Annotated in this window: 50 protein-coding genes (2 of these 50 running past the window's edge); 23 read left to right on the top strand and 27 right to left on the bottom strand. The window is 33.4% G+C overall.

Going from position 1 to position 57,671, the window contains the following annotated elements:
• The 3 genes from AXG55_RS06260 to AXG55_RS06270 all read left to right on the top strand — a co-directional run.
• A protein-coding gene (locus AXG55_RS06260; RefSeq protein WP_148697275.1) for a hypothetical protein crosses the window boundary here: on the top strand, positions 1-412 show its 3' portion. The gene continues 125 nt to the left of window position 1, outside the view; only the last 412 of its 537 coding nucleotides appear in the window; its start codon lies off the left edge, out of view; it ends in the stop codon at positions 410-412.
• 186 nt (positions 413-598) lie between these two features.
• Positions 599-1,462 carry a hypothetical protein gene (locus AXG55_RS06265; protein ID WP_148697276.1) on the top strand — a complete coding sequence of 288 codons (864 nt, stop codon included), beginning with the start codon at positions 599-601 and terminating at the stop codon, positions 1,460-1,462.
• A 478-nt stretch (positions 1,463-1,940) separates the two neighbouring features.
• Positions 1,941-2,570 (top strand): YceI family protein, encoded by a 630-nt coding sequence (locus AXG55_RS06270; RefSeq protein ID WP_148697277.1) that lies wholly within the window; start codon positions 1,941-1,943, stop codon positions 2,568-2,570.
• Positions 2,571-2,713: 143 nt separating this feature from the next.
• On the opposite strand, the gene radA is transcribed toward AXG55_RS06270, so the two are convergent.
• The 6 genes from radA to AXG55_RS06300 form a co-directional block, all read right to left on the bottom strand.
• Positions 2,714-4,099 carry a DNA repair protein RadA gene (gene radA / locus AXG55_RS06275; RefSeq protein WP_148697278.1) on the bottom strand — a complete coding sequence of 462 codons (1,386 nt, stop codon included), beginning with the start codon at positions 4,097-4,099 and terminating at the stop codon, positions 2,714-2,716.
• Positions 4,100-4,120: 21 nt separating this feature from the next.
• The gene (locus AXG55_RS06280; protein ID WP_148697279.1) at positions 4,121-5,536 is read right to left on the bottom strand and encodes a class I SAM-dependent RNA methyltransferase; all 1,416 of its coding nucleotides are present in this window, start codon (positions 5,534-5,536) and stop codon (positions 4,121-4,123) included.
• Between the two features lie 18 nt (positions 5,537-5,554).
• Positions 5,555-6,709 carry a FapA family protein gene (locus AXG55_RS06285; RefSeq protein WP_148697280.1) on the bottom strand — a complete coding sequence of 385 codons (1,155 nt, stop codon included), beginning with the start codon at positions 6,707-6,709 and terminating at the stop codon, positions 5,555-5,557.
• 83 nt (positions 6,710-6,792) lie between these two features.
• Positions 6,793-8,157, bottom strand: coding sequence for an undecaprenyl-phosphate glucose phosphotransferase (locus AXG55_RS06290; protein ID WP_148697281.1), 1,365 nt, complete (start codon positions 8,155-8,157; stop codon positions 6,793-6,795).
• Entirely contained in the window at positions 8,154-9,338 is a 1,185-nt protein-coding gene (locus AXG55_RS06295) for a glycosyltransferase (protein ID WP_148697282.1), read from the bottom strand. The genes AXG55_RS06290 and AXG55_RS06295 overlap by 4 nt, the downstream gene beginning before the upstream one ends.
• Positions 9,335-11,059: an NFACT RNA binding domain-containing protein gene (locus tag AXG55_RS06300; protein ID WP_148697283.1), complete on the bottom strand. Its 1,725-nt coding sequence runs from the start codon at positions 11,057-11,059 to the stop codon at positions 9,335-9,337. Before AXG55_RS06300 ends, AXG55_RS06295 begins: the two co-directional genes overlap by 4 nt.
• 101 nt (positions 11,060-11,160) lie before the next feature.
• Between AXG55_RS06300 and AXG55_RS06305 the strand changes: the two genes are divergently transcribed.
• From AXG55_RS06305 to AXG55_RS06320, 4 genes are read left to right on the top strand one after another with little or no spacing between them, the layout of a single operon-like run.
• Positions 11,161-12,093 (top strand): LysR family transcriptional regulator, encoded by a 933-nt coding sequence (locus tag AXG55_RS06305; RefSeq protein ID WP_148697284.1) that lies wholly within the window; start codon positions 11,161-11,163, stop codon positions 12,091-12,093.
• A 29-nt stretch (positions 12,094-12,122) separates the two neighbouring features.
• On the top strand, positions 12,123-12,803 hold the full coding sequence (locus AXG55_RS06310; RefSeq protein ID WP_148697285.1) for a 3'-5' exonuclease: 681 nt from the start codon (positions 12,123-12,125) through the stop codon (positions 12,801-12,803).
• A 23-nt stretch (positions 12,804-12,826) separates the two neighbouring features.
• Complete coding sequence (locus tag AXG55_RS06315) at positions 12,827-15,025, top strand: hypothetical protein (protein ID WP_148697286.1); 2,199 nt, start codon at positions 12,827-12,829, stop codon at positions 15,023-15,025.
• Positions 15,026-15,028: 3 nt separating this feature from the next.
• Positions 15,029-15,499, top strand: a complete 471-nt coding sequence (locus AXG55_RS06320) for a hypothetical protein (RefSeq protein ID WP_148697287.1) — start codon at positions 15,029-15,031, stop codon at positions 15,497-15,499.
• Between the two features lie 29 nt (positions 15,500-15,528).
• On the opposite strand, the gene AXG55_RS06325 is transcribed toward AXG55_RS06320, so the two are convergent.
• The 3 genes from AXG55_RS06325 to AXG55_RS06335 form a co-directional block, all read right to left on the bottom strand.
• A complete protein-coding gene (locus tag AXG55_RS06325; RefSeq protein ID WP_148697288.1) occupies positions 15,529-16,131 on the bottom strand; it encodes a hypothetical protein in 603 nt (200 codons plus the stop codon).
• A gap of 194 nt (positions 16,132-16,325) precedes the next feature.
• On the bottom strand, positions 16,326-16,919 hold the full coding sequence (locus AXG55_RS06330) for a hypothetical protein (RefSeq protein ID WP_148697289.1): 594 nt from the start codon (positions 16,917-16,919) through the stop codon (positions 16,326-16,328).
• 5 nt (positions 16,920-16,924) lie between these two features.
• Positions 16,925-17,608, bottom strand: a complete 684-nt coding sequence (locus tag AXG55_RS06335) for a hypothetical protein (RefSeq protein ID WP_148697290.1) — start codon at positions 17,606-17,608, stop codon at positions 16,925-16,927.
• A 250-nt stretch (positions 17,609-17,858) separates the two neighbouring features.
• On the opposite strand from AXG55_RS06335, the gene AXG55_RS06340 reads away from it, so the two are divergent.
• From AXG55_RS06340 to AXG55_RS06360, 5 genes are all read left to right on the top strand, one after another.
• Entirely contained in the window at positions 17,859-18,716 is an 858-nt protein-coding gene (locus tag AXG55_RS06340; RefSeq protein WP_148697291.1) for a transporter substrate-binding domain-containing protein, read from the top strand.
• A gap of 64 nt (positions 18,717-18,780) precedes the next feature.
• Positions 18,781-19,569 (top strand): amino acid ABC transporter permease, encoded by a 789-nt coding sequence (locus AXG55_RS06345; protein ID WP_148697292.1) that lies wholly within the window; start codon positions 18,781-18,783, stop codon positions 19,567-19,569.
• A gap of 17 nt (positions 19,570-19,586) precedes the next feature.
• Positions 19,587-20,345 (top strand): amino acid ABC transporter ATP-binding protein, encoded by a 759-nt coding sequence (locus AXG55_RS06350; protein ID WP_148697293.1) that lies wholly within the window; start codon positions 19,587-19,589, stop codon positions 20,343-20,345.
• A gap of 232 nt (positions 20,346-20,577) precedes the next feature.
• Positions 20,578-21,069 carry a hypothetical protein gene (locus tag AXG55_RS06355; protein WP_148697294.1) on the top strand — a complete coding sequence of 164 codons (492 nt, stop codon included), beginning with the start codon at positions 20,578-20,580 and terminating at the stop codon, positions 21,067-21,069.
• A gap of 418 nt (positions 21,070-21,487) precedes the next feature.
• Positions 21,488-23,122 (top strand): SGNH/GDSL hydrolase family protein, encoded by a 1,635-nt coding sequence (locus tag AXG55_RS06360; RefSeq protein WP_148697295.1) that lies wholly within the window; start codon positions 21,488-21,490, stop codon positions 23,120-23,122.
• An 18-nt stretch (positions 23,123-23,140) separates the two neighbouring features.
• Here AXG55_RS06360 and aqpZ read toward each other — a convergent pair whose 3' ends face one another.
• From aqpZ to AXG55_RS06395, 7 genes are all read right to left on the bottom strand, one after another.
• Entirely contained in the window at positions 23,141-23,929 is a 789-nt protein-coding gene (aqpZ, locus tag AXG55_RS06365; RefSeq protein ID WP_233231420.1) for an aquaporin Z, read from the bottom strand.
• A gap of 150 nt (positions 23,930-24,079) precedes the next feature.
• Complete coding sequence (kdsA, locus tag AXG55_RS06370; RefSeq protein WP_148697296.1) at positions 24,080-24,913, bottom strand: 3-deoxy-8-phosphooctulonate synthase; 834 nt, start codon at positions 24,911-24,913, stop codon at positions 24,080-24,082.
• Positions 24,913-25,623, bottom strand: a complete 711-nt coding sequence (locus AXG55_RS06375; protein WP_148697297.1) for a DAHP synthetase I family protein — start codon at positions 25,621-25,623, stop codon at positions 24,913-24,915. Before AXG55_RS06375 ends, kdsA begins: the two co-directional genes overlap by 1 nt.
• 17 nt (positions 25,624-25,640) lie before the next feature.
• On the bottom strand, positions 25,641-26,075 hold the full coding sequence (locus AXG55_RS06380) for a hypothetical protein (protein WP_148697298.1): 435 nt from the start codon (positions 26,073-26,075) through the stop codon (positions 25,641-25,643).
• A gap of 27 nt (positions 26,076-26,102) precedes the next feature.
• Positions 26,103-28,127, bottom strand: coding sequence for a hypothetical protein (locus tag AXG55_RS06385; RefSeq protein WP_148697299.1), 2,025 nt, complete (start codon positions 28,125-28,127; stop codon positions 26,103-26,105).
• Positions 28,124-30,742, bottom strand: coding sequence for a hypothetical protein (locus tag AXG55_RS06390; protein WP_148697300.1), 2,619 nt, complete (start codon positions 30,740-30,742; stop codon positions 28,124-28,126). Before AXG55_RS06390 ends, AXG55_RS06385 begins: the two co-directional genes overlap by 4 nt.
• Position 30,743: 1 nt before the next feature.
• Positions 30,744-31,601: a hypothetical protein gene (locus AXG55_RS06395; protein ID WP_148697301.1), complete on the bottom strand. Its 858-nt coding sequence runs from the start codon at positions 31,599-31,601 to the stop codon at positions 30,744-30,746.
• A gap of 148 nt (positions 31,602-31,749) precedes the next feature.
• On the opposite strand from AXG55_RS06395, the gene AXG55_RS06400 reads away from it, so the two are divergent.
• The 3 genes from AXG55_RS06400 to AXG55_RS06410 all read left to right on the top strand — a co-directional run bounded on the left by AXG55_RS06400 (position 31,750) and on the right by AXG55_RS06410 (position 35,761).
• Positions 31,750-33,057, top strand: coding sequence for a pyridoxal-phosphate dependent enzyme (locus tag AXG55_RS06400; RefSeq protein WP_148697302.1), 1,308 nt, complete (start codon positions 31,750-31,752; stop codon positions 33,055-33,057).
• 36 nt (positions 33,058-33,093) lie between these two features.
• On the top strand, positions 33,094-34,068 hold the full coding sequence (locus tag AXG55_RS06405; RefSeq protein ID WP_148697303.1) for an NAD(P)/FAD-dependent oxidoreductase: 975 nt from the start codon (positions 33,094-33,096) through the stop codon (positions 34,066-34,068).
• A gap of 460 nt (positions 34,069-34,528) precedes the next feature.
• Entirely contained in the window at positions 34,529-35,761 is a 1,233-nt protein-coding gene (locus tag AXG55_RS06410; RefSeq protein WP_148697304.1) for a ferredoxin reductase domain-containing protein, read from the top strand.
• 16 nt (positions 35,762-35,777) lie between these two features.
• On the opposite strand, the gene AXG55_RS06415 is transcribed toward AXG55_RS06410, so the two are convergent.
• Complete coding sequence (locus AXG55_RS06415) at positions 35,778-36,794, bottom strand: lysozyme inhibitor LprI family protein (RefSeq protein WP_148697305.1); 1,017 nt, start codon at positions 36,792-36,794, stop codon at positions 35,778-35,780.
• 310 nt (positions 36,795-37,104) lie between these two features.
• Between AXG55_RS06415 and AXG55_RS06420 the strand changes: the two genes are divergently transcribed.
• From AXG55_RS06420 to AXG55_RS06435, 4 genes are all read left to right on the top strand, one after another.
• Positions 37,105-38,343, top strand: coding sequence for a hypothetical protein (locus AXG55_RS06420; RefSeq protein WP_148697306.1), 1,239 nt, complete (start codon positions 37,105-37,107; stop codon positions 38,341-38,343).
• A 105-nt stretch (positions 38,344-38,448) separates the two neighbouring features.
• The gene (locus AXG55_RS06425) at positions 38,449-39,111 is read left to right on the top strand and encodes a hypothetical protein (protein ID WP_148697307.1); all 663 of its coding nucleotides are present in this window, start codon (positions 38,449-38,451) and stop codon (positions 39,109-39,111) included.
• Positions 39,112-39,133: 22 nt separating this feature from the next.
• Positions 39,134-40,786, top strand: coding sequence for an LVIVD repeat-containing protein (locus AXG55_RS06430; RefSeq protein WP_148697308.1), 1,653 nt, complete (start codon positions 39,134-39,136; stop codon positions 40,784-40,786).
• 87 nt (positions 40,787-40,873) lie between these two features.
• Positions 40,874-41,389, top strand: coding sequence for a hypothetical protein (locus AXG55_RS06435; RefSeq protein ID WP_148697309.1), 516 nt, complete (start codon positions 40,874-40,876; stop codon positions 41,387-41,389).
• A gap of 39 nt (positions 41,390-41,428) precedes the next feature.
• On the opposite strand, the gene AXG55_RS06440 is transcribed toward AXG55_RS06435, so the two are convergent.
• From AXG55_RS06440 to hemB, 9 genes are all read right to left on the bottom strand, one after another.
• Positions 41,429-42,106, bottom strand: a complete 678-nt coding sequence (locus AXG55_RS06440; protein ID WP_148697310.1) for an ATP-binding cassette domain-containing protein — start codon at positions 42,104-42,106, stop codon at positions 41,429-41,431.
• Complete coding sequence (locus AXG55_RS06445) at positions 42,106-42,966, bottom strand: ABC transporter permease (protein ID WP_148697311.1); 861 nt, start codon at positions 42,964-42,966, stop codon at positions 42,106-42,108. The genes AXG55_RS06440 and AXG55_RS06445 overlap by 1 nt, the downstream gene beginning before the upstream one ends.
• Before the next feature lie 81 nt (positions 42,967-43,047).
• Positions 43,048-44,001 (bottom strand): ABC transporter substrate-binding protein, encoded by a 954-nt coding sequence (locus tag AXG55_RS06450; RefSeq protein WP_148697312.1) that lies wholly within the window; start codon positions 43,999-44,001, stop codon positions 43,048-43,050.
• Positions 44,002-44,360: 359 nt separating this feature from the next.
• Positions 44,361-45,158: a transcriptional repressor LexA gene (gene lexA / locus AXG55_RS06455; protein ID WP_233231421.1), complete on the bottom strand. Its 798-nt coding sequence runs from the start codon at positions 45,156-45,158 to the stop codon at positions 44,361-44,363.
• An 89-nt stretch (positions 45,159-45,247) separates the two neighbouring features.
• A complete protein-coding gene (miaA, locus tag AXG55_RS06460; RefSeq protein WP_148697314.1) occupies positions 45,248-46,270 on the bottom strand; it encodes a tRNA (adenosine(37)-N6)-dimethylallyltransferase MiaA in 1,023 nt (340 codons plus the stop codon).
• Positions 46,252-48,231: a DNA mismatch repair endonuclease MutL gene (gene mutL / locus AXG55_RS06465; RefSeq protein ID WP_148697315.1), complete on the bottom strand. Its 1,980-nt coding sequence runs from the start codon at positions 48,229-48,231 to the stop codon at positions 46,252-46,254. The genes miaA and mutL overlap by 19 nt, the downstream gene beginning before the upstream one ends.
• 93 nt (positions 48,232-48,324) lie before the next feature.
• Entirely contained in the window at positions 48,325-49,023 is a 699-nt protein-coding gene (locus tag AXG55_RS06470) for a substrate-binding periplasmic protein (protein WP_148697316.1), read from the bottom strand.
• 72 nt (positions 49,024-49,095) lie between these two features.
• Complete coding sequence (locus AXG55_RS06475; protein ID WP_233231422.1) at positions 49,096-49,635, bottom strand: TIGR00645 family protein; 540 nt, start codon at positions 49,633-49,635, stop codon at positions 49,096-49,098.
• 47 nt (positions 49,636-49,682) lie between these two features.
• Positions 49,683-50,696 carry a porphobilinogen synthase gene (gene hemB / locus AXG55_RS06480; RefSeq protein WP_148697317.1) on the bottom strand — a complete coding sequence of 338 codons (1,014 nt, stop codon included), beginning with the start codon at positions 50,694-50,696 and terminating at the stop codon, positions 49,683-49,685.
• A gap of 225 nt (positions 50,697-50,921) precedes the next feature.
• Here hemB and clpP point away from each other — a divergent pair, with 225 nt between their 5' ends.
• The 4 genes from clpP to AXG55_RS06500 all read left to right on the top strand — a co-directional run bounded on the left by clpP (position 50,922) and on the right by AXG55_RS06500 (position 56,711).
• Positions 50,922-51,530 carry an ATP-dependent Clp endopeptidase proteolytic subunit ClpP gene (gene clpP / locus AXG55_RS06485; RefSeq protein ID WP_148697318.1) on the top strand — a complete coding sequence of 203 codons (609 nt, stop codon included), beginning with the start codon at positions 50,922-50,924 and terminating at the stop codon, positions 51,528-51,530.
• 18 nt (positions 51,531-51,548) lie between these two features.
• Entirely contained in the window at positions 51,549-52,925 is a 1,377-nt protein-coding gene (clpX, locus tag AXG55_RS06490; protein ID WP_272866915.1) for an ATP-dependent Clp protease ATP-binding subunit ClpX, read from the top strand.
• 158 nt (positions 52,926-53,083) lie between these two features.
• A complete protein-coding gene (gene lon / locus AXG55_RS06495; protein WP_148697319.1) occupies positions 53,084-55,540 on the top strand; it encodes an endopeptidase La in 2,457 nt (818 codons plus the stop codon).
• Positions 55,541-55,805: 265 nt separating this feature from the next.
• Entirely contained in the window at positions 55,806-56,711 is a 906-nt protein-coding gene (locus tag AXG55_RS06500) for a hypothetical protein (protein ID WP_233231423.1), read from the top strand.
• Here AXG55_RS06500 and AXG55_RS06505 read toward each other — a convergent pair.
• Positions 56,708-57,671, bottom strand: the 3' portion of a protein-coding gene (locus tag AXG55_RS06505) for an NAD(P)/FAD-dependent oxidoreductase (RefSeq protein ID WP_148697320.1). The gene runs 188 nt beyond the window's last position; only the last 964 of its 1,152 coding nucleotides appear in the window; its start codon lies off the right edge, out of view — the gene reads right to left on this strand; the stop codon is at positions 56,708-56,710. The two genes, AXG55_RS06500 and AXG55_RS06505, sit on opposite strands and share 4 nt — an antisense overlap.

Below are 57,671 nucleotides of genomic sequence, written 5' to 3' on the forward strand. Positions count from 1 at the left end.
AGATGATAATGATGAATATGTAGAAGTTAGTGGTACATGGAGTATTTGGAATAAATCGAAGAAAAATTCTAAATATTCTATGGAATTTTCATTTAAATACTTTTTACTTGAGAATTCCTATGAATTATTTCCTGTTTTAAAAGAAAATTGTCAAAAAAAATTTGGAATTGATTACTTCATTCCGCAGCCAGCTGAATCAATAAATTCAAGCTGGAACTTATTTGCGCTTAGTTCGGATGAATTTATAGGCGGTTTCGTTGATATGAGCCAAAATATTTCTGTGTATGAAGGATTTTATAAGAATAAAAATTTTTCACGTGCTAAAGTATACTTTTTAAAAGGAAATAATTATCTTGATATAATGAAATCAAATTACATATTAGAGTACATATCTCATAATTTAAGGTATTGAATTTTTAATTTATGTTCTAGTATTAATAATTTGATATTTTTTTATCTAATAATCTTATCGTCAAAGCAATAAAATATCCAGTACTTATAGTTTATTATGTGAATTTTATTTTAATTATTGACTATTTAAAGATCATCAATTAGCTATGAGTGTTTTGATTTGGCCATTATGTTCTATGGGGGGCTCATGTTTTTAAAAGAAAAACTGATATATTTTAAGAAAATTATTTGTATAATGACTTTTTGTTCGTTTATTTTTGCAAATAAAGCATTTGCAGGAAAAAATTTAGGTCAATATTTTGGAGAATATTTTCATTTTTTTAACTCTGGTGAATACTATACATCTGAAGAGGGATTTGAAGAAAATGACATAAATCAGTTTTTAGAGCATCAGGTTACTATGGGCGATTATGGGTATATTGATGATCACCTAGCATTTGAAAACCCCAATTTTTATGATGAATTATCTTTAGTTTCTAGCGACAGTAACTTATTTGTATTTATACTAGGAAAGGATGACATACTTGAGTTCAGTAAAAATATTTATTCGAAATTAATGAAGGAAAATCCTGATAAATCTAATAAAACGGGATTAGATAGAAAAGTAAATTATATTACACTGTCTGAATTGCTTCAAAATAGAGTAAAAGTTATTTTATCTGAAAAAGTTTATATGAGTGATATTTATTCAAGTTTATTAATATTACCTGATATCGAAAGTCTTTCTTATTTACATACAAAAGATTTAATTCTCAATCAAGATAATTTAGGTTTATTTAATAAGATATTAAGTATTTCTAGGAAATATATAATTCCTTCTGTTATGTATAAAGTGTATAAAATTGATAACCAAATGTATGAAAAATTTGATAGACAAAAAAAAGATGAATTTGGTAATAATTTGGTTAATTTAATTAAGATTTCAGAAGAATTGTCTAAAAAGCAAGGAAATTTATTAAAATACAATGACTTTAAAAGTTTTTTGGATAATAATATTGAATTAAAGATGAAAATTTTTAATTCAATTTATAAATCAAATTCAAATACCTAAAGGAGAGCGAATTAGTTCTTGAAGCTTGCAAGAAATAAACGCTTTGATACGCTTTTAGTCAAAGTTTCAACTATAGGATTTATTTCAAATCACACCCAAATATCAAGATCTAAAAAAATCATTCCTTTTAACAAAATTTTAAAATCATAGCGAATAAAACATAATCATAAAAAAATAATTTTAAAAATTTATAAAAAAACCAAACAACATCAAATTGAAATTTTCAATTTCAATTTTTTTGTTACCTTCGAATATTTGTAGTTTTTATTTTAAAAATGTTATATTCGGCCTTGTTTATTTTTAAACTTCAAAATCGGAGGTCAATGAAAGTTTCTAGTTACTTTGTAGGTTTCGCATAGATATACATGTTGATAGGGTTAGCTGATTTCAGATAATTGATAGAATTTATATTTAATTTTATCAAATTTTGTTTCCTAAATTTAGGTGAGCTTATTTTATAACAAGGAGTTAGGATATAATGAAATTTAAAGCAATGGCGTCTGCTCTTATTGGATTTGTTGTGTTACCTTCAATCGCGTTTGCGCAAAACGTAAAATATGAATTAGATCCTGTTCATACCAATGTCGGATTTGGAGTTCGGCATTTAGGAATAAATACGGTTAAAGGGGAATTTAAAAAGTTTTCAGGAACAATAGAATATGATCCGAAAAATCCAACTAAAATAAAAGTTGTTGCTGAAATTGACGCAAGTTCTTTAGATACGGGCAATGAAAAAAGAGATGAGCATGTAAAATCTCCTGATTTTTTAGATGTGGCAAAATTTCAAAAAATTACCTTTGTTTCAAAAAGTGCAAAGCCTAATGGTAAAAATGCAATGAAAGTAACAGGAGATCTGACTATTCATGGTGTAACCAAGACAGTTGTTCTTGATATTACAGATATTGCAGGCCCTGGTCTGAATCCGCTTGATAAAAAGCAACATCTTGGTGCTTCTGCCTCTATTAAAATTGTAAGGCAGGATTATGGTATTACGTGGAACGGTAATGGGATGACAGGAATTGCAGGAGAAGCCGCAGTAGGTAATGATGTAAAAATTCAAATTGATATGGATTCTGTGGGTGAGGTTGCCGCAGGTGCCAAGAAATAAATTTATTTCATAGGCATAAAAATTTTTGAATTGTAAATATTTTAAATAAAAATCTGAGAAGCTTTATTCTGTTCTCGGATTTTTCATACTTAATAAAAAATATTTATTGAAATCATAATTAAAAATTTTATAAAATAAAATTTTTAATGTTCAATTCTCACAACTTCATTGACATTTTCAATAGGAATAATGAAAAAAGGGCGTTCTTGTTTTTCAATTAATTTAATAATATGTTCTTTTTCTATCTGATAATTGCGCAAGGGAATATATATTTTTTCAAAACCTAATTTTTGAGCTTCTTGAATACGTGTTAAAGCATGACTCACCATGCGGACTTCGCCAGAGAGTCCCACTTCGCCAAAAAACGCAGTTTTAGAAGGTAAAGGTTTGCCAAATAAACTAGAAGCCACGGCCGCAGCTGTTGCTAAATCAATTGCTGTTTCATAAATTTTAAAACCGCCTGTTACGTTTGCGTAGACATCGACATTAGATAAATAAAGACCCGCCCTTTTTTCAAGAACGGCTAATAGAATGGTGAAGCGGTTGGTATCAAAACCTGTGGCGAGACGTCGTGGTGAAGCGAAAGATGTCTTGCCAACAAGAACTTGAACTTCAATTAAAATAGGGCGTGTTCCTTCCATGCTCACCGAAATAGCAGCTCCTTCGCAATCCTTTTTATTTTCATCTAAAAATACTGCGCTTGGATTGGGAATGTCGACGAGACCATGTCCCTGCATAGCAAAAACACCAATTTCTCCGGTGGAACCAAATCGATTTTTATTTGCACGCAATATGCGATAGCCACTGGAAGTGTCGCCTTCTAGGTGCATGACGGTATCCACCAAATGTTCTAAAACTTTAGGACCCGCAATGGCTCCGTCTTTTGTAACGTGGCCAATAACAAATGTAGAAATATTTTGACTTTTTGCTGTTTGCATAATGAGGTTGGCGCATTCGCGAATTTGACTGACGTTGCCGGGACTTCCAGGTAATTCGGGATTATAAACCGTTTGTATGGAGTCGATTACCAAAACGTGGGGGCGTGTTTGTTTTGCGGCTTCTAAAATGGATAAAATATTCGTTTCATTTGTGACTAAAATATTCATATTCAGTGAGCCTAATCTTTCGGCACGTAATTTTATTTGTGTGCAGCTTTCTTCGCCGCTGGCATATAAAACTTTAAATCCACGTTGTGCTAATCCGTTGAGAGCTTGTAATAATAAAGTTGATTTTCCAATACCTGGGTCACCGCTCAAAAGAACGAGACTTCCTGTGACAAGGCCGCCTCCTAAAACGCGATCGAGTTCGGGGACGCCACAGAAAATTCTTTTTTCTTCTTTTTCAAGGATTTTAGGTAAGGGGACAACCTCGGCTTTTTGCCCCTGTTGGTAGTTTTGATGCTGGGATTTGCTCACAGTTTCTTCATGAATGGAATTCCAAGCATCGCAATCGGGGCATTTTCCTAACCATTTGGGATGTACTGATCCGCATGAGGTGCAGATAAAAATTTGCTTTAATGAGTTTTTCATGAAGTGAGGCTCCCTTTTTGTTCAGTTGCTTTTTTCAAAGCAGCCTAAGACTTCATAATGCGTGGTATGGCCAAAAGAATCAAATAAACACAAGCTTTTTAACTTAAATCCACCTTCTAAAAGGACGCGCGTGTCTCTTGCAAAACTTGCGGGATCACATGCTAAATAAGTAATAAGTGCTTTTTTATTACAAATTTCAACAATCTTTTGCATTATTGCAATGCCACAACCACTTCGCGGAGGATCTAAAATAACGACGTTCACGCCCTTAAATTCATTGGGGTTTGAAAGTTTCAATTGGAATTGCTCTTCAATAAATTGTTCAACATCTTTTACAATTCCTTGAATTGGTAAATTTTTGTGATTGCTATTGAGAGAATCAATAGCTTCTTTTATGCCTTCAACACCAACACATTCCACTTCCACATTGTTTCTTTTGCCTGAAAAATAGGGGAGTGAAGTAAACACCCCGGCACCACAATATAAATCCCAAGCTAATATTTTAATATTAGATTTTGCAAAATATTTTTGAATAAATTGATCGATATTGTCCTGAATATGCTGATAATAAAGTTTTATACAATCTAAATGTGGCTGAACAAAACTTTGTTTTTTAATTTTAAAGCGTGGGAGTTCAGGGTGTTTTAAATGAATTGTTTGATCATTGGAAATTTCTAAATTTCTTTCAATCATTTTTATGACGTTATTTTTTTCAATTGGGGAATCCATATTAAAGTTTGCGATATGTAAAATGACTTTTTCATCATCGCTTTCTGTGACTTCAATTTCACATTCAATATGTTTTGATAATTTTTTATCTTGAATTTCCTTAAATGATTTCAGTAAATTCTCTTTAACAAATTTTATTTTTTGGTTTATTTTTTCGGAGGTGATTAAGCAGTGTTCAATATTTGTAACATTATTTGAGTTGGAAGCTTTAAATCCTAAGTTTTTTCCATCAAAATGCAATCGAATTCTTCTTCTATAATATTCTCGCTTTAAAAAAATAATGGAAATAAGAGATTCTGCTTCTTTAAGGAAGCGATCATTCCACTTACCAATTCTTTTTAAAGTTTCTAAAAACCATTTTGTTTTAAATTCTGTTTGCATATTTTGTGAAATATGCTGTAATTGGCAACCACCGCATTGACTTGTATAAATACAAGGAGGAGAAACGCGATGTGGAGAAGGTGTTTCAATTTTTGAAATGATGGCATTTTTATAGTTAGATTTTTTAGAAACTATTTCAACTTTAGCAGTTTCATCTGGGAGTAAATCTTTAATAAATACGACAATATTATCATTGCTTCTGCCTATAGCTCTTCCATCTGTGGATAAAGCAAATGCCGTCACAGTTTCTTTATCAAATTTTTTTTGAGTATTTTGTTGAGAGTTGTTGTGAGCGAAGGACTTTTGTCTGTTACGATACTTCTGCATTTTATTACACTATACCTATCATTTAGGAGGAGGCCATGGTTGATCAAATTTAATAATAATATTCGTTTTGCGAATTTGAATTCGTGTTCCTTCTGCTAGGGTGGCTACTGTAGAATTATTCGCATTATCTTCGGCGAAATATTTAATATAAGTAGGCTTGTCTTTCTCGCTTCCAATAATTTTTGCATTAATAGTTCCTTTATTCATAATTATTTCAGAGCCTGAAATTTTTCCTGGATCACCTAAGCATTCTAAATTTCCGCTTGTGGTAATTCGAGAGGCAAGAATACCTTTTTCAACTTTTATGTTACCTTCAACAATAAAACAACTTGATTGAATAAAAATTGCATCTAAGTTTCCTTGAATGCGAACGGCTTTGGAATCATCAGAGGAGTTGTTAGTTTGAATTCCGCTTTTTGCAGTTACATTTCCTTGCACTGTGATTCCTTGTGCTGTCCAAAACTGTTCCACGGTCAAGTCTCCTTCAACGATCCAAGTGAAGTTTCCTTGCAGTTCGCATTTGACAACGACACTGCAAGGAAAAGTAACTTTTTGGATTTGATCGGGGCGTACGTCTTTCACGGTATAGACATCGGCAAAATCAATTTTCCCATTGGGCAGAATTAACGCTTGTCCACCTTTTTCACATTTCATCTCACCATTTTGATCGATGATAAAGTTGGGATGTGTTGTTATGGTAACAATTTTTTTTTCTTCTTTTTCTTGTTTTTCTTGAACATGTGGAATTTCTTGACCAAAAATTGTTTTAGCTTGTACTGCTTCACTGGCTTGCCTAATAATTCCAAAAGGAACATTGGGACGGATTAAATCCTTTGGCATTGTCGGAGGATTTAACCATTTAATTGTAGCAGGTTTTGCTGGAGAATAAGGAATCCCTTTTAATAAAATAAATTCGGAATCAAATTGTTTTGTATTTGATCCAGCGCATTTTTTTAATTCTTCATAGGCTTCTTGAGTTGGTTTTACAGCATAGCCTAGTTTCGTTAAGTACTCACAGATTTGTTCATAGGAGAGTTTTACGATATCAGGAGATATTTGTGTTCGCGCAGGAATGGAAGCCTGCATTGCATCTGGTTTTGCATTGAGTTGAAATAATTTCTTTGCAGAAGGTGATGGCGCTGTATTTGGTGGAGCGGTCTGTGTGGAATTCATTTTTAACTCCAAATGCGCATTAAGGAAACAATGCGTTTTGTAATAAGCTTATCAGAAATTAAAACTTATACCAAGAAATGAAATTAATAAGCATTTGGATGAATGAGTCCCTTAATGGGAGTGAGTAACACAATTTTAAAATCAAGCCATATGTTCCAATTTTGAATGTACCATAAATCGCATTCAATGCGTTTTTCGAGCGACGTATTCCCACGCCAGCCATTAATTTGTGCCCAACCTGTTATTCCTGCTTTTGCTTTATGACGCAGCATATATCCAGGAATTTGCTCTTTAAAATTATCGACAAAAACGGGTCTTTCAGGGCGAGGGCCTACCACGCTCATGTCACCTTTTAATACGTTAAAAAATTGTGGAATTTCATCGAGACTGGTTTTGCGTAACCATTTTCCTATGCGCGTAGTGCGATCATCATTTGCTTTTGCCCAAACGGGACCGCTTTTTTCTTCTGCATTTACATACATTCCACGGAATTTAATACAATTAAATTTTTTGCCATCAAGACCCATTCGTTCTTGTTTAAAAAATATAGGACCAGGGCTACTTAATTTAACCATCAAGGCACAAATGAAATAAATAGGTGAAAATAAAATAATAAATGTGGTAGAGAATAAAATATCAAAAAGACGTTTTAAAAATAATCCATAATGTTGTAATCCCGAGGAATTTAATGCCAATGCGGTAATGCCCTCAAATCGAATGGGATTAGGTTCAAAAAATATTTTTTCACCTAAATAAGGAATGAGTAAAATATCAGATAAGTTTTTGTCTAAATGCATATATATATCATTCACAGATGCAGTTTCATTGGCGCTTGGAACAACAAATACAAGATCTACATTGCTGCTTTTTAAATACATATCAACGGCATTCATTTCGGAAAAAGAATGGCAAGAGAGCAATTGCAAATTCCAATCAGCATGATCTTGAATTGATTTCGCAAGTCTTTTCGAGCTAGGGCCTGTACCAATAATGATGACCTTCTTTTTCGTCTTTTTGAGTTTGAGATAAAAGCGATTAACTTTTCTTACTAGACTTCTTCCAAATGAAAGTAAAAAAGGAGTTATAAAAAAGAATATAATTAAAGTAACACGGCTATAGCGATGTTCATATATAAAATAAGAAAGAGTGACAAATATAAAAAAAGATATAGTATGATTTTTAAGAAGTTGAAAATTTTCTTCCCAAATCCTTCTTTTTTCTAAGGTTTTTTTATAAATACCCGAGGATAAAAAAATAAAAAGATAACTTAGAATAAGTAAGGGTAATAGTCTTAAATAATTGTAAAGCGTGTCTTGCCCTCGTGTGACAGCAACAATTTCTATATTAAATCTAAAAATGAAGGCAATGATCCACGCCAGAACAATACAGCTTATATCGGTAACAGCTCTAAAAATATTTAAAGTATCTGAATGACGGCTCAGAATCATATGTGATCAGTCCTTTGTTTGTTTTGAAGAGATTCGAGTACAGCCATTGAAAATTTTTGTAAGAAGACTTCTGTTGAAAATTTCTCTACATGTTCCAGCATATTAAGCCTATCTTGGGGATTAATTTCACGGTTGAGTGATTTTTTTACGGCTGAGAGCATGTCCTGATGTGAGTTTTCTTCGAAGGTAAAACCTGTGACTTGATTGACAACGGTTTCTTTGGTTCCACCTTTATTAGGAGCTACAACCCACAATCCTGCTGCTGTTGCCTCTAAGGGAACTATGCCAAAATCTTCAATGGCTGGAAACAAGAGCGTATGTGCTTTTTTATAAATTTCAGGAATTTCTTCATCATTGGGATTAATATAAAATTCAACTTGCTTATGAAATTCGGCATAAGCTTTTTCTAAATCAGCGCCTTGCCCCGCTGCAATAACAGGGATATTATTCTCAACTAATAATTTTAAACTTTCAAACATTTTTTTATAAGGAACCCATGCTCCAAATAGTAATACTTTACGAATAGAAGTTGTGTTTAAATGAGGATTTAAATTATTATTAAAGTATTTGATATTAACGGGCGGGTGAATCACTTCAGGATTTTTACCATAATAAAGAGAACACCTTCTCGCAACAAAAGAACTATTTGCAATCATTTTATCAATACGAATGGCGGAAGTGACATCCCAAATTCTGAGTCGGTTTAATAAAAATCTTCTTATAATTTCAATAGGTCTCGACAAAAGTGGCTTTTTTGTAAAGTAACGATGTTCTTGATCCCATGCGTAACGCATAGGACTATGAATATAAGAAACATGAATGCCTAAGGGTGGAGGGATAATTCCTTTGGCAACACAACTGCTACTTGAAATAATGAGATCGTAATTTGATAAATCAAAACTTTCTATAGCGGTAGGCAGCAAAGGTAAAAAAAGCTTATATAATTTCTCAATTCCTGGTACTTTAGATAAAAAAGACCCATAAAAATTATGATTATTTTCTAATTTAAGAACTTTTTTGGGGTTGCCAAACAAATAATAAAAATCGGACTGGGGGAATAAATTTAATATTTGTTCTAATACACGTTCACCACCTCTGCGAGAGAACATCCAATCATGCACAATAGCAACTTTTAAATGTTTTATATGAGAATTAAAAAATTCTTTTTCAACGTGATTCACGGGTTACCTGCAGTTAATTTTTGAAGTTCATTTTGTTCATATTTAATTAACATAGTTTCACATCTTCGCACAATAACTTTACCTGGTGCCAGATTTTTTTTCTTTTCTATGTCGGCACGAGTGGCAATTTGTATTTCTGCACTTTGAGCGCGGCCATGCTTAGAATGATGCACTGCTAAAATAGAGGCTTCTCTTAGAGCCTGAATAGAAGGTTTTTTTCCTCCCTTGGGTTTTTCCAGCCAGACGTGACTTCCTTCTCCCGTGAGAACGTGAACCCAGGTGTGATTTGAGGGCATCATTTTGATCATTTTATCCCCATCTTCAGCAGATTTAGCAACGCGAATAAATTCACCCGTGGATGCAAAATAAATGCGAAAAGGCAAGCGTCCTTCTTTCTCTTCTCTTAATTTTTGTTCTTGTTTTGTTTCCGTTATAGAAATATCAAGGGAATGACAAAGTTTAGATAGGGAAGGGAGATCTTCCTTTATTAAAATGAGATCGAGAATATATTTTGCAAATTTTTGCGCATCACTTTTCTGATGAAAATGTTCTTCTGTATATTTATCAATAAATATTTTTAACTCTTCTGCACTATTTGCAATGAGCAATTGAAAATCAATTTCAGCTTGAATACTTTCGGCAATGCGCGAGGTCAGTTCATTTTTACGACGCTTTAAAACATCTATTTCATGATGTATTTTATTAAGAATATCACCAGGCTTTTCACCTTTTTTTAAATTATAGAAGGCGGGCATGCCAAACTCTTGAATAAATTGAGGGGGTACATACCAAATAAGCGAGCCAGCAGGCCAAAGGTATAAATTTGTTTTTAGACCTTCACTTTGTTTTTGTAACCTTAAAATTTCAGTTTGATCGGGCATGTCTGCTTTTTGTTTTACTATGCGTCGTGATAAAAATTGGAGTTTTGTACGTGCACTTCTGCGAATGTGGGTTGGCAGAATTTCTAGTGCTCTCGTGACAGTCAGCACTTGTGAGCGGGTTGGCAGTTTGTCAACTTCAAGCTGCTCTTCTCTTTTTGGAACAAAGTTTTCTTTGATAACTGCATTATTTTTTTCACTTATTTCCAATATAGGCATGGGGCAGTAAGAAATAAAGGGATATAAAAAACATGCTCTTTTTTTTGTTTTTGTATTTTCTTCGCTCCATTCGCACCAGCTTTCAAAAAAGGCTTCCCCATTGGAAAAGTGATTTCCACAATCTGTGATATAGCGCGTAGGAATTTTATCAAATTTTTTTGCGAGAACAATGCGTGGCGGTTTTGCATCTAAATCTAAAATTAAGCAATTTGGTCCTTGATTTATTTCATCATAATTTTCTAGTTTAAGACTAGCTTCCCCAAATTCAAGAACAATGGTAATTGGTGACATCGTGGCATAAGCCGCCGTGATTTTTCTTCCCTGAACGTACTTACGCGCAATTTGCACAATAGAATTAGGTTGTTTTAAGGGAAGTGGCTTGAGGTGTGCTGTGGAAATTCCACTTTCACCTTTTTTCATGCTGAGTAAAACCGTACTTTTATCATCGCCTGGTTTATACACAGACAAAATAAGTTGACCATGTTCAGATGCTGTAATTTTTTGCAAACTTGCATTGATGCAGCGGTGTAAAGGCGCGGAAAATTTCCGTGTCCATATTGCCAGCTGTGCTATATTCGATCTGATTTCTTGTGTTTTATTAGTATGTAAGGCTGATTCTTTCACAGTTTTCTTCCTGTCATTTTCTTTCGTCTATACAAGGTTGACGACATTTATGCTTACAGTATTGTTCCGGGTGTGTCTATTCTCATATTAGGGAGTAAAGGGTGCAAGAGTTACAAGATATTTATAGGTTGCAAGCTTTTGTGACGGTGGTTCAAGAAGGCTCACTTTCAGCGGCTGTGAACAAGTTGCATATTACGCAACCTGCTCTTTCGGCACGCTTAAAACTTTTGGAAGAAGGCTTAGGTTGTGCTTTGTTAACAAGAACGGCGCGTGGTGTTCGACTCACGTCTATGGGCAAGCTTGTTTATGGAATTTCTGTTGATATTTTAAAACGGATGAATCAGTTGCATACGACCGTTCGTAATCATCTCGAATTGCGTGAAGGATTTGTCCATTTAGGTGGGGGAGCGACAGCCGTAGCCGGAGTCTTTCCCGATGCCATTTCGGAATTCCGAAAAAAACACCCGCAAATACAATTTACGCTGCATGAAAAGGATTCTGCAACGGTTATTGAAGCTTTGCATGATGGTTCTGTTGATGTTGGATTAATTACGCGAAATCCTTTTGTGGCACCTAATGAAGATCCTTTAATTGGATTAAAAGTTCATGGTGAAATTCTCGATACATTAGAAATTATTTCTGCACCTGAAAATCCTTTAGTGCAAATGTCAATGTCTCTTGAAAAACAAGGAAAATCTTTGTTACCTATTCATATCAATAGACAGCCTATGATTTTATTTGAAAGCGGCAGTGCAATTCATGATATTATTGAAATGGAATTCAGAAGATTAGGAATTCGTTTTAGAACTGTAATGACATTAAGATCGACGCAAAGTATGATAAAAATGGTGGAGAAAAATATTGGTTTGAGTGTCGTCAGTTCTCATTCTTTGCGCAATGAAAAAAATATAAATGTATTAAAAGTACAGGGATTAAAAATGGAGCGCTCTATTTTAATTTGTTCCTCTTCAGAGCGCGAATTAGCACCTGCAGCAGCAGAATTTATAAATGTTTTGCTTAAGATCTATAATTAAAGAAACTAAATGAGGGAATAAATAATTTCATGGTATCTCCATTTCAAAACAGCATTTTTCATTTCATTCTTTCTAGAAAAGATAAATTTGTCGCTTCCCCTGTTGCAATTATGGGTGGTTTGAGTGGATCGCGATTTCATGGAAACGAATTGCTTAAAGATGTACCAATTGTAATATTTGACTTTGAAACGACGGGTCTTGATACGCGTCGTTCTCGCATTATTGAAATTGGTGCCATAAAATATCAGAATCGAAAAGAAATTGAACGTTTCTCGCATTTAATTCATCCTGGCATCCCTGTTTCTGAAGAAATCACGAGAATTACGGGTATTGACAACGCCATGTTGGAAGGGAAACCCGATTTTCAAACAATTCTTCCTCAATTTCACGATTTTTTAAGAGGCTGTGTCGGTTTGGCTCATAACGCTGAATTTGATTTAGGAATGCTATTTCATGAATCAAATCGTTTAGGAATTTCTTGTGATTATACTGTTTTTTGTTCTTTAAAAATGGCAAGAGCATTAGTGAAAATTGAAAGACGAAATCTTGACGCACTAGCGCAACATTATGGTTTGACCTTTGAGTCTCGTCACCGCTCTATTGGTGATATTTTGGTTACAGCAGGAGTTTTTTGGTGTATGCTAGATGAAAATCCTGAATTAAAGATTATTTCAGATCTTGCTCCTTATCGTGAGGAAATGCCAGGATAACATGGTATTAGGAATAGGAACGCGTGCAAAAAAAAATTTATTTTTTTTTATTCTCAATATTTATTTTAATTATTTTCTATATCTTAGTATATAGGATTTTAAATCCTAATTTAGCTTGGTTGGCATTTCCTATAGGGCTTTTATTTTTAAAATGGATAGAAGTTTCATTAATAAGAGGTTTTTTACTATTAAAAAAAATGCCTAAGGAACGTATTCAATTAAATTTAAAAGCAACAGGATTGGTTTTTCCAGAGAATTATTTTGAAAAAAATTTAAAATATCGAGCCTGTGCTGTAATTGTTTCATTTGGGTTTGTATTTACTTATTTTTTGTGGAATGATTTTGTTACAACTTATAATGAAGTGTCAGATTATTTAAAAGTATCAAAACCTATATTAAAAATTGAATATCCATCTTTTTCAAATTTAAATCCTATGTATTTGTATTTGAATGAAAGCAAAATTGATGTCAGTGTTGATACCTCTTCTTATCTTGAATTTAGAATTGAAAATTTAAAAAGTGAAGATTCTTGGAAAATTCTATTAAAAGAAAATAAATCATCTGGAGTGGAGAAAAGTTTTTCATACAATATTTCTTCTGGAGTATGGTCTTCTTCAGTAGCATCATTGTATGAACAATTTGAAGAGAAAGAAAACGAACATAATATGAATAAAAATTCTAAAAATATTGAGTTTGTTTTATCGAAACAGGATAAGAAATTTTCAGGTGTTATTCATATTTCTCACACTGCAGATCCTACAGTCAAATTAGAAACTCTTGCTGCAGACTATTCGGATAAAGATGTCGTTGTAGGTAAAATTAACTTTACTGTTGATGTTTCCTCTGCTGTTCCTTTAACTTTAGTTGAGTTGTCTGTTAGAACACAATCCGGTTATCATTTTGAGAAGACCTTAGCAGAATTTGCAAATTCAGCAGAATTTCAATTTAAATCATCTGATATTGATTTAGTGACAACAGGAATTCCATTTGTCTCAGAAGATGTGCTTTATGTTAAAGCGGTTGCTAAAACGGTTTTGTCGAGTCTTGTTGGCGAATCTAAAGAACTTGTTTTCCCTGTTAAAACTCCTGTGCAGGTTCGTCAGGAGTTGATTAAAAATCTTGAATCTGCAATGAAAGAACTTAAATCATTAAAAAAAGTAACAGTTGAGCAAAATAATAAATTACAGGAATCACTGTCGCAAGCCGTAAAACTTGCAAGTCAATTGAGTAAGTCAGGAGTTATTAAAAGAAATATTATTGAATCTATGAATTATATTGAAAATATGTCATTTAAAAATGATCAATATTATAATTCCGCATTGGGAAAAATTCAGTCTACTTTAAATATATTAAAAAGACAGCAAAAAATAAATGAAGCCGGTAATTTTTTAGTGCGATTGCAAAGTCTTAAAAATAATATTGTGACATTAAATAAAAGCGAAACCAATGTGATGAATCTTATTTCCGATGCAAATGAACTCACAGAACTTGCTCAACAATTGAAAGATCATTTATTTGAAATGTCTAAAAATGAAACATTTCCCTTATCAAAAAACGAAAAGCTCATAATTGATAAAGTATTAAAAACTGATAAAACACCGCAAGAAATACATGAAACAGCAAAGCATCTTCAACAGAAGAAGTTATCTGAGGCACAACAAGATATTCAATTAGCAGTTGATGAGGCTAATAATCATCTCGGATTTGCTATGCAAATTATGCAACAGGCACGACAAAGAGCTATTCAAGAGGCACGCATTCAGTTGCAAAATGCGGACAATGCTTTAGAAAATTCAAAATTAGCAGCAAATAAAATAGAGACTCTTTTGCAATTTTCTAAAGCAAAAGAGTCTCTTGATAAAACACCTCAATTTGGTGGAGAGTTCAATGAAGCTCTAAACGATGCTAAAAATGCAACAAAAAAGGCGCATAGTTATGTTGAAGAAAATAAATCTTCAGATAAAACGCACGCTACTCAAGTTGCTCAAGAAAATGTTGAAAAGGCAATTTTATCTTTACAAGATGAAGAGGAAAGCGATAAAGATCTTCAGAAAGAGCAAGATGAGCGCGCCTATCGTTCTTCCATGGATGTTTTGGCAGCGCAAGGTGTTCTGGACTCAGGTTGGCGGAAAAAAATTCTTGAAGAAATTTCACGTCTTAAAAGTCAAGGAGAGTCTTCTGATTCTCCTATGATCCGTTATTTGGAAAGTAGGCTTCGTTAATCCATGCGCACGTTTTCAAATCGCTATAAAATTCATGGTGTTTCTTTTCATCACCGCAGTACGCAGTTTGTAGGGCGCCGTGAAAAATCAACATTATCAAAAGCATTTCATTTAGATGATCTTTTAATTCAAATTAAAACTGAATCTCCTATTGCACTTTCTGCAAAAGATATACGTAACTTTTTATGCGATCAGGGGCGAAATGAAATTCATACCCATGTTTCAGAATGCACAGAGTTAATTGCAAAATGGTCGGGAATTGTAAAAATAATGGAACGTTGTTTTCCGCAGCGCCATTTATCTTCTAGTGAATTTTTAGAAAAGTCAGAATTTGATGATGAATATAATTATATTCACAATGAATTAGAAGTTTTTCTATCGGCAAAAAAATTACTTTCCCTGTGGAAGCATCGCCTATTTATTTTTGAAATGATTGTTGAAGCGCAAGATAGCTTAAGATTTTGTAAGTTTTGAGAGAAATAGACTTGCTTATGTATAAAATATTAATTAATTTTTTCTGTTAGTTTTGCCAAAGAACTGTTCATAGAATTATATAATGTAGAAATATTACAATTAATTTCTATTAAACCAGTTTTATCAATTACAATACCATTTTTTCTTTTAATATAAACTTTATAAAAATCATCTCCGCTTCCAGTGAAAATATAATTTTTATTAAAAATTTTATCATTTCTTTCTTGCATTGATTTGACTATGGAAAATAATTCGCTATTTAGCTTTAAAAATGCGATAGGATTTATATCGCCATTTGCTTTTTTTTCACATGCATGTAAGATTTCTGTAAATTTATCGTTTATTCTTTTATAGTTATAAAGTGTTTCTAAATTGTGATAAATATTTTGATATATTTTTTGATCATATTCACTCAAATATAAATACTCACTTGACATTGAAAATGAGAGTAATTTATCCATATTATTTTCAATATTATTTTTAATTTTTATTCCTTCATTTTTATAATATTCAACATTCTTACATGTTTCTTCAATTAACCTTATTTTTTTAAGGTTATCAGTCTCATTGGCGGTGGCATAAAATGGAAACGCGAGTGCGACAATTGAGATCATTTTTTTTATAAATATCAAGATGAAATCCTTTCAATTAAAAATTTTTAAATTGATTTATAATCTAGTTATAAATCTAAAGAATGTGTGACGCATATTAATAAAATTTTATTTTGTCAACGAAATTATTTTTTTATTAATTTGTATTTAAAATTCATTTTTGATATTATTCTCAAAGAAAAAAATCAGTAAAAAACAATAATTTTTTTACTGATCTAAAATCTTAAAGTCAATCCGCCTGTGTAGGATTGATCATAATACGTTGTTCCTGATGGGGAGTTTACTCCTGAAGGAGAAATGCGATATGTTACTTTAATTGCAAAATGTCTTCCTACATGTATTGACAAAGCGGCGCCTGCATTCCAGGTGATATAACCGTAATCGTTTGTTTCTTGTCCATAATAATCTTTAAAATATGAATCTCTGTCAACAATACCACCATATATTGATGGACTTATATTATAACTAAATATACCTAAACTTAAATTTCCATAATTATCAGTTGACTTGTACGATTGAGTTAATTTACCTGCGGGCAGAGTATTTCCTTTACTAATTAAATAATTTTTATATTCATCATTATATGTGTATTGTTCATCTGAAATTGTTTCACCAAAATTAAACTCAAAATAGTTTCCTAAGGGAATACTAATGTCGAGACCGTAAGTTATTTTAGTATATTGATAGCTCGAAGTATAACTATTTGCATAATTTCCATTTAAAGTAATTTCAACAGCATAAATAAATTTAGTGGAATATACAGAAAATAAGAATATAAAAATTATTTTTGTTAAGATGAGTTTAATCATAAAAATTAATTCGATCTCATAATCATTTGGCTTTGTGCAATGGCTGTTTGGCGATTTGTATTATCGATAAGTTTATTGATTTCATCGGTGATATCGGGACTGGGTAACCAAGCTGAGTTTTCCTCAATTTTATTATTTGAGCTACCAGTATAGTATTCCACAATATTTTTTAAAACAACTTCTGTTTGTTTAGGATTTACAGGAAAAACCATAATATTAATTCTGTTACGAAAGAGTCTTCCATCGATAAAAAATTTATCCCAATCCGTTTGTAAATTCATATTTTTTCTATCCATCGCGTGGATAATATAGTTTTGGGAGAGAATGCGCGACATGATTCCAAAAACCATTGCGGGGTGTGCTGAAGTGCGCCAAGTATTTCCGTCAATATGAATTAAAGAAAACATATTGGGGTTTAGAGCTGACAATCCAGGGGTATAGTTTGTATAATTATTTCTTTTATTTTGACTACTTATTGTTCCTTGCGCGAGAGAAGGGCGATTGTTTTCTTTGTTTTGATTTGTGTTTTGTTCATCATTATAATCATCGGGAAAAAAACTATCTAGGAATCCAGATGATTTCCTTTGTTCATTAGCATCATTGGCTCTTTTGGAGCTAGGAGTTAAAAAAGTTGAGCAGCTATTCAGTATGATGAAGCTTAAAAGGCAGAGTATTCTTAATATAATCATACAGGAGCTCTCCCTATATTACGAGATATTTTTATTATCCTGTAATTTGATGCTTGCACTATGGCCAATAATTGCCGACGGCAAATCGGCATTAAGAAACAATTGCCTTATAAAATATCTAAAAAATGTTGATTTTTGCTACAGAGTTGAGAATTTCTTTTACTAAATAGATTTGCCCCATGATGTTTTCTATGATAAGTGGTGCTTTGCTTTTTTCGTGTTCTGAATAATTTACGAAAGGTATCTACCTATGACGAGCTCGACTTCTCCTGGGCTAAGGCTCACAGCGCGCCGCACATTTTTAATGTTATCCCTAAGTGCATTGTCAACAATCGCATATTTTTCAAAATCTGTCGCAGCTGAGAAATCGACTCTTGATACTATAAAAAAGGAAGGCGTTTTAAAAGTTTGTTCTGAATCGGGCTATTTGCCTCTCGAAATGAAAACAGCCTCTGGCAAATGGATTGGCTTTGACCCCGAGATGATGGAAGCTTATGCCAAGTCTATGGGACTTAAGTTACAAATGATTGATACAAAGTGGGATGGTATTATACCCTCTCTTTTGACTGGCAAATGCGACATGATTGCGTCTTCTATGGCAAAAACAAAAGAGCGTGAAAAAGCAGTTACTTTTAGCGATGCTTATTATAGCAACAAGTTTCTCGTTGCCATGAAGGATAACTCTGAAAATCGTAGTAATTTTAAATCATTGAGCGACTTCAATAAAGTTGGACTTAAAATCGCAGTAAAAACGGGTTCCGCCCCTGATCTCTATCTTCAAGACACCAAAGCCCTAGCAAAGGCGCAAATCATGCGTTTTGATGCCGACGCGGACACGGTGAATGCTGTTTTAGGAGGGCGCTCAAATGCTTTTATTTATGACACCCCTTATGTTAAACTCGCCGCTTTAAATAACCCTGGCAAAATTTACATTGTTCCTGAAGGATTTAATGGTGACCACTTTGGTGTTGCTATGCGCAAAAAAGATCAAGAGTTGGCCAAAAGCTTTAATTCTTTTTTAGAGAGTTGGAAAAAAGAGGGAGGCTATGATAAGGCCATGAAGTATTATTTTGATAGCCAAGAATGGATTGCTTTGCTGGATAAATAATCACTGCGTGTTGTTTTAACTCAATTTTTGTTCACAAATCCTCTGCTTGGAAATAAGAAACGCGATGCCAGATAAAAAATTACCCTTATACTACTCCTTTCTGTCTTTTTTCGTAATTGCAGTTATTCTTGCCATAATTGTGCGTAGTTTTTATCAGCTCGATTATAGTTGGGATTTTTCTTTATTGGGTCCCTATATATGGTTACCCTCCACTGATGGTGGTGGTCCCGGCTTGTTTTTAAAGGGGCTTTGGATCACGATTAAAATGAGTTTTGAAGGCATCATTTTTGGTACAATCCTAGGCATCATTTTTGGGATGCTACTGACAACACAAGAAAAAATCGCTAAGTTTGCCGCTTTATTTTATGTAGATATCTTTAGAAATACGCCTGTTCTTGTGCAACTTTACGTTGCTTACTTTATAGTAGGTACAGCATTTAACCTTTCCGGAGCTGTGGCTGGCGTTTTAACTATGAGCTTATTTTGTTCCGCTTATGTTGCTGAAATATTTAGAGGAACCATCGCAAATTTTGAAAAAGGTCAAATTGATGCAGCAAAAGCTTTGGGTTTAAGCCCTTTTCAAATTGCCCGTAAAGTGATTGCGCCACAAGCTCTTCGGACCATGCTGCCTCCTCTTATTGGACAGTTTGTCTCCCTTATTAAGGACAGTTCCTTACTCTCCGTTGTCGCTATTCCCGAATTAACAAAAGAAGCGCAAAATGCTGTGACTGTGACCTTCCGTAGCTTTGAAATTTGGTTTTTTATCGCTTTGCTTTACTTTGTCGTAAATACCATTGTGAGCTCTGTGGGGCGTTACCTTGAAAAGAAATTAAGCGTAAGTCTTAAACATTAATTTGGAATTTTATTATTATGTCTCAAGATGTTGTTGTTAGTCTTAAAAATGTCAATAAAATATTTTACTCAAAAGAAAAAGAACATCACGTTCTAAAAGGCATCAATTTTGAAGTGAAACAAGGTGAGGTGGTTGCGCTCATTGGTCCTTCGGGAAGTGGGAAAAGTACTTGCTTGCGTACTATAAATGCACTTGAAACGATTACTTCCGGTAATGTTGAAGTCTGCGGTATCAATTATCGCGACTCTAAACAATCTCTTCATATGATCCGCCGTAATACGGGTATGATCTTCCAGCGTTTCGAACTTTTTCCTCATATGACGGCAAAAGAAAATGTGGCTTTGGGGCCACAATTGGTTCTTGGGAAATCAAAAGAAGAATCTACACAAATGGCTACAGATTTACTCAAACGTGTAGGACTTTCTGCACATATGGACAAATACCCAAGGGGTTTGTCTGGTGGGCAGCAGCAACGTGTTGCCATTGCAAGAGCTCTTGCTATCAATCCTAAAGTTTTATTATGTGATGAGCCCACGAGTGCACTCGATCCTGAGCTTGTTGATGAAGTTGTTGATATTTTGGTTGATATTGCCAGAACAGGTATGACCATGATTGTAGTGACTCATGAACTTTATTTTGCACAAAAAGTTTCGCATAGAACCATGTTTTTGGAGAGTGGTCTTATTGTAGAGCAAGGTAACACAAAAGAGATGTTTGCCGCTCCTAAAACAGAGCGTCTCCAGACATTTTTAAAACGCATCACTCATCAAACTTAAAGTAAATCGTTTTTAGAAAAAAAGCATGAAACTTTTCTAAGTTCATGCTTTTTTTTGTGATTTTGATTTATCTTTTTTAAAAAAATTCAATGAATCATTTTTTATAATTATATTCATTTTATAATTAATTAACAAAATATTATTTTATAAAATCCTTACTTTATTTGTTGATATTTTAATATAAAATGTTACTTTATTACTGCCCTGTCGCAATTAAAAAAAGGAATATATTATGAAGTTAAAGCATCTTGTGCTCATGGTTTCTATGTTCTCTAGTTCGGTATTTGCGAAATCTTATAATTTAAATACAGTTGTTAATAATACTCATCTTAATAAAATAATAGAAAAATTAATAGAAAAATTTAATGTGGGTGCTGTTGATCCCGCCTATCCTATTGGTTTATCTGGTGCTTTCGAATTAAATGAAGAAAATAGATTGGTCGGAATTCAAATTGAGCATGCTTCCTTTAGAATTTATAAACTCCCATTTAATATAGGACCCTATTCGACTGATTTAAGTATTTCAGCAAATTTTAATAATGGAAATTGTAAAAAAGTTGAATCTTCAACTTCAAAAATAAATTCGGGCAGTCCTACATGGTTAAATTCAACTGTAAATAGTGCATTAAATAATAAACGCAATGAAGTTATTGATATTATCATAGATAATTCAGGGTTATCATTATATTGCAATAGAACTGCTTATCAAATTTATTTTTATTAAAATTTATTTTTACTGACGGGGTTACTCCATGATGATTTTTATGGAGTTTTTTTTATAAGAAAATTTTAATTTCTATATCGTCAAATATTTGACAATTCTGATTATTTTTTGAATTTATTCCAGAAAATTTTTAAATTTTAATATTCAAAAGCTTTACAAATATTTTATTTTTTTTAAATTTAAATTGTTAGAAAAATAATTAAAATTTTACAAATTAAGAGTTATTTTAGAGGAATAATAATTAGTTTTTTTTATAAAATATTATAACAAGTTATAATCTGAATTTTATTTTTGATTCAGATTATAAATATTTTAATTAATTATAATTAATTAAAAATAATAAATAATTATTTGACTGTCTAGTAAACTTATTATAATTAATTAGAAACAATTTAAATATTTTTTTCATGGAGGTTCTATGCTAAAAACGTCGTCATTTATTTTGAATACTTCATTACTTATGTTTACGGCGGTAACAACAGTAAATTTAGCACATGCGCAAGAAGAAGATCAATTTGATACAAAGTTTGTAAAAGCAGATTATAATATTGCTTGCTATTATTATGATACAAATAATAATGCAACCAGTGATAGTCCTTCTCTTATGCTTCCTAGTACAAATATTTTGACAATGGGAGCAAAAATAAATTATTATTGGTCCGTCGATTCTGATTCTGTTTTAGCAAGAAAAACAATATTAACTGGAAAAATTATAGACGGTTTTTTTGTAGAGGAAAATTTGAGTTATGCAGATATTGAAAACCGCTGCAAATTAGCAATAAAAAAAGGAACATTTCTTTCTCCATCAAAAAGTACCTATAAACTTTATGAGTTTAAGGCTTCTACATCCTCATTTGATGGTTACGAATATCCCATACAATTTTTAAAAGGACAGTCGACACAAACAAAAATTAAAAAAGTTGTGATTTTTGGTGATAGTCTTTCTGATAACGGAAATTTAAAACGTTGGACAAAAATATTTCCATACTATCCCTTTTGGCATGGACGTTTTGCCGATGGAATGGTTTGGAATGATTACTTTACAGATAGAACGCATTTGCCCATTTTAAATTTTGCCGTAGGTGGCTCTAAAACCGAAGGTTCAAATGATTACTTTCTTGAAGGGCTTCCTAATAAGTATATTACTGGAATTAGAAATATAATTACAGGAAATTCAAAGCAATACATTGATAAATATCTAACAAATTATCTGACCAGTGATTCTTACGAAACTAAAAATACAAAAATTTCAAATTCGGATGAGACTTTATTTGTCATATGGATTGGAGCCAATGATTATCTTGAAAAATTTGAAAACCAAAAATCTGGAATTGAATTTTTTGAAAATCCTGATGAAGTTGGACATGCTAATTATGTTTATAAAAGAACAGTAAATAATATTATTGATCAAATTAAAATACTTCATAATAGTGGCGCCAAACAATTTGTTGTTATGAATTTACCAGATATTGGCAAGAGTCCTGTGGTGTATGAATCTAATTATAATAAATATTCTGACGATCACAAAAATAAAAACGAATTTTCGTCTAAGCTGACTGAGCTGATAAATAAGCATAATTTTTATTTGCGTTCCTCTTTAAAATTATTACAAGATCAACTCGGTAATACAATAAATATACAGACAATTGATATAGATGATTATTTTAGTCGCATTATGAATAATGAAAGCTTTGATGATAAATCTTATTTTAATTATGGATTTGATCAAATAAATACGAAATATTTAATACCGGGAAATAATGATAAATATTTACAAGATCTTTGTTATAGAGGCGGGTATTTTAAGGCGGCCTTTACAAAAATTGGTCCTGAAACAGTTCAATTTGCAATTGATAATAATAATTGCGTAGATAAAAATGGTGATAGAAATAAATTGGCTATTTTTTGGAATTCTCCTCATCCTACTTCCTATGCTCAATGCTGGATTGGGTATGCCTTTGAAAAGAAATTAGGGGAAGTCGGTTTAGTCAATGTTGAAAAAATAGATATGCCTAAATATATGAACTACTGTATTAGTAATTTAAAGAAATAATAATTAAAAATTCTTTTTTTATGCTTTTGGCGGAGTCGGTTTTGCTGGTGGTGTTTGAGGTGTATTAGGTTTAGGTGGTATGCCCGGCTTCACGGGCATTTTAAGTTTGATTTGATAAAGATAATTATAGAGTAAAGCACCTAAGGCGGCTCCCATTAAGGGGGCAAGCCAAAACATCCAAAGCTGATCCGTTGCCCAATCTCCCGCAAATAAAGCGGGTCCTGTGCTGCGCGCAGGGTTTACCGAAGTATTTGTGACAGGAATGCTTATCAAATGTATTAAAGTCAGACATAATCCTATAGAAATAGGTGCTAATGAGCCCGGAGATTTTGGATCAGTCGAACCTAAAATGACAAATAAAAAAATAGCTGTCATAACAACTTCACAAATAAAGCAAGAAATAGGAGAAAACCCCCCTGGTGAGTGGTCACCATAACCGTTGCTTGCAAAGCCACCAATGCTTGTAAAATCAGCCTTTCCAGAAACAATAATATATAAAATAGCACTAGCAACTATGGCTCCCACAACTTGCGATAGGACATAAGAAGGCAATTCGAGCCAGCGGAATCGTCCTGACACGGCAAGTCCTAAGGAAACAGCAGGATTCAAATGACAACCAGATACCGATCCTAAACTAAATGCCATCGTCAATACGGTGAGACCAAATGCAAAGGAAACACCGACAAAGCCAATCCCCAAATTAGGAAATCCTGCCGCTAAGACAGCGCTTCCACAACCACCCAATACAAGCCAAAATGTTCCAATAAATTCGGCAATCATTTTTCTTATATCGAAGATGAATTTCATATAAATTGGCCTCATCATTTTTTTAAAAGTTATCATTAAAAAAGTTACGTTAATTATTTTTATAAATTAAGCATAATCAAGTGAAGTGAGATCTTCAAGAAAATATGAGTTGGTTTTTTGTTGTCAGATTATAAAATTTTAAATTAAAAATTATTTTGTCATATTAGCAATATCTACAAGAATTTTTTCTGCTAAATCCATTGATAATTGCGTGTCGGCGTCAGATAAAGCAGCTTCTGGGTTTGAATGCACTTCCATAAAAATTCCTTCCACACCCACGGCCAAGGCAGCACGAGTTAAAGGATGAACCATATGACGAAGGCCTGAGGATTTTCCTCCGGCAGCACCAGGAAGTTGTACGGCATGGGTGGCATCAAAAATAACGGCATGTCCTTCTTTATTCATTTCAACAAGGTTACGGAAGTCGACAACGAGATTATTGTAGCCAAAGCAAGATCCTCTTTCTACGAGTATCACTTTAGGATTTCCGCATTTTTGTAAAAAATTTGCAATTTCTATCATTTCTTCAGAAGTTGCCCACTGCCCTTTTTTAATTTGCAAGACTTTTCCAGTGGATGCGGCAGCTACAAGAAGTTCTCGTTGTTTGCAAAGAAATGCAGGAATTTGAATAATATCAACATATTTGCCTGCTTCTAAGGCTTGTGCGCTGGAGTGCACGTCGGTGAGAACGGGAACGTTCAGTTCCTGTCGAATGTGCTGCAGCCATTCTAATCCGGCATGGAGTCCAGGGCCTCGTACGCTCTTTACGCTCGTCCGGTTGGCTTTATCGTAGCTGCTTTTAAAGACATAAGGAAGATTTAATTCAGCGCATTTTGCTTTTAAAAAAGACCCTACTTCAAGACCTAAAGACAACGATTCTAGCATACAAGGTCCTGCAATAATAATAGGACTTTTTCTAGAAAGAGTAATATTATTTGCTATTTTACCATCCCAATTTCCAGGGAATAAATGATTGAGAGACATTATATATTCCTTGCCATACATTGAAGAACTTGATTTTTTTGAATTTGCCCTTTTCCATAATTTTTAATAACAAAAAAAGAAGCATCAAAAACATGGGCAGTCTTAATAAAAGCTTGAATAAAATCGTGATTTAAAAGCCAATGGGGTCTGTGCGCATAAGTGCATCCTTCAGGAGAGAGAAGCTCACTTAAATGAACACCAAAGGGAACAGCTAAATTTTGCATGTAGGCCATGACACGGGGGTCAAGAAGGGCATCGGAATAGCCATTGGACGTACCGCAATCAACTAAAGCAATGGTGTGTTTAGCTCCTATTTTTTCGATGATGCGAGAAATATCCGTAGGAGCTAAAAAGTTTCCTCTTTCAATGAACAGAGGCAATTGGGTTTTTGCAGAGCATTCCAAAATATCGCTTTGGCGACAAATTTCTCCTGGAATATAAAGAAAATCAGAGTACTGTGCGGCAAGTTCAATTTCTGCAGGAGAGCTGACAATGACTCCAAAGGGCTGCTCACGGCTGGCTTGAGTTTGTTTTAATAATTTTTCATTTCTTTTAAGCACGTTTAAATCTGAAGAATCATGGTCAGATGTCAGTTTCCATTCTGCAAAATTATAAACGGGAAAAACATTTTCAGTTTGGGGATTGCTTTGATCTTGTCCATGTTCATGAATTTCAAGTAGAAAATTCTTGTAACGCGAAAAAAATGACATAAAAAAGCCTCCTTGAATTAGGAAGCCTCCTCATTATTAACAGAACTTTGTTCTGTCGTGCTTCCATCTACAATGTCATCTTCTGTTTGTTTTAATATTGCAAGCTTTTGAATGAGATTTCCTAGTACTATCGCTTTTTCTCCCTTGGGATGGACAAAAATACCTCCGGCTCTTTTAAGTTCTTTATCGCACCATTTTACAATGATTTCGAGTTTTAAATATTTTAAAGTAGAGATATTAAATTGAGTAATAGGAATGCGAATTGTAAAGGTGGCTCCGCTTTTAACGTCCCATGTTTTTTCATTCATGAACTCTATTTTGAAGCCGTGCCAGGAAAGATCAAGAACAACAACTTTCTTTTTTGCAATAGGATTCCACTTTTTTATAAAAACATCAGCAACAATGGCCGTTTCGTACCGGGGCTCTTTACGTTTAGGAATTTTTGGAAGCATATTTCTCACCTTTTTGCATATAGTATATCAAAAATATCCTCGCCATAAAATACGTGCCAAGAATTGTTCAATGCATAGAAGGAATAATGAAAATCCTAAAATCCAAGGAAAGGCATCCAGTAAAGGAACTTTTTTTGAGGTAACATAAACTTCTTTGGAAAGATCTTGCGTTGTTGCTGAGAGACTTGGAATTCCATCAAATAAAAATGGATTTTCCAGAGTTTCTTGTGATTTTGCAGTTAAGGGATAAATCGGCCACGATGCGTAACGAAACACCTCCGCGTTTGCCGAGCCTTGTATTAAAGCGAGATCGACAAGAGTATTTGAATTTTTATTGCTATTTTGTATGTTTTCAATGGAATTTATGGAGCCATTCAGATGAATTAATTCTTTATCCATTCGATTTAATTTAAACAGTGTTCCTTTAATTGATTTTTTAGATTTCGATTCGAGAGTCACTTCATTTTCAATTTGGATATCACCTTTACTTTTTACACTTAAGTATTTATCGTTAGCATAGATGCGTGGTCCTGCAATATCGGGAGCTCTTACTCCACTGTCTTGGCGTCTTTGTAGAAATTCAACCATCCAATTAAAAATATATTCACTGCTATCTGATTCTTTCATGCGCAAAGCCATTGCCGTGGTGTCTTGAACTTTTTCTTGAGTGTAGCCATAAAGCCAATCTGATCCTAAAAAGGTTAAAACAATACCTTTTTGAGCGGGCATAGCAAGTAAAACAGGATGATCTCCTTCATTGGTTTTTGCTAAAACCAAAGCCTCTTTTTTAGGCTTACAATTAATTGCTGTGTAATGCGTTACAATATGTGATAAACTATTCATAAAGGATTGTGAGCTAATAAAATTCGACTGATTTGATACCCAATGATAAACATTTTCATTATCCCATTTTGGTTTGTTTTCACATGGAAATAGAGAATTAATTGACTTACTTTCACTTAAAAAAGAGAGAGGTCCCCCTTGAATAACTAGGCGTCCCCCATTTTTTACATAACCCACCAAATTTTCAGATTCTCTATCTCCAAGATAAGTATCAAATAAAAAATTTTGCGCAACAATGCCATGAAAATTTTGTAAACTTGAGCCAAATAACTTGTCTGCGGGAAATTCAATTAAAGATAATTGTGAATTTGGAATAGATTGATCACTATTTGTTTCTCTTAAAATGTAATAACTTAACAAATCTAAATTAGGCCAAAATTTTAGCTTTTGACGCACGGTTCTTAAATTCCAATCGGGACCTACGCTGATATGTAAAAGAGTTGTTTTAGAAAAAACAACCTGAACTGTTGTACTTGCAGAATTAAGCGGTGGATGAGCAAGATTAGATGTGATATCTGCGGTGATAATTTGATTTCCTGTTTTCGTAAAATTAATAGGAATTTGTATAGAATGATTTACCAAACCGTTATCAGGAACGGATATTTGAAATATTTTTGAATTTAAAAATGAATTTCCAGAATGTAAAATAATTTCTGCTTTAATTTCTGATTTTGGCTTTGCTTTACCAATGATATTAACCGATGCCATGCTTTCTTCACCTAAAAAACTTATTCGTGGGATAAAAATATCGGAAAGAACGAGATAATCATCTTGTTTTATATTAAAAGAATTTATCTTTTTTAAGGGAATGAAAAATACCCTATTTTCAATAAAAATAGGTAACTTTTTTAGAGTGGTATTAAATTTTTGTGCATCTTCACCAAACAGTGTGCTATTCGAAATGATAATTGCCGATCCTCTTATTTTTGATATTTGACTAAGTAAGTCTTCGTAATCCTGTGAAGGAAGATTTTCTTTTTGCCCATAATTAATGTATTGAATTTTTACACTATCTCCAAAATTATCTGTTATAATTTTTTGAATTTCATTTTTATCTTTACTTTTTAATAAAATATCTGCTGGTATAAAAATATTAATATAGGAACTTCTTTCATCGGCCGCTTTTTTTAAGATAAAAGGATATATAATTGGTAAAAATAATGCTATTAAAATAACAGATCTTAAAATATATAATATAATTTTTCTCATGGTTCTAATCCAAGATTTCTAATTCTGTTAAGAATTTCAGGAAGCTGAAGTTGATCTTCTTTATAGTCCGTTGTTAAAAAGGCGTACATGATATTAACAAAACTTCTAGCTTTATAATCATGATTTGTTTTATAACAATCTTCTCCTTGTGATATAAACCGAGCATGAGTCACAATTCCAAAAGGAGATTGAGCATTTATTTTCTTTTTTAAGACAAGAATTTTTGTTGATTCTGTTAAACATCCATCAATGCTCTGTAATAAATAAAAACTTCTATAAAACATTCCTCTTTTCTTAGGACTTTCCCAATCAATTCCTAATCCTTGATCACTTAAAGAAAGTAAATTTATAGGAACATTATTATTTCCTTCTAAAATAAAAACTCCTCCATTAGAAAGATGACCTTGTACATTTTTAGCTGTTAAATAAGAAGGATTATCAGTCCACCATATTTCCGCTTCTCCTGGTCTACAAGAATTTGCTTTTAATTTATTTGGTAGAACGATAGTACCTCTTCTTTTTAGAAGGGTGCGAAGTTCATTATATTTTTTTTCAGTATATTCAGGAATATCTTTTGCGCACCAAGCGATGCGAAATGGGGTATTTTCTTGTTCAAATGAGGAATTTGAATTTTTATTATTTGATAAAAAAGGAAAGTTAAACTTATCTAAAGTATTTTGAGCATATGATTTTTTAGTACCAAACAATACCAAAATTAATAGCAGGGCTATGGAATTAATATTCTTTTTTCTCCATAAAAAGAGAAGTAAAATAGATCCTAAAATAGCAGATAAAATAGGAAGTAATGATTCGCTTATGTGTTTATCATTTTGAACATTATTATTGAATAAATTAGAATAGAACGCCTGATTAAATTCATCAGTATTAACATAGACATTATTTTTTTCATTTCGCGATGATGAAAATAAAACCCAACGGTTCTTTTTCTCAAGTTTATAGAGTCCCATTGTAAAGTATTTAGCTTCTATAAAATCTAAAGAATTTAAATCGAGAAGAGATAAAAATTTATCTTGGCCATTTATTTCTGCTTCTTCTAATTTATCGTTTAATTTTGTGGCGTCATCTAAATCAATTTTTATAAAAGATAAATTAGATTGCTTTAAATTATTTGCGGCTTCAAACCAAAAATGCGTCCATGCTCGTGATCTTCCTAATTCTCCATTTGGTGTTGACGTTGTCGTTCTTAAATAGAAAAAAGGTAACGAACTTGCTTTCCAGGCTAATATCGTACCGTCGGCAGCATTATAAAATGGCTTAAAAATTCCTTTGTAAACTCTGGAATCATCAGGGAAAGTCACACCGAGTTCAGCCCCAGGAGGGGGAGGAATGAGATAAAGTGGTAATGGATAAGAACCGCTATCCAATTGAACAGGCACTTTTTTGGCATGATTTTCTTCGTTTAATTCTAGGCTCGCATTGCTTCCCGCTGTATAAACAAGAGTGTCATAATTTGAGTCAAATCCTTCAGGAATCCAAAAAGAAAGTCCGTCGTTCATCGAAGAAAGTATTTGATCATTTATGGGCACAACCCATACTGTTGAATTGCGATATTTCCAAACACTTTTATTTTCAGCAAGTTCATTTGAATCTTTTTCACAGTTTTTTTCAATAAAATCATTTCCAAAAAAGACGACTAAGGTGCGCAAGTTTGAAAAAGAATCAAGCTCTATGGGGCTTGGATAGCGATTTGTGCATCCAATAAAAAGGGGTAATGATTTTTTTATATCCATTGATTTTAAAATATGAATTTGTTCTTCGTTTGCTAAATAACTTTTAATAAAAAAATGGGGTCTTGCTTCTTCTGGGATTCTTGATTTATGGGTATCAAATATAGAAAAAGAGGAACGTGAGTTTTTTCCTTCACCCCAAAGTGAATATAAATCAGTGGGAATAATTTCTTTTTGGATTTTATAATTTTCAATATAGGGAGGTGATTTTATAAGAATGCTATTGTCAAAAAATTTTTTTAATGCATAAAGCCCCTGCAAAGAGTCAATATAGCCATCAGAAAATACAATTAAAGTATTTTTTTTGTTATTGAAATTTTCATTATTATTTAATATTTTTGAAACATCTTCTGGAATTATGGATTGAACAAAAGGGGAGGGAGGCTCTGAAGATTGATTTTCAAAATATTCAACAATTTCTTTTTTAGAGTTTAAACTTATCAATTCATAATTTATTTTGGGTTTTCCATTTTGAATTATAAATGAACTTTTTAATCCAAAATTTTTATAGCCTAAATCGATTATTTTTTCAGCTTCTTTTGACGCAGAAAATTTATTTTCTAAACGACTCAATTTGGCTTGCAATGAAGGATCAACCCAAATTAATGCTGATTTATTAATTGGTAATGATTCTTTTGCATTCTTTTGGGGATAATAGCTGATAGAAAAAGCAATTGTAATTAAAATAATCAAAATGATGGGGATTATAGGTGGTTTCGTTATAGATAATTTATTTTTAACAGAATTTTTATTTTCTTTGCCAAAAAACCAAGATGGAATTTTTCTTTGTTTCATATTAATAACTTGAAAAAAAAGAATAGTAATAGTTAATAATGAAACTAAGCAAGAAATGAATATGAGAAACATTTTATTTTTTCCTAAAAATATCTTTTAAAATGAAATCTATAAAGTCAACTATAGTTTGCTTTGATTGAACTACTTTAATATAGTGTTCTTTTTCCTTTAGTTTTTCATCTAAAAATTTGATTTGATTTTGAATGTTTTCACGATAATTTTTTCCACTAAAGTAATGAGAATTTTGGTAATTATGAAATTGTTCCCAAGGCATTAATTCCTCAATTTTTATATTTTCATCGGGATATTCCATAGGATCGCGCGCAATAATAAAAATTGATTTTTTTATATGAAAAAACTGAATGATTTCGAGTGCTCTGTTTGCAGAGGCAAAGACATCACGGCTATCAAATAAAAGATCGCTAATAAAATAAGCGAAATCTGCTTGCAGAAAATGCTTGCCAACGTATTTACAACCTTCAAACAAGTCAATCTCAGGAATGTTAATAATTTTAAAAGAATGGGAGAGTCCTTTGTGAATTTCTTCGAGAAGGGCTGTTATTCCATGTGCTAGTTGTCCTTTGTTAATGCCGCTAAATTCGGATTGATAGGTCATATTTTTATAGGAATGAAAAATCACCACAGCGCTTTGTCGTCCTGCACCGTAGTCAACACGCGTGAAGAGATCTTGTGTTTTTATAAAATGATTTTTGGATAGAGTAGAAATGGGATCACCTAATTCAAATTGTCGTGTTGCCACGCCCAATCGGGACGGCTCATTTTTTTTATAAAGATCATTTGCAGCAAGAATACCTCCGAAGTTTTGTCGCAAATATGATTTTATAAAAAAAGGCAGTGCTCGAGAGGGATTCGGGCAAGGCCAATACTTTTCTTCTTTTGGAAAGACCTCGCAAATCGTTTCAAAATTCATTTTCATTTTGCCTTTTTATTTTAGCCAAATGTCAAATTTGTTATCGCTCCCGCAAATGTTATGTTAACAGAGATTATGAGGATAGAACAATTTTGTAAAAAAGGATTCTATTTCTTTTTTGCTTTTTGTATATGGAAAGGTGAAACCAATGTCCCCAGAACTTTTAAAATTTTTGAATTTTGTGGAAGGCAAGCCGTTTGAAAATCCAAAAGAGTTGATGGATGAAATTCGAGACGCATACGCCGCCGTGGTTTCCCAATATATGCAGCGAAGTCCTTTACGTCGTTCTGTGTGGTTAAGTGAATTGACGGGTGGGGATATTTGGTTAAAGCTCGAGTCTTTAAATCCCAATGGCTCTTTTAAAGTGCGCGGCGCCTTGTACGCTATTTCAAATATAATAAAAAAACATAAAGGTAACAAAAAGGTAAAGGTATGCGCAGCTTCTGCGGGAAATCATGCTCAAGGAGTTGCTTTTGCGGCAAAACATTTGGGTTGTGAAGCGCATATTTTTTTGCCAAAAAATGCGCCGCTGGTGAAACGCGATGCCACCGAAAAATTAGGTGCTAAAATATATTTACACGGTGAAAATTTAGAGCAAGCATTTGAAGCCGCTGTTACTTTTGCAAAAAAAGAAAATGCATATCTCATTCACCCCTATAACAACTACGATATTATTATTGGTCAGGCAAGCTGTGCTTATGAGGCTTTAATACAATTAGCTGAATTTTCTAAAAAACCATATGGTGAGCTTGATTATTTTGTATGTAGTGTGGGTGGGGGAGGGTTGGCTGCCGGTGCGGCGCTTGTTTTAAAAGCAGAATCAAAAGGGAACGTCATTGGTGTTGAGCAAGAATATTATGATTCTGCCTTAAAAAGTTTTCAAAACAAATCACAAACGGCTATTAATAAGCCGCCTCATAAAACCATTGCAGATGGGATTGCGGTGAGCCTTATTGGGAATTTGAATTATAATTATATGACACGCTATGTTGAGAATTTATCTCTTGTTACCGATGACTCCATTGTAAAAGCCATATTGGGATTATTTGAGCAAGAAAGACTGGTTGCCGAAGGTGCTGGTGCGGCGGCCGTGGCCGATATATTAAAGCGTCCTGATTACTATGAAGGCAAAACAGTCGTTGCTTGTGTGAGTGGAGGAAATATTGATCCTCAACTTATGTCACGCGTGATCACACGGGGGCTTAACGTAACAGGGCGCGTTTTGCGTGTCACCGTTTGTGTCAGCGATCGCCCCGGGGGCTTAAAAAGCCTTTTAGAGTGTGTTGCTGCTTTAGAGGGAAACGTGCTTGATCTTATTCACGATCGCACTTACAGCGAAGTGAGTGTGGGGGATGTGGATGTGGAATTATCCTTAGAAACGAGGAATTCAGAGCATCAGTACTCCCTTCTGGAAAAGCTTGAAGAAGCTGGGTTTAAACCCAGAATGAGACATTGATACCGTTTTTGATTATTTGATTTAGGAGGATTTGTTGTGACTGGTGGATTTCTAGAATGTTATGACACCATTATTGTTGGCGGTGGACCCGTGGGGCTATTTGGAGCTTATTACGCAGGATTGCGTGATATGACCGTGAGACTTGTCGATAGGCGTCATGAACTTGGAGGACAGTTAACCGCAATTTATCCTGAAAAATGGGTATATGATATTACTGGTATTCCTGCAATACGTGGAAAAGATCTCTATAAAAATTTATTTGCTCAAAGTGTGCCTTATAATATTCCTAGCAGTTTAAATGAAGAAGTCGTTCTCATTCGCAAAAATCGCAATAATATTTTATGTGTTGAAACCCGTAATGGGACTGTGATGCATACAAAAACAGTGATGCTTTGTTTAGGTATGGGTGCTCATATTCCACGTCGTCTTGATATTAAAAATTTAAGGGAGTTTGAAGGAAAAGGGGTTTCTTATGGAGTTCATTCTCTTGAAACCTTTAAAAATAAAAAAGTCATTGTCGTAGGTGGTGGTGACAGCGCCCTCGATCTCGCTTTAACCATTGTCAATGACTGCTCCGATCTTTATGTCTTGCACCGATCCGATCGCTTTAATTCCCATGAAGAAACAACAAAAAAACTGTATTCTTCCAATGCAGAAATTAGAACTTACTCGGAGTTATTTGAAATTGAAGGCGATGAAAATCATGTGAAATCAGCTTCGATACGTAACACAAAAACAGGAGAAGTTGAGAAAATTCAAGTTGATGAAATTATTATTGCCATTGGTCTCTTATTTAATTTAGAAGTTGTTCAGGAATGGGGCATAAAAATGGAAGGGAATTCTATAGTAGTTGACCACAATAGGCAAACTTCAATTCCTGGTGTTTATGCTGCGGGTGATATTGTCACTTATCCTGGAAAAATGAAACTCATTGGCCCGGGGACTTCCGAAGTGATGCAGGCCATTAACCACTCTAAAACATATATTCAAGAAAACTTTCCTTACCTATAAATGGAAGACTTAAAGTAACGAACTATAAATTGTTACTTTAAGTCTTCTTAATCTTTTGATTATTTGTGACCAGAGTTCTTCTTTTCTTTTAGAATAGCTCTGGCTTTTTTTTGTTATTACCTTAAAATAATATTACATAAAAATTACAATTTCATTAAAACTCAAAAATGCCTCGTTAAAATCACTATAATTGCTATATAACTATCTAGTTATTTTTTGGGATATCAAGGGGCGCCTATGCCTCATATTATGGATGATTTTAATTTACTTTAATAATTAAATATATTTTCAATTATTTTAATTAATTAATAGTGATTTCTGATAATAAAAAAATAATTTTAGCAACCATTTTTTATATTAATTAGCTTTTAAAATAAAGTTTAATTATTAAATATTTAATAATTAATTAAATAAATATTGGTTAAATTATTAATAATCAGTCGTCCGAGGTATTCTAAATATGAAGAATTTTTTTCATATTCCCGTTTTTTTATTTGCTTTTTTTGTAACTAAAACTTCTTTTGCAGGTTCTTATCTTTTTTGTGTTGACGATGAAAATAATTGGCAATGGGCAAAACCAAATACAGATTATAAATTTGAATGGGCTCCATATTATGAAAATGGTTTTTGGTTAAATGGAAAATTACACATTGTAGATACTGAAAAAAGCTTACATAGTGCATTGGCAATTGATTTACCTCCATCACGAAATAAACGTGCCAGTATTAATGATATTGAAAAAAATAAAACATTTATCGATGAATTTAACTCTCCTGGCAAAAGGGTTTGTGATCTTTTAGTGGCGGCTTGTCAAAAATCGGTTGGACAAAATTACAAATATATTGGTGCGGCTTCACATTCTTTAGCAGAATCGGATTGGGGATATGTTTTAGCAGGAGATGCCATTTGTCAAAATTGGGATTTTAAACAACATAAAAAATATACAGGTGGATACACTCCCGAGGAAATCATTCTAGATAATGTTATCGGGATCGCGACGAGTGGGCCTTTACCAGAAAAAGGACCAGGAATTAGCTTTGAAAAATTTCCGGGAAAATTTAATTTTAAGCCTTGGTCGTCTGGTGCCAAAGAGGTTGCGGTATATTCTTCAAAAAAACTAGGAAAAGTAGATCTCACAAAAATAAGTTTGGATGATGCTATTGTCATTACAAGAGAAAATGTAGGAACGACGCCGAAAAGACAAAGTACTGTGAAATGGACTGATGAAGGTTATGTTTACAATGGATTTACGTTTAGAGGTGATCAAAGAGCGCCTGAAGTTATTTTTCAAGAAGGATTTCGGCTGAGGACTCAAATAAATCATGTAAATGAGGTGAATGGTTTTGCCAAAGGAGCCGCTCATGGGGGAGGTGTCACGGCACTGGATTCTGGTGCCGCAGGAATTTCGACCTCACCCTATTACAAAGAGGATGGGATTGGGGCTTTTTATTACACTGCAAAAAGCAAAGAGGGACATACTTATTTTATTGATGCCCGCTCACTCAAAGGTTATGATCTTTATTCTAATAGTTATGCTTATGAATATGGTGTAAAAAAACCTGAATATAAAGTAAACCCATCACATAAACCTTATGAAGTAAATTATGGAGTTGATATCCCTGCAGATAAAATTGTGGGCGCCTTTATGCAGGATGGTACCTTTATTCCAAATCCTAATTATGTTGGAAAATAATAGTTTATAAGTATAACTAAGATTTATCATTTAATTGATCATAAATTTGTTCTAGTTGAGAAATGCGCTCTTGAGTTAGCCATGCTTTCCAAGCAGCGCTTTTTATTTTTGGGTAATTTATTGTAGCAAATTTAACAAATTCATCGCGATATTTAATCCAGTTTAATTCTGTTAATTTAATTCCTTTCCGATTTATTGTTCCATATCCAGGATCTTTTAATTTCATAATTTTAGAATAAACCATATTTAGTTTCTTGTCTATTTGAATGAAATCATTGTCAGAAAATAAAGGGAATTTTTTATTTTCAAATTGAAGAAAAGAACTTTGGAAATGATTTATTAACTGAGATTTTTCTTCAATTTGCAATGCCGTTCGATTTGATCCACTTAAATCAATTTCATTTGATAAATGGGAATTTACAAAAGCATTAAAAATTACATTGAGTTTTTCATAAGCATTTTTTTGATTATTATTCCATTTTCCAATTAATTTTTTAAATTCTTTTGTAGAATCTTGGCTTTTTATTTCATCCCATAAATGTGTACAAACACCCATCATAAGGCCGCTCGTAATATCATCGCAGATGTCTATTTTATTTTGAGTTTTTTCAATTTGCGAAAGATGCGTTAAGCGAGACTCTTTTTCAGCGGGTGCGCTGTCAATTTGACAAGCAAACTTTTTTGCTAATGGGATATTTTTTTTGACTTGATATCCATTTCCGTAAATCATCATAAGTATTTGAGCGCCTTGAATGCGATAAATATCGAGGTCACTTTTTTTCAATTCAATATAAGCGCATTTGCGTGCTCGTTCATAATCAATCGATTGACCAATGCCATAATAATAATTTTGTGAAATGCATTGATTCAAATTTTTTGTTTCTGTGGTAGAGGGAGTGTCCTCAAGGGGCAGTGATTGTAACATGATTTTTTTACATTTTTTGTCAATCTCTTCTATTGGCATTGCATCGTAGCAATATGATGAAACTGCAAAAAAAAGAAAGTATTTTATAATATAATGTAAAGATTTCATAATGAATTTTCGCACCTTTTCTTATCATTAATTTATTAAGAGAATTGGGAAACGCCCTCCTGTGCAGCAATAAAAAAAGATACTAAAAGAAATAGATAAATTTGTCCAATTTTTCAATTTCAATATGTAAGAAAAAATTTTTTTAATTCAATTATTTTTGAAAGGTGTAATAAGTAAAAAGGTTTTCTATAATTTTTAAATTTATATAATATAAAACACCAAATTTTTTTAAAAATTTTATTTACATCTACTTTAAAAAAATGCTAATATAAAATTAATAATAAATAAATTATAATATGGAAGATAAAAAATGGGAAATATTATCAATATTTCATTTTTAATTGCTATAATTTTTTTTACAAAAAATCTATATGCAGGATCATATCTCTTTTGTGCAAACTCAAAAGGCGAGAGCCATTGGGCGCAACCCAATTTAAATCATAATCTTTCTTGGGCACCTTTAGACTCAAGAGGTTTTTGGTTAAAAGGAAGTTTATATATTGTAGATTCTTCAAAAAGTTTGCATAGTGGCTTAAAAATTGATTTTTCACAAAATTTAAATAATCGTAACAAGAGAGCGAATATTTATGAGCAAGAAAAACAAGAAAAGAATATGCTATACTATAATAATTCAAATGCTATGAAAGTATGTCAATACTTAATTTCTAATTGCCAAAATTCATTTGGAAAAGATTATCAATATATTGGAGCCGCTTCCTATGATTTGGCTGTAACAGATTGGGGTTATATCATTTCAGAAAATATAGTCTGTCCAAATTGGGATTTTCATCAGGGTCTCAATATAAAAATAGGATATTCTGCAGGTGAAATGGTATTCGAAAATGTTTTCGGTATTCTTGCGAGTGGCCCTCTTCCCGAGAAGGGGCTAAATATAGCTAAATTGAAAACTCAAAAATTAAATCTTAAAATTGTAAATCCCGTGCAATTAAATAAAAAAATATTTCTTACAAAAAAAAATCGTCGCATTGATCTCTCTAATCTTAATATTGCAGAGGCAAATAATATTGCTATAGAGAGTATTGGTTCCACAAAATTAAGAAAGAGTTGTGTAAAGTGGACGAAAGAAGGATTTATTTACCAAGGATTTACTTTTAGAGGAGACCAACGTCCTCCTGAAATTATTTTTAAAGAGGGTTTTCAGCTTAGAACTAAAATCCATCATTTATATGAAGTTAATGGATTTACACGAGGTGCTGCCTATGGTGGAGGTATCACTTCCCTTGATTCGGGTGCAGCCGGTATTTCAACGTCACCCTACTATTCTGACAGGGGAGTGGGTGCTTATTATTATGCAAAAAAATATAATGGTTATACATATTTTATAGATGCTCGAAAATTAAAGGGATATGATTTATACTCAAATAGTTATGCTTATGAATATGGTGATAAAATGCCACATTTTAGAAGAGATCCCTTCCATAAACCCTATGAAATTAATTATGGAACAGATATTTCTTATAATAAAATTGTTGGAGCATTTGATTTAAATGGAACCTTCATTCCAAATCCAAATTATACTACTAGATAATTATCTAAAATAATAAATTGTATATTTTATTCTTGACCAAAATTAATTAATTTTATAATATATAGATAATATTAACTGAATATTTATATTTTTAAAGGGGTGCTTATGAAATTAATTTCTTTTATTTCTATGATTTTTATTTTTAATAATTCTTTTGCAGATCAAAATGTCACTCCTTATAATGATATTTTTGATACTTTAAAATTTGAAGTAAAATATTGTGAAAAATATGTAATTGCAACATATTCAATTAAGCAATCCGATATAGTTTCTGGAATTATTGTTTCAATGAAATCATTATTTAGTAATAATAATTATTTAAAAAAAACAATGTTTCGATCGAGTATGTCTGAAGGGATAATGATGTTCGAACCCTATAATATAGAGAATTGCGGAAAAAAAATTAGAACTGAAGATTATTTTTATATTAAATATCAGAACGACAAATATTTAAAAAATGATGGCAATGGATCTTTTTATCTAGATAATATAAAAAATTATGATTTAAATTATAATTTAAATCATAATTCAAGTTTGTTTTTTCTTCGTTCTTTAAACATATATCTACCTATTGAGGAAAATTCCTATATATTAATGCAAGATTTAGTAAATAAAGTTCAAATTTTAGAATGTGATGCTACATCATTGTGTTATCCTAAAAATCAAATTAGTGAATTTTTTATTAGATTAATACCTGTAGCAAATTTTTCAAAATATGGTAAAGCTCAGTTTTTAAATGAAAAATTTAATATGAAAGCAGTGAAATAGTTAACTTATAAGGAATAATCAAATGACATATTCAAATATAAAATTTTCAGAAAAAAAATATTTAATTTTAGTTTTTATCTTATTATTTAGTTTTGAAAAATTAATATATTCAAAATCTCATTTACCTTATTTGGGCGCGGTTCAAAATCTTCCTGGTGAACCCCCAGTGCCTCTTCCTGATTCGTGGGGCTATGATTTTTTGACTGGAATTTTTAAGCATCCCGATATGACACCTGATAGTGAAGGGCCTAAACCCTTTGCAGGAAGTCTTAATTATCTCGATTCCAATCAATATATTAAAAATATGAAAATAGAAGCTTTTTATCCTTATGTGGTGGGATACGGTCACAGTTGGCAAGCAACATTAATATGGAAAGGAAACAAATATTTATATGATTATGAAACAAATATGTATCATTTATTTGATATTACAGATCCACTCAATGCAAAATTAATTGCCTATAAAAAATTTGATATTGCAAACGGAGAGCATCAGTTTGGTCCCCTGACAATAAAATATAATAAAAAACTTGGAAAAACTCTTGCTGTGCAATGTTATGAGGTGCCGCGTTACGGGATATTATGGAATAAATATCTTTATCCTGAGCAAGTTCAAGCTATTCAGCAACGTAAAATGTTACGTGGATTTAGAATATTTGAAGTGACAGATCCTAATTGGATTCATTGGAAACTATTGTCTGAAACTCCTTTAAATGCTCATGCTAATGGAATTGATCAGCCGCAAGAAGGATCGGGATGTCAAGATGTGCCCGTTTATCATGGTGATCAATATTTATTTGTAGCAGGTGCTCCAAATGATCAATATATTAATACAGAATATAAATCTTATTTGTATTCTGGAGCGCAACTTATCTATGATGTATCTAATCCTTATAGTCCAAAATTATTATCAATTTGGTCTGTGCCAGGCCAAAAAAAAGGAGAAGAACAGGAATATTCTAAAAATCAACATGCCGGTAACAAAACAACTTGGATGGGTTCACGAATGCCGCTTTTTATTCCAAAGGAACTTGAAAAAGGCGGTCGGTATGCTTATGCCGCTATGGGAGGATTTGGATTTTACATTGTCGATATTTCAAATCCAACACAGATGAAAACAATTTCACATTTAGATTTACCTTTAAATGTCAGTGGTACTGTTGGTGATAATATCGATGTCTCTAAAATAAATTCCACTGGAATGGTTTATTATAGTGGTTATCCTTTAGCAGAAGACTGCTATGAGCCTTATAAAGATATTTACGCAATCGATGTGCGCAATCCTTTAGATCCTAAAATTGCATATACGTTACCTCGTCCTAAACCTCCAAAAAAGGCACCTTTTACGGATTATTGCCAACGCCGCGGGAGCTTTGGTCCCAAACGCAGTGGTTATGCTGTTATCAATTCAGGAGTTCCAAGTCAGCGCTATTTACCCTACGCCTTTTACAATGCGGGTGTCCAAATTTTTGATTTAAAAAATTCAAAAAAACCTGAAATTACAGCCTATTTTGTTCCAAAAATGGTTGGAAATTATTTGAGTTCCGATGGCAAAGAAATATTGCAAAGTGATCCTTCAAATCCTGTTCATAGTATTTATGTCGAATGGGATCGAAAATTAATTTGGGCATTCTCTAATCATGGGATTTATGTGCTTTCGAGTTCATTGTTGTAAGTAAACACTAGACAATAAGTTGACGCCTTGACAAAAGTTGATATTGAGAATAATTATCATTATCATCTTTTTTAAGGAGGAATTCTAATGAAATTAGTATATTCAGTAGTTTTGACAGCAGTATCCGCATTAACAGCCGCGCAAGCCCTGGCACAAACTCTATCCAGGTCAGTGGCAACAGAAAATCCACTATGCGAAATTAATATAAATAATGAAATGAAAAAAATTCACGTTTGGTATTCTCTAAATAATTTAGATCATATCAATTCTTGGAAAGTACAAGTAGCACGTCTTTATGAAAATAATATTGATTTTTATGATGAAACTTGTAATAAAATTAAATTAAGTGATGCCATTGAAGTATTACCAAATAGCACTAAAAAAGTAGGGATGCTTGTCCGCGTAGCACGATCATTTAATTCTATTTACTCATTCACTGGGGTAAGTCAGGATGAAAATTTAGTTCAAGTTCCAAATAATAAAAAAGCATGTGTTTTTGTTGTTGCTCCCTATGGACCAAGACAAATGGATAGAATGGATTGGCGCTTAAATAATGGAGATTGCTACTCCACAAATTATGGTTTAGATCTTTATTTTAAATAAAGTAACTTCTCGTTAAAGTTTAACGAGGAGGCTTATTTTTTAATCAGTCTTTAAAATTCCTTTTTGTAAAACCCATGTTCTATTGGCAAGAAATTTGGCACGCTGTTCATCATGTGTGATCATCATGGTTGCCATTTTTCTTTCTTTTGTAAACTTATTCACAAATTGTAATAAATTTTCTGTTGAAACCGGGTCGAGGGCTGCTGTCGGTTCATCTAATAATAAAATATCGGGTTCACAAAGAGTGGCCATGACGATGGTGATAATTTGTCTTTGCCCTCCTGATAACTTTCCGATGGGGGTTTGAAGTAATTCTTCAAGGCGCAATCCTAGAGGCTTAAGTGTTTCTTCAACTATATATTCTGGAAAGTTGTGGATGGCTTTTTTAAATCCCGCCGTTTTTGATTTTAAAGTTGCCATAGCTAAGTTTTCGGCAACTGTCATAGTAGCAACCGAGCCCATGTGGGTGTTTTGAAAAACGCGACTGATAAAACGCGCTCTTTTTGCTTCTGAAAGTGAAGTGATATCTGTATTATTTCTAAATATTTTACCTGAAGAAGGTGTGAGTCTTCCAGAAATGGTATCGAGTAAAGTGGACTTACCTGCGCCATTGTGGCCTAAAATTAAAATAAAATCTTTTTCATTAATGCTGCAATTGATATTTTGCAATGCTTTAAATTCACCAAATTCGATATTTATATTTTCAATTCTGATCATTATGAATTCAATCCTTTTGTTTTTTTGCTTTCCATTTTCTTAACAACAAGGATCACAACGATAAGGAGTCCTGTAATTAATTTTTGCCAAGAGGGTTCAACTTGAAGTTCTATTGTAATAGCAATGATAAGTTGGTAAATAATGGAACCTAATATGGCCATTAAAAACATATTGCCCGCAACAAGCTCGGCAATCATACACCCTGCTAATGCGGAAATTAAAATACCCACATTGCCAAATGCAGAATAAAATCCACTATATTGAACAAACACACCACCTGCTAAAGCGCTTAATGAATTTGCAATGACCAGTGATAAGGTAATATAAAAGGGAACACTTTTTCCTAATGAGGTGATAAATTGTTCGTTAATACCTGTGGAGCGTAACATAAATCCATTTTCAGTTTTCATATACCAAATAAACAAATAAGCCGTTATAAAAGTAAACAGGCATAAAATAATTAATGTGCTATAAGGTATATTTTGTGCAAAAGTAAAAATTGTTTTAGCGTTTCCTAGACCAACATTTGCTCCTGCAATATTAATGCTGACTGAAAATAGCATTGTCGTTACAACGATACCAGAAATCAGTTTATTTAAGCCTAGTTTAGTATGTAGTAAACCAGTAATACAACCAGAAAATCCTCCACAAATCATACCTAAAATTAAAGCAAGCCAAGGATCGGTATTGTGAAGCAGTGACCATGCCACGATGGCTCCGCCTAAACCAAAAGTTCCTTCAATACTAAAATCATCGAATTTCATGATGCGTGATGCCAAATAAATTGCCATGACAACAAATGAGCCAATAAAACCGCGTTCCAGAATTCCAACAATAACAGGCAAAAAAGATGAAGACATGGCAATGATTCCTAGTTAAACTCGTCTACTTATTTTCTAGCAGACGAAAGCATTTTCAAAAATAAGGAGAAAATGCGTAATTTACAATAAAGTAACTTCTTGTTTTAAAGACTCGGGAAGGTTGATCCCGTGTTTCTTTAATTCTTCGCTACTGATGAACACTTTGCTATTGGGAGCCACAAGAGGGGTGTCCCAAGGTTTAATTCCATCAGCTATCATTTGTTTGACTAATTCAGCAGCTTGTACTCCAGATTGGGTATAGTCAACACCAAATTGCATTAATGGAATTTCTTTTTCACCCGTCCATGTGATGATCAAGGGAATTTTCGCTTTATCCGCAATTTGCTTCACAATAGGGAATGCGGAGGAAATAGTGTTGTCTGTGGGAATTAAAATGGCTTGAGCATTTTGTACCGCATGCAGAGTTGCTGCGGCTACATCGGATTGGCTGTTAGCACCATTATCCTGAAAAAGAATGTCATATTTTGCAAGCTCTACCTTCATTTTTTTAACTAAAATTACGGAATTAGATTCCCCTGGATTGTATAAAATAGCGACTTTTTTAATATCGGGCATTAATTCTTTTAAAATCCGAATTTGTTTTTCAATGTCAGCCATGTCTGTTGCGCCTGTAATATTTGAATCAGGGCCACGTAAGTGGAGGCCAACGGGATCGGTCACGGCGGCAAAGGCAATAGGTCTGTCTTTGATTTCAGATTTAAGTGCTTGAACAGCCGGAGTGGCAATAGCATAAAAGCCCGTAATACTGCCATTTGCTTTAAAGCTTGATGCAATGGCCTGTGCTTGAGTCACTGATCCCTGTGCATTTTGTTCAATAATTGTTACTTTATTGCCAAAATCTTTTTTAACCTGAGCAATAAATCCTTCCTTTGCTTCGTCTAAGGGGGGAAAAGATGCAAATTGCAAAAGTCCAATTGTGATGTGATCGTCCGTTGGTTTCGAACGTTTTAGCATAATAACGGCAGCAAGAATGCCAACAAGAGATAATAAGAGTAATATCATTTTTTTACTCATGATAGAATTTCTCCACAAAAAATGTTTTTAATATAAAACGTATTTGTAAAATAAATTAAATAAATATTCAATTTTTTTAATTAGGGAATTTTAGTAATAAAATCGATAGGCAAAATAGGAAGCAAAAAGAGAGGATGCTGAAATTGAAGAAGTTTTGAGTTGTCGCGGGTTTAACTTACACCTTAATTTCGATTGCATGACTCTGCTCCGTATCGTACCAAGTTATATGACATTTGTCTATTTTAATGAGTAAAATTTGTGACTTACACAAGCTGTAATCATTTACTATGACGTGTGAATCATATCTATGTTTTGCTGATATGGCAAGAGCAATTTAAAAAACATTTTAACTTTTGTCTTTAAAGAATGCTTTTTCTATAAAGAGATCGCACAATGCCAATAATTTTATCTTCTTCATTTAATCCAAAAGGAAGGGGTGAGAATTCCGGATTTTCAGCTACAAGAATAGCGGGAGGATCAAAGCAATTATTTGAATTTGTTAAATATTTCAAATTTTTTATATAGAGTGGAGAGTCTTTTTTAGCGAATCTTTTTACCGTTGTTTCTCCATTTTGTAACGATGCTATAACAATGTCTTTATCATGTGGTTCGGGATGTGCTTCCACTAGAACGAGATCTTTTGGTAAAAACCCCGCATTGATCATACTAAAACCATCAATTTCTAAAGCAAATAACTTATTTTTAGATAAAGAGACTCGAGAATAATGGGGAAAATGAATATATTCTTCAGGGTTTTCGATGGCTTCTTGTGGAGCCCCCGCTTTTACAGAACCAACTAAGGGAACAAATAAGTTTTCTTCTGTAACGAAATTATTTGAATTTAATTTAGTCGCTGCTTTTTCATTTTTACTTTTTTTAGTCTGCCTTAAAGAAAGAAGTTGATAATTCGAATTTTTTAATTTGCATATATATTCTGTTACTTCAAGAGTAGGAACTATTTGCCTCGATTTACCAGGCGCGGGTGAAAGTAACACCCCTTTTTTTCTGAGAGCGGCAATAACATCCTGAGCTGAGCCTATGGCTTTCCAATGGAAGTGAGTGGCAATTTCTCGAATGGTAGGCGGCATGCCACTGGAATCCATATGTTTAGTAATGAATTCTAAGACATTTAATTGGACTTTTGTGAGCTCAAACATAGGCAGCCTCTCAAATACGAAACAAAGCACCATACTAATATATGGTTAGTTATAGCTTTACCTTGTTTGAGAAGTCAATGGTAAATAATTTATTTTTGTTTCGTTTGCAAAGAAATTTGAGATAAAACATTTTTAAGTAACAGTTCAAATTCAGCATGAGTATACTCATGAACTGAGAAATCTTTTTTTTCTTTTGCATTCCATGTGCTTTGTTTTTTGGCATATTGCCAGGTTAAAGTGCTAATTTTTTCAAATAAATTTTCCATTTCATTATTTTGAATAGATTTTTTCTTCTCACTTTCAAGTAAAAAAGTTAAAATTTCATTGTAACCAATAGCTTTCATGGAATGAAAATTTTTTAAATTCTCGCCATATTTTAAAAGTAAATTTTGAACTTCTAAAAGCCAACCTTGATTGAAAAGTAGGGGCACTCGTTCCTTTATCCGTTCCTTTAAAAATTGATCATCAGGTTCCATATGAACAACGTAACAAGGAAAACGGGTGCTTTGCGCTCCGATTGACGTTGTTTTTGAACGCAGGGAACTCATGGGTTTTCCTAGTATATGGAAAATTTCTAGTGCTCTTTCAATGCGTGTTTTATCGTTAGGATGTAATTCGGCAGCACGGATAGGATCGATTTTTTTAAGAATTTCATGGCAATGTTCCCAGCCTTTTTCTGCCCCCATATTTCTGATTTCTTCACGGAATTTTTCATCCCGTGGTGGGAGATCGTCCAAACCATGTAAAAAAGCACGCAAATATAGACCACTCCCTCCTACACAAAGGGGAATATTTCCTCTTAACGCAATATCTTGGCAATCTTTAGTTAGCATTTGAGCAAAGGTATTGGCATCGAGATTTCCTTGCGGCGGTATGATATCGAGACAATGATATTGATATTTTTCAATTTCCTCCCGTTGTGGCTTTGCTGTGCCCGCGGTGACTTCCTGAAATATTTGGAATGCATCCAAGTTAACAAGTTCTGTTTGAATTCCCTGTTTCTTTAATTGATCCGAGAGGGAATGAGCTAAAGCTGTTTTCCCGCTCGCGGTAGGGCCAATAACGACAATGGCAAAAAAATTAGTATTTGTATTTAAATCCTTTGAAACCACGCAGAAATATCCTTATTTGTAAATTTTCGAATGACCGGACGCCCATGGGGGCAGTGAGCATAAAAGTCCACATCATTTGCTCTGGCAAGCAATCTTTTCACTAATTCTTCATTTAAAGGATCTCCTGCACGGACAGCATTGTGGCAGGCCATGGTGGCAAAAAGGAGGTGATAAATATCTTGTTCCTTAATTTGAGAGGGTTGTAAACTCAGCTCTTCTTGAATTCCTATGGTGACTAAATTTGCCTTTTCAATGAGGGGGTGAGGTTCCGATTGTGGCAAACCATTAATTGCTATAATGCGTGCCATGATTTCATCGAAAATTTGTGGTACTTTTTGTGTCGTTAAAAAACTGGGAAAGGCATGAATGGCAATACTCCCATTTTTCAAGCCTTCAATATCAAAACCCAGTGAGAATATTTTTTCTTTTTGCTCAAGTACAATGCTTGTTAATATTTCATTTGAAGGAATAATAATTGGAGAAATTAAATCTTGTTTTGGTACTTTATGGGACAAATGTGATTGCATAATTTCTTCAAATAAAATTCTTTCATGAAAAGCATGCTGATCTACAATCCACATTTCATTTTGAATTTCTAATAAAATATAGCAATTTGCAAATTGTCCTAAAAATTTCGCAGATTGAAAAATATTTTCTTTTTGTGGCAATATTATCAAAGGTTTATTTTCATATGTTTTTTCATCGGTTTTTAATTTGGCAACGGCATTGCCTTTTATTTGCTGAATTATATTCTCTTTTTTTTCATATGAATATTTTGTTGGTGAATTAATTTCTTGCTTTACATTAATTGGAGCTTTAAAAGACTCTTTAATATTGAAATTTTTTATTTCTGGCTGAGAAAATTTTGAAGGAGAATGTGAAAAGCAATTATTTTCAAATGAATTTCTTTTAGGTTCATCTTCATTTTTTAAAACATTTGATTCCAGATTTGGTTTGGAGTATTTATGAACGGATTCTTTAACAGCATTTTGAATTCCAATAGAAACAAGTTCTTGAATAGAAGAAGCGTCATAAAAACGAATTTCTGTTTTTGAAGGGTGTGCATTGACATCGACCCAGGAAGGATCAACCTCTGTAAAAATGAGAGCAGGTGAAATGAGTCCTTTTGTGAGAAGACCTTGATAGCCTTGTAATATTCCCGAACGCACAATTTTATCTTTAACGTAACGACCATTTACAAAAGTAATAAAGTAACTCGGTGTTGTTTTAGCTGCAGAGGGCAAGCCTGCAAATCCTGTAATTTTAAAAGTACCCCTTGAATAATTAACTTCAGTATATTCTTTTGAATCTAATCCTACTATTTCAATAAATCTTTCATTTAAATTCTTTTTAGCATGATAAAAAAAGACATCTCTGCCATTATGTGAAAAGCGAAAAGAAATATGAGGATTTGCAAAAGCCATAGCGGTTAAAAAATCATGAATGTGCGTGAATTCTGTTGCAGTTGATTTTAAAAATTTTAAACGGACAGGGACATTGCTAAATAAATCTTTTATTTGAACAACAGTTCCGCAGGGCATGGATAAGTCTTTTTCCGAAGATTTTTTACCATATTGAATATGAATCTCTTTGCCTACTTCTTGTGAAGCAGGCCTCGATTTTATAGTGAAATGACAAATGGATGCAATGCTTGGCAGAGCTTCTCCGCGAAAACCAAAGCTTGCTAACTTTTCAAGATCTTCAAATTTATTTATTTTGCTTGTGGCATGTCTTTCTAAAGCTGTAAAGAGTTGTGAGGAAGCAATTCCAATACCGTTATCTGTGATACGGATAAGCTGTTTGCCTCCATCTAGTAGTTCGATATGCAATTGTGAGGCTTTGGCATCGACAGCATTTTCAACTAGTTCTTTTACAACATTATATGGTCGTTCAACCACTTCTCCTGCTTTAATTTGATTGATAAGATGCTCTGGTAATTTTTTTATTTCTAATAGTTGCACAAAATGAGCTCCAAAATTTTCTTTTTTAATTTTTAAATTTTATTAAATTAACAGATAAATACAGAAAAATTGGAGGAGTATAAATTACATTGTTTAGTTGATTTTTAAATCTTTAGCCGCTTTACTCACTCTTTCAATTATTTCAGGATCGGTGTCTTTATTAAAAGACAAGTATCTGTCACCATTAATTTCTTTTACTAAATAACTCTTTTTAACAACTCCTTTAATATCTTCATGTAGATGCTTTTTCCAAAGAAACTCAATATTTTCAGCCATAAGAGCAGCATCACAATCACTTGTTATAAGCCCTTTCATTGCGGATTCTTGGTCGGGATATCGAACCAATTTTGAAAATTGACGTTCTGATAAATATTGATCTCTAACGTCATTTCTTACAACACATATGGAAAGGTTTTTTAAATCATTTAAATTGTATATTTTAAATTCAGTATTGTTTCTTTGATAAACATAAGTATCTACTTTAAATAAAACGGTGACGAATTTAAAATGTTTTTCTCTTTCTGCATTTTTGGCCATGGGGAAAATAAAATGGTTTTTCTTTCTTTTCACCATTTCATAACTTCTTGCCCAAGGCGTGATTTGAATTTCTTCTTTTAAATTGGCTTTTTTAAATATTTTTTTAACTTTATCGATAGCGGTACCTTTGAAATTATCTCCATCAATTTCTACAAGACCAGGAAGTTCTTCTGTATATCCTGTAATGACTTCGGCAAAGCAGGGTAAAGTAACGCTATTCATGAAAATACAAACTATTATTAAAAAATTTTTCATAAACCACCTAAAAAAATGTCTAAATTCAAAAATCTCTTTTTAGGTTAACACATTTGGTCTGTCAAAGAATAATTAATGAGCATGTTTTTTTGACATAATATATTCGCTTAAAGCTAAGAATACAGTAGAAGCAATAAATGTCATATGTATAATAATTTGCCATTTTATAGTTTCAAAATTAACTTCAGAAATGTCAATAAAGGAACGGAGCAAGTGAATACTGGAAATGCCTATTAAGGAGCTGGCAAGTTTTACTTTTATAGTACCGGGATCGATATGATCGAGCCAGTCTGGTTTGTCATCATGGTTATCCAAATTGAGTTTACTTACAAATGTTGCATAACCCCCAATAATAACCATGGCAATCAGATTGGCCACCATTGTGAAATCAACAAGAGACAGTATGCCAAGTATTAATTGTTGCTCTGTAAAAGTATTTGTAGAAGCAACAATATGAATGAGCTCCTTTATAAATTTATACGAGTAAATAATTTGCACGACTATTAATCCAAAATAAAGCGGCGCTTGTAACCATCTACTTGCAAATATGACGTATTCTAAACCCATTTCAAATTTCATTCTTGCTGTGTACAATTTTTTTTGCTGTTCCATTTGTTACTTTAATCCTAAATAAAAATTCAATAAAATAAATTCATCAATTATAAAATATGCTCGCACACCCACTTTGCGTAATACGTAACAATTAAGTCGGCGCCGGCTCTTTTCATTGCAATAAGTGATTCAAATACAGCTGATTTTTCATCAATAATATTTTGCTGCGCCGCATTTTTTAACATCGCATATTCACCACTCACTTGATAAATAGCAATGGGAACTTCACATTGAGCTTTTATTTTTGCTACGATATCCAAGTAGGGCATACCTGGTTTAATCATGATCATATCAGCACCTTCTTCAATATCAAGCTGTGCTTCTCGAATTCCTTCCCGGGCATTACAAGGATTTAATTGATATGTTTTTTTATCTAACCCTCTTGCGCCCGATGCAATAGCTTCACGGAACGGACCATAAAAAGCAGAAGCAAATTTGGCACTATAGGATAAAATACTTGTTCCAATATAACCCTCTTTATCAAGTGCATAACGTATAGCTCCAATGCGGCCGTCCATCATGTCGCTTGGGCAAACAAAGTCCACACCGCATGCGGCATAGGACAAGGATTGCATGCAAAGGGCTTCTACTGTTTCGTCATTTAAAACCTCACCATTTTCATGAATAATTCCATCGTGTCCATGAGTGGTAAAGGGATCTAAGGCTATATCTGCAAATAAAATAATTTCAGGAGCGATTTCTTTTATTTTTCGAATGGTACATTGCATAAGTCCATCGGGATTATAAGACTCTTTGCCAAAAGGATCTTTTTTGTTTTTATCTGTAACAGGAAAGAGCATGATACCATGAATTCCTAGGTCTTGAATTTGTTTTATTTCAGCAGATAGTTCATCAAAAGGAATTCTTGAAATACCGGGAAGGCTCGGAATATCGTAACGACTTGTACCCTTTTCTGAAACAAATAGGGGATAAATAAGATCGGATTTGAGCAATTGATATTCTTGAACCAAGGAGCGAATTTGCGCATTTTTACGCAGACGACGGGGACGGATATGCGCGTTTCCAATTTTAAGATCTGGAAATAATTGATAATGAGACATTTATTGCTCCATTTTATTGCGTTTTAAATGTGTTTTCGACCTAGATTGCTGAATCTGGCGAAGCACGATAAGTATGATCATTAGGAGTTTGTGAAGCAAGTATTTTACAACCTGCTCCATAAAGTTTTTTTGTTCTATCTTTGCAGGAATAGCCCCTATAGGTTATATTTACTAATGCTTAGTGAGATTAACATGTGATCACTACACATCCTTTGGAGAAGATCTATGCCACTTGTTCCTATAGTTGTTGAGCAAACCAATCGCGGAGAACGTTCTTACGATGTGTGGTCGCGCCTTCTGAAAGATCGTATTGTATTTTTAGGTACTCCCGTATATGACGAAGTGGCAAACTTGATTGTTGCGCAACTTCTTTTTCTTGAATCTCAAGATCCTGAAAAGGATATTAGTTTTTATATTAATAGCCCAGGTGGGAGTGTGACTGCGGGTTTAGCAATTTACGATGCCATGCAAGTGATTCGTCCGCAAGTACGTACTTTTTGTGTGGGGCAATGTGCGAGTATGGGTGCCTTGTTGCTCTCAGCGGGAGCCAAAGGGAAGCGCTTTGCTCTCCCCAATAGCCGTGTCATGATTCATCAACCCCATGGTGGAGCGGGTGGACAAGCTACGGATATTGCGATTCAAGCCAAAGAAATTATTTCCCTTAAAAAGCGATTAACTGAAATATTAGCCGCTCATACAGGAAAAAAAGTTTCTGAAATTGAAGCTGATGCGGATAGAGATTTCTTTATGTCCGCGGCGGAAGCTAAGGAGTATGGCTTGGTTGACGATATTTTAATGCCGAGGTCTGACCGAGTTGCTTTTACAGGTCTGTGATAAAGGTAGTGAACTGTTATGATTAAAAATCGAATGAAATTTTCATCTGGACGCGGCGGCTCTGGCAGCTCACATGGACTTCATTGTAGCTTTTGTGGAAAAAGCCAAAGAGAAGTTAAAAAATTGATTGCTGGACCTAATGTTTACATATGCGATGAATGTATTGAACTCTGTAATGAAATTATTGCGGAGGAAATGGAAAAGGATGATGCTAACCAAATCGCGGAAGGTGTTCCTAGTCCAAACGAAATTAAAAAAGTTCTAGATGAATATGTCATTGGACAAGAAAGAGCTAAAAAAGTACTTTCTGTTGCTGTTCATAACCATTATAAACGTATAGAGCATGGTTCAAATGCAAATAAAGAAGATGTAGAATTAGCAAAAAGTAACATTTTGCTAATTGGTCCTACGGGTTCTGGTAAAACCTTACTTGCTCAGAGTATGGCGCGCATTTTACAAGTTCCTTTTACTATTGCCGATGCAACAAACCTAACAGAAGCCGGTTATGTTGGTGAAGATGTTGAAAATATTATACTCAATCTTCTGCAAGCGGCCGAATTCGATGTCGAGCAAGCGCAAAAAGGCATTGCCTACGTCGATGAAATCGACAAAATCGCCCGTAAAGGTGAAAATACTTCAATTACCAGAGATGTTTCTGGTGAGGGCGTGCAACAAGCCTTATTAAAACTTTTAGAAGGTACTGTTGCCAATGTCCCTCCTCGTGGGGGGCGCAAACACCCTCAACAAGAGTTTTTGCAGGTTGATACCACAAATATTCTATTTATTTGCGGCGGTGCTTTTGCGGGACTTGAAGAAATCATCCGTAATCGAATGGAACAAACGGCTATGGGCTTTGGTGCCGACATTAAAAATAAATCAAAAATGTCTGTAACCGATCTTTTTGCGAAAGTACGTGTTGAAGACTTATTGAAATTTGGCATGATTCCCGAATTTATGGGACGTTTGCCTGTTATTGTTACTTTAGCTGAGTTGGATGAATCGGCTCTTGTGCAGGTTTTAACGCAGCCTAAAAACTCTATTATTAAACAATTTCAAAAGTTGTTTAGTTATGAGCGTGTTGCTTTAGAATTTACCCCCGAAGCATTAACGGCTGTGTCTCAGGAAGCCATTAAACGTAAGACGGGTGCTCGTGGTTTGCGCGCCATTCTGGAAGACGTCATGCTTGAAACCATGTTTGATATTCCAGGACAACGTAACGTCAAGCAAATTATTGTCACTCCGGAATGTATTCGTGAAGGAAAAATGCCCGATCGTGTTTTATTAACTGATGAAGAAGTTCAACAGAGACAAGAACAAAGAGCGCGTGCTCAATCTACTGTTTCAAATACGGCTTCAACAACCGCAGCAAAAGCAAAATCCTCCGCAAAAAAATAATTTTTTAATTATTTTTTTGCGTGTAAATTTTTCAACTCTGAAAAATTTTCCTCTATGTCCTGCCATTTTTGCGACTCACAAGCTTTATCAATTTCTGTAAAAATAAATAAGTGAATATAAAAAATAGAAAAGGATAAAGCAGTCGAGGGATTTATGTTATGTCGCAAGGAATTGATAAAGTAGCAGATTGTCTTCCTTTATTACCTTTAAAAGATATTGTGGTATTTCCACAAATGATATTGCCTGTTTTTGTGTCAGAAGACATCTGTATGCGGGCAGTGGAAGCGGCGTGTGCTAAAGATCGCTTTATTTTTCTTTCCGCTTTTCGCTCTGAAATCAATAGAGAGCATGATGCCTTCTTTGAGCTCCGTGTTTCAACGCCTCCCCCCTTTGATGTCTATGATGTTGGCACTGTGGCTACGGTGATGCGGACGCGTAAACTTCCCGATGGACGGACAAAAGTATTAATTCAAGGCGTCTCTCGCGCCATGATTTTAGGTTTAAAGCAATCCGATCCTTATCCCGTTGTTAGCATGAAGCTCTTATTAGATAAAGAAAGTTCACAGGAAGGCGAAGCACTTTGTCGTTCTGTAAAGGAACAACTCGAAAAAATTGTTCCGTTAGGGCGTTCCATTTCTCCTGATTTATTAATGCTTATTGAAGATGTGACCGATGTGGGTCGTTTGGCGAACTTAGTGGCAAGTAATTTAGGATTAAAAATTGTTGAAGCACAGAAAGTTTTAGCCACTTCAGATCCTTTTGAGCGCCTAAGGAAAGTACATACATTATTATTGCGTGAACTTGAATCTTATAATTATCAGTCGCGTAGTTTTAATCAGTCAAAAGAAGAATCCGTAAAAAGTCAAAGGGAACAATATTTAAGGGAACAACTGAAAGCTTTAAAGCATGAACTCGGTGAGCTTGATGGAAAAGAAGAAATTGAAGATTTAAAAGATAAAATACTAAAAGCAGGTATGACTCCCGAAGCACAAACCGAGTGTTTAAAACAAGCGCGGCGTTTAGAACGCATGAATCAAGATTCCAGTGAAGCGACGCTAACGCGTACGTATTTAGAATGGATGATTGATATTCCATGGGTTAAAATCAGTGAAACAAAAATTGATATGTCGCACTGTAAGAAAATTCTAGATGAAGATCATTATGGCTTAGATAAAATAAAAGATCGTATTTTAGAATATATTGCGGTTAAAAAATTAAATCCGGAACTCAAAGGACCTATCCTTTGTTTTGTTGGGCCACCTGGAGTGGGTAAAACAAGCTTAGGACGAAGCATTGCGAGAGCCCTTGGCAGAAAGTTTGTTCGCATTAGTTTAGGCGGAGTTCGTGATGAAGCAGAAATTAGAGGACATCGCAGAACTTATGTTGGAGCCATGCCGGGAAGAATTATTCAAACTTTGAAGACTGTGGGAACGCGCAATCCTGTCATGATGCTTGATGAAATTGATAAACTTGGATCTGATTATAAAGGCGACCCTGCCAGTGCTCTTCTTGAAGTTCTTGACCCAGAACAAAATCATACATTTTCCGATCACTATATCTCTGTTCCCTTTGATTTAAGCCAAATTATATTTTTAGCTAATGCCAACAGGTTGGATACGATTCCAGCGGCGCTACGTGATCGGTTAGAAATAATTGAGGTCAGCGGTTATAGCGAAGAAGAAAAAACGGAGATCACGCGGCAGTATATTATTCCAAAAGTCATAGAACAAAATGGATTGAACACGGAATTAGTTCAATTTCAAGATACGGCTGTGAATTTAGTTATCAATGCTTATACCAGAGAGTCAGGATTGAGAAGTTTAGAGAAGCATATTGCAACTATTACAAGAAAATTGGCACGGTATATTGCAGAAAATGATGAAAAAGGAAAAGATCGCAAGCTTGTTAAAGTAACGGCTAAAATGGCTAAAGAATTGCTGGGTGAAGAACGTTACTTTAATGATGATCACGATATTTACAAACAAAGAGTGGGCGTGGGCGTAGGGCTTGCATATACACAAGCCGGTGGTGAAATTTTACAACTTGAAGTTAAACTTATGAAAGGCTCTGGAAAGCTGACATTAACGGGACAGCTTGGAGATGTGATGAAAGAATCGGCACAAACAGCTTTAAGTTGTGTGCGCAGTTTAGCAGCGCACTTTCAAATCGATGGGGATCTTTTTACAAATCAGGACATTCATTTGCATGTTCCTGCAGGAGCGATTCCTAAGGATGGACCCAGTGCCGGTATTGCTATAGCTGTTGCTTTGGTTTCTGCTTTTTCAAATAAGACGGTGCGCCAAGATGTAGCTGTGACAGGAGAAATTACGTTGCATGGTCGTGTATTGCCGATTGGTGGTGTGCGTGAAAAAGTATTAGCCGCGCTAAGAGCAGGGATTCGCAAAGTTTGTCTTCCTGAAAAAAATAAAGGTTCTTTTGCAGAATTGCCTTTAACAATTCGAAGAAGAATTGATGTGCGTTTTGTCTCTACTTTAGAGGATGTGATCAAAGAGTGCTTTGATCAAGGGACTGATCATGAAAATGTTGAAAAAAATCAAAATGTAAAAGATATTGATTTATTAAATAATGAAAATATATCAAGTATTGATGGATAATTAATCATTAAAATAAAAAGTCTCTGAATTATATTTTACAAAAAAAATATTACTATAAATTTTAATATTAAATTTTTTAAATTGGAGAATAAATTTATTTAAAAATATACTGATTCTTCTTTTTTAAAATAAATATATGCATAGAAAACCATTAAATTTAAGCATATAAACATGTAAATTATTGAGGTTGAATAAAATATAGTAATAATTTATGTTCCCTTTGGCTTTTCTGCCATTTGAAAACTTTTTTGAAAGGAAATTCACTATGTCAATATCAGTCAGAATTAGAGCTGGTTCAAACATGCAAAATTCTAGCGTATATGCTGAGGGTTCTGAATTTCATATTATCACAGATTCAGAAAGATATTCATTTAATATTGGTAGTGATGCAGATTTAAAAAATGCTGTAGGGAAATATTTTGGTAAAAATCCAAATGATGCCTATTTACATAGTCCTACTCCATGGGGCGATTTATATAAAACTTATGGCTGGCCTCAAACTCAAACTAATTTGACTGTGGCAAGTTCAACTATAGCGGAAATCACCTCAGAACCTTCCATAGTAAAAACGCAAACATTTAAAAACAATAGCAGTGTTGCAGGAACATTTGATGTGAGTATTTCGGAAGAAGTTTCAAATACAGTTGAAAGCAATTGGAATAATAGTTCTAGTGTAAGTTTTGGACAGTCTATTAGTTATAATGTTTCTTTTTTAGGAACAGGAGGTGGCGGTGAAACAAGTTTTGGGTTTGAACAAACTTGGGGAAAAGGAGGTTCTAATAGTAAATCTGTTACTGTAGGTTCTTCTTCTGGTGTTACTGTATTATTACAACCCGGAGAGTCTGTAAAATCTATTTTGACCGCAACTCGTGGATATATGAATGTACGTCTCGTTTACAGAGCAAATTTAAGTGGAACTTGTGCTGTAAACTACAACCCCACATTTCAAGGTCATCATTTTTGGGGATTAGGAATTAATAATGTAGTCAATGCAGCAGGAAGTTCAAATAATGTCCAAATTGTAGAAGATATAAAAATAGGATATTATTCTGATTCCGAACTTATTTTAGAAGATTTAAATGGTAATAGAAGAATTTATCATTTCGCAATTCCAGGCATGCCTCCAGCGGGCAAAAGTGCTCCAACTTCATCTCGAGAAGCAACTCTTTAATTCAAACTTTTCGCAATATCCTCACCGACAGCTAAGGAAGATGTGAGACCTGGAGATTCAAATCCTAATAAATGAATGGATTGTGAATTTCCATTTTCTATTTTTAAAATATGAAAATCTTCTTCCTCTTTATTATTTATAAAGAGTTTAGGTCGTATCCCAATATAATTTTGAGTTAAATCATTGAATTCAAGCGAAGGAATTAGCTTTTTACCTTCATTAAAAAATATATTTTTTACATTATCTTCTTTATCAAAAAATTGACATAATGAGGGATCGTTTGCTTCATGAGATTCGGCAAATGTCCAATCGGAATCGGGACCTAATTTTACTTTTCCGTCGAGTTCCATTGTTGTATGTATACCAACACAATCTTTATCGGGAAGGGGATAAATAAGTTTATCAAAATAGTGATTGTATTTTGAAGATAGCGAATAATAACGTCCCCGACATGCCTTGTTTTTATAGATTTCATTAGGATAAAATTGATTGGCAATTTTTGCAGAGGAAAGACCACCTGCATTTATAAAATATTGACATTTCATATAGTAGGAGTTTTTATATTCATCATGGGCTTCAAAAAGAATATGATCCTTATTCACTTCTAGAATTTTTTGAAATGAATTTTTGTAGGCAAGAAATACATTATTTTCTTTTGCCATTCTTTCTAGTGTTTGTAAAAATTTATGGCTATCAAAAATTCCTGTTTCTGGTGAATAAAGCGCATTTTTAAAATGGCTTAATTTTGCTTCTTTGTTAAGTTGCTGTGTCGACAGTAATTCAAGATTGACACCATTATCTGCTGCTTTTTTTTGCAATTGAAATAGAGCGGCATTCTGTTCTTCGGAAGTGCTTACAATATATTTCCCACACATTAAGTGAGGAATAGAATATTCTTTACAAAAATCATATAATAATTTTTTTCCTTTTATACAATATTTAGCTTTTAATGAATTTTTA

Source organism: Silvanigrella aquatica (assembly GCF_001907975.1).
GTDB classification, from domain to species: domain Bacteria; phylum Bdellovibrionota_B; class Oligoflexia; order Silvanigrellales; family Silvanigrellaceae; genus Silvanigrella; species Silvanigrella aquatica.

Coding starts and splice junctions, on each gene's coding strand:
- AXG55_RS06475 (WP_233231422.1), bottom strand. CDS start 49,635: ATGGAACAGCAAAAAAAATTGTACACAGCAAGAATGAAATTTGAAATG.
- AXG55_RS06340 (WP_148697291.1), top strand. CDS start 17,859: ATGACGAGCTCGACTTCTCCTGGGCTAAGGCTCACAGCGCGCCGCACA.
- kdsA (WP_148697296.1), bottom strand. CDS start 24,913: ATGTCTCTCAATCATTTATTCCCTGGAAATTGGGATGGTAAAATAGCA.
- AXG55_RS06355 (WP_148697294.1), top strand. CDS start 20,578: ATGAAGTTAAAGCATCTTGTGCTCATGGTTTCTATGTTCTCTAGTTCG.
- clpP (WP_148697318.1), top strand. CDS start 50,922: ATGCCACTTGTTCCTATAGTTGTTGAGCAAACCAATCGCGGAGAACGT.
- AXG55_RS06345 (WP_148697292.1), top strand. CDS start 18,781: ATGCCAGATAAAAAATTACCCTTATACTACTCCTTTCTGTCTTTTTTC.
- AXG55_RS06445 (WP_148697311.1), bottom strand. CDS start 42,966: ATGTCTTCATCTTTTTTGCCTGTTATTGTTGGAATTCTGGAACGCGGT.
- AXG55_RS06400 (WP_148697302.1), top strand. CDS start 31,750: ATGTCCCCAGAACTTTTAAAATTTTTGAATTTTGTGGAAGGCAAGCCG.
- AXG55_RS06450 (WP_148697312.1), bottom strand. CDS start 44,001: ATGAGTAAAAAAATGATATTACTCTTATTATCTCTTGTTGGCATTCTT.
- AXG55_RS06425 (WP_148697307.1), top strand. CDS start 38,449: ATGAAATTAATTTCTTTTATTTCTATGATTTTTATTTTTAATAATTCT.
- lon (WP_148697319.1), top strand. CDS start 53,084: ATGTCGCAAGGAATTGATAAAGTAGCAGATTGTCTTCCTTTATTACCT.
- radA (WP_148697278.1), bottom strand. CDS start 4,099: ATGAAAAACTCATTAAAGCAAATTTTTATCTGCACCTCATGCGGATCA.
- AXG55_RS06330 (WP_148697289.1), bottom strand. CDS start 16,919: ATGATTAAACTCATCTTAACAAAAATAATTTTTATATTCTTATTTTCT.
- AXG55_RS06390 (WP_148697300.1), bottom strand. CDS start 30,742: ATGTTTCTCATATTCATTTCTTGCTTAGTTTCATTATTAACTATTACT.
- AXG55_RS06415 (WP_148697305.1), bottom strand. CDS start 36,794: ATGAAATCTTTACATTATATTATAAAATACTTTCTTTTTTTTGCAGTT.
- AXG55_RS06410 (WP_148697304.1), top strand. CDS start 34,529: ATGAAGAATTTTTTTCATATTCCCGTTTTTTTATTTGCTTTTTTTGTA.
- AXG55_RS06385 (WP_148697299.1), bottom strand. CDS start 28,127: ATGAGAAAAATTATATTATATATTTTAAGATCTGTTATTTTAATAGCA.
- AXG55_RS06335 (WP_148697290.1), bottom strand. CDS start 17,608: ATGATTATATTAAGAATACTCTGCCTTTTAAGCTTCATCATACTGAAT.
- AXG55_RS06440 (WP_148697310.1), bottom strand. CDS start 42,106: ATGATCAGAATTGAAAATATAAATATCGAATTTGGTGAATTTAAAGCA.
- aqpZ (WP_233231420.1), bottom strand. CDS start 23,929: ATGAAATTCATCTTCGATATAAGAAAAATGATTGCCGAATTTATTGGA.
- AXG55_RS06380 (WP_148697298.1), bottom strand. CDS start 26,075: ATGCTTCCAAAAATTCCTAAACGTAAAGAGCCCCGGTACGAAACGGCC.
- lexA (WP_233231421.1), bottom strand. CDS start 45,158: ATGTTTGAGCTCACAAAAGTCCAATTAAATGTCTTAGAATTCATTACT.
- AXG55_RS06435 (WP_148697309.1), top strand. CDS start 40,874: ATGAAATTAGTATATTCAGTAGTTTTGACAGCAGTATCCGCATTAACA.
- AXG55_RS06500 (WP_233231423.1), top strand. CDS start 55,806: ATGTCAATATCAGTCAGAATTAGAGCTGGTTCAAACATGCAAAATTCT.
- AXG55_RS06360 (WP_148697295.1), top strand. CDS start 21,488: ATGCTAAAAACGTCGTCATTTATTTTGAATACTTCATTACTTATGTTT.
- AXG55_RS06280 (WP_148697279.1), bottom strand. CDS start 5,536: ATGCAGAAGTATCGTAACAGACAAAAGTCCTTCGCTCACAACAACTCT.
- AXG55_RS06265 (WP_148697276.1), top strand. CDS start 599: ATGTTTTTAAAAGAAAAACTGATATATTTTAAGAAAATTATTTGTATA.
- AXG55_RS06430 (WP_148697308.1), top strand. CDS start 39,134: ATGACATATTCAAATATAAAATTTTCAGAAAAAAAATATTTAATTTTA.
- AXG55_RS06420 (WP_148697306.1), top strand. CDS start 37,105: ATGGGAAATATTATCAATATTTCATTTTTAATTGCTATAATTTTTTTT.
- clpX (WP_272866915.1), top strand. CDS start 51,549: ATGATTAAAAATCGAATGAAATTTTCATCTGGACGCGGCGGCTCTGGC.
- AXG55_RS06395 (WP_148697301.1), bottom strand. CDS start 31,601: ATGAATTTTGAAACGATTTGCGAGGTCTTTCCAAAAGAAGAAAAGTAT.
- AXG55_RS06350 (WP_148697293.1), top strand. CDS start 19,587: ATGTCTCAAGATGTTGTTGTTAGTCTTAAAAATGTCAATAAAATATTT.
- AXG55_RS06290 (WP_148697281.1), bottom strand. CDS start 8,157: ATGATTCTGAGCCGTCATTCAGATACTTTAAATATTTTTAGAGCTGTT.
- AXG55_RS06270 (WP_148697277.1), top strand. CDS start 1,941: ATGAAATTTAAAGCAATGGCGTCTGCTCTTATTGGATTTGTTGTGTTA.
- AXG55_RS06470 (WP_148697316.1), bottom strand. CDS start 49,023: ATGAAAAATTTTTTAATAATAGTTTGTATTTTCATGAATAGCGTTACT.
- AXG55_RS06320 (WP_148697287.1), top strand. CDS start 15,029: ATGCGCACGTTTTCAAATCGCTATAAAATTCATGGTGTTTCTTTTCAT.
- AXG55_RS06310 (WP_148697285.1), top strand. CDS start 12,123: ATGGTATCTCCATTTCAAAACAGCATTTTTCATTTCATTCTTTCTAGA.
- hemB (WP_148697317.1), bottom strand. CDS start 50,696: ATGTCTCATTATCAATTATTTCCAGATCTTAAAATTGGAAACGCGCAT.
- AXG55_RS06375 (WP_148697297.1), bottom strand. CDS start 25,623: ATGTCATTTTTTTCGCGTTACAAGAATTTTCTACTTGAAATTCATGAA.
- AXG55_RS06285 (WP_148697280.1), bottom strand. CDS start 6,709: ATGAATTCCACACAGACCGCTCCACCAAATACAGCGCCATCACCTTCT.